The sequence below is a fragment of the Verrucomicrobiota bacterium genome, assembly GCA_016871675.1.
In the GTDB taxonomy this organism is placed as follows: domain Bacteria; phylum Verrucomicrobiota; class Verrucomicrobiia; order Limisphaerales; family VHCN01; genus VHCN01.
Map to the genome: position 1 here is coordinate 1 of VHCN01000001.1, position 57671 is coordinate 57671.

Genomic DNA, 57671 nt, shown 5'->3' on the forward strand with positions numbered 1-57671 from the left:
CGAAAGGGATGCTCGCGCCCGGCATGCTCGCGGACTTTGTGATGCTCGACCGCAACCTCTTCACCGTGCCGCCCGACGAACTCCAGCATGCGCGGGTCGCCCTCACGGTCATGGACGGCCGCGTCGTCTACGAAGCGAAGTCCCGCTGACCGACCAGGGCGAACCGTGGCCGGGCGCGCCGGATTTCAAGTTGAACTCGCGGAGCGGCAAGGCGTAGATTGCGCCCGCATTCCGGCCGGAGAGATGGCTGAGTGGCCTAAAGCGCAGGTTTGCTAAACCTGTGAACGGGTTTCCGTTCCGAGGGTTCGAATCCCTCTCTCTCCGCCACCTTCCAAGATGCTTCGTTCCGGTCGCGCCCCCGTCCAACATTTGGATTGCCTGACTGCACACGGCGGCCTATCACCTTGTCCAACCTCTCAACCAGGGATTGATCATGAATCGCCCCAAGACGTCACGTCGGCGTTTCCTCCAGGCCGGTGGCCTTGGCGTCCTGAATCTCGCCGTGCCCGGCGTGGTGGTCGGGAAGGACAAGTTCGATGCGTCGGGCAAGGCCGTGCCCTCGAAGAAGTGCTGCATCTTCCTGCTCCTGTGCGGCGGCCCGAGCCACATCGACACGTGGGATTTGAAGCCGGACGCGCCGTCCGAGATTCGCGGCCCATACAAGCCGGTCTCCACCAAGGTGCCGGGCATGCAGTTGAGCGAACTGCACCCGATGCTCGCGAAGGTGACGGACCAGTTCTGCTTGATCCGCTCGATGACGCATCCGCGGCCGATCAACAACCACTTCGACGCGATGCACAACCTGCTGTGCGGCCAGGTCGTCGAGCGGGTGCGCGAGGGCGTGCCCGATGAGTTGCCCTACATCGGCTCGGTGGTGGCGAAGAATCTCTCCAACGATCGCAACCTGATTTCCAACGCGTGGCTCATCAAGTGCGTGGGCCCGCCGGTTTTCTGCGCGCCGAACATCGGCTCGGGCGGCTATCTCGGGTCGGCCTACGCGCCGGTGTTCATTGGCTCGGCGGACAACCATCCGGCGATGCCGAAGTTCAGGTTGCCGGAGATTTACGACATGGCCGATCCCGCCCGATTGCAGCAGCGGCGAAAGTTGCTCGACGCGCTGGAGTCTGATCGCCTCGGCGGAACTGCGCAGGCGAAGGACTGGGATGAACTCCGCGAACTGGCCTACGACGCGATGACCCGGCCCGAAGGCCGGCAGGCATTCGATCTCAGCCGCGAATCGGCGACCGTTCGCGAGCGCTACGGCATGCATCCGCTCGGCCAGAACCTGTTGCTTGCGCGGCGGATGGTGGAGGCCGGCGTGCGCTTCGTGACCGTCAATGGCTGGGTTGGTCCCGCGCCCGGCGAGACCGGTGGCGGACCTCCCAGTTCCAGTTGGGACATGCACGGCGGCAACATGGGGATGGGCAACGCGTTCAGCACGGGTTCTTATGGCATGGGTTTTTGCCTGCCGCGGCTGGACCAGGCGCTCTCCGCGCTGCTCACGGATTTGAAGGATCGCGGGATGCTGGACGACACGCTCGTCGTGGCCGTCGGCGAATTCGGGCGCACGCCGGTCATCCTCACGCAGGGGCCGCCCGGCCGCCAGCACTGGCCGCAGTGCTTCTCGGCGATCATCGCGGGCTGCGGCATTCGCGGCGGGGCAATTTACGGCGAGTCCGACAAGACTGCGTCCTACCCGGTGAGCAATCCCGTCACGCCGCAGGACCTTCACGCCACCGTGTTGCACGCGCTTGGGGTCCCGTTGAATGATCTCGGAAAGAACACCGGCATCATTCGTCCGCCCTTCTCCACCGGCAAACCGGTCACGGCGCTGTTCGGATAAAACGGCGGGAGGGCCACACCGGGTTCACCCGGCGTGCATCTCACTCCGTTTCCGGCTCGTCCGACTTCTTCGCCTGAAGCAATTCCTCATACGCCGCCTCACCCTGCTCGACAGCTTGCGCGGGGTTCATGCGGGCGAACGTCACCGCCATGAGCGCCGGGAAAAAGCCGTCCACGACCGTGCACGCGGAGAAGAGCCAGCAGGCGAGTTGGCCCTCGGTCGGCGGGGTTTCGACGATTTCCGCGGACATGCGCAGCGACACCTCGCCGTCCGAGTAATCGAGCAGGAAGCGGGCGTTGCGGAGGATGAAGTTGACGCGCATGAGGAACTCGACGACGGCGGCGCGGCGCGCGGGCGGGATGCTCACGGGAACGCGGCAGATCAGCTCGAGCAATTCGCGCGGCTGCGTGACCTGATAGAAGAGGTTCACCGTGACATGGCTGAGAACCATCCGGACCGACAGGGCCTCGCCGCCACCCTCGACGTGGTGGATAAGCGACGAGCCGGCGAGGAACTGGCGGACCGTTTCGAGCGTTGGATTGAGGACGGCGGGTGCGGTGGCGGGGGTTGGATTTGTCATGCGGGGAGACTACGCCCCCACGTCGGACAACGGCGGTCGCACGGCGCCGCGCCGAAATCCACTTGCCTGCCGGACGTCCGCGGATAGTGTTTGCCACGATGAATCCCGCGGCGGCCATTCGCATCTTGCTGCTCGCCTCCGTGCTGCCCGTCCCGGCGTTCGGTCAGGTCGCGGCGACCATCAACGTCAACACCACGGTGGTGCCCACGCGCGCGGCGGTGCTCAGTGGCGGGCGGTGGAACAACTCCTTCCTTCCGCGCCAGCCGGTGCTCTCCCATCCAATGGGTGGTCCCGCGCTCGGGCCGAACTATGCCGCCGCGGGCCGGAACGCCTCCGGGCTCGTGACCGTGGCGCCCGCGCCCGGCGCTCCCGCAGCGCTGGCGACGCGGGTGCCGCAGCCGGTTGTCCCCGCGCGTCCCGCGGCTGCGACTCCCGCGCCCGGTTCGAAGCTGCCGCCGCTTGCACAGGTGCTTGCACCGCCCGCGCCCGCGCCTGCGCCGCGCCAGGCATCCCAAAGCGCGCAAGTCGCGCGCCGGGTCGTCGAGGTGCAGAAGGCCCGGGCGAAGGAAGGTTCGCCGGAGGCGCAATTCGACCTCGGCGTCCGTTACATGAACGGCGACGGCGTGCTGCCGGACCTCGAACGCGCGCGTCATTGGCTCACGGAAGCCGCGCTCAGCGGCCACGCCGCCGCCGCGCGAAAACTCGCGGAACTCGACGCGTTGCCGCGCTGAGTTGTCCGGCGGGAGCGGGCCCGTCCGACCTCCCGGCCCGCCCAAACACCGCTCCGCTCACCCACGCTTCACGTTCGCGCCGCAGTGGGCGCAGAAGTTCGCCGAGGGCGGGCAGTCCGTGCCGCAGTTCGCGCAGGCCACGTGCTCGTCGAGGTGCCGGTGATGGATGACGAGGTTGCGCACGTAGGGAATCCACGTGAACGCGTAGGCGAAGATGAACACCGAGTCGCGCTTGCCGACGAGCGCATAGAGGAAGAGCAGCAGCGAACCCACGAGGCTCAGCCACCAAAACGCGACCGGCACCACCACCTGCTTTTTCTTTTCCGTCGCGCGCCATTGCACGAAGAAGCGCGCCGCAAAGACCGCGTTGCCGAGCCACCCCACGACCTTCCACACCGACCACGTGATGCCGAGGAACTTCCCGTCGAAGAACACCAGGTCGTGCAGCCAGTCCATGCGCGGAGGATGGTCGCGGCGCGGGAAAAAGGGAAGTGTTCAGCTGCCGCGCCCTCATGGGAACGGACGCAAACATATCGTCGCCAGCCCCCGCGCGCGGGTGCTATAAACCGCCATGCTCACGCGCCGCACTTTGCCTCAAGTCATCGCCACCCTTGCCGTCGTCGTTCTCGGCTGTGCCGCGCAGGGCGTCGCCGCGGACGCCGGCGCGCGCTGGTTCAAGGGCAATCTGCACACGCACTCGTTCTGGAGCGATGGCGATGACTTCCCGGAAATGATCGCCGACTGGTATCGGACGCACGGCTACGACTTCCTCGCGATCTCCGACCACAACACGTTCCAGGACACGAACCGGTTCCGCGAGATCACCGGCAACCGCCTTTACGAGGCGGCGCTCGAGAAATACCAGCGGCGCTTCGGCGACTGGGTCGAAACGGAGGTGCGCAGCCGCATCGTGTTCGCGCGGCTGAAGACCTTTGACGAGTTCCGGAAAAAGGTCGAGGAGCCGGGCAAGTTCCTGCTCATCCGCGCCGAGGAGATCACCGATTCATCGAAGCTCCCGCCCGCGCCGGTGCACATCAACGGCATCAACCTGCGCAAGCTCATCAAGCCGCTCGGCGGCTCGAACATCGTCGAGATCATGCAGAACAACTTCGACGCCGTGGACGAGCAGCGGCGCGCGACGGGCGTGCCGATGTTCGCGCACTTGAACCATCCGAACTTCGGCTTCGCGATCACCGCGGAGGAATTCATGCAGGTGCGCGGGCAGCGGTTCTTCGAGGTCTACAACGGGCACAATCGCGTTTACAACTTCGGCCACACAAACGCCACGCCGGGCATGGACCGCTTCTGGGACATCGTGCTCACGTGGCGCCTCGGCGTGCTCGGGCTCGGCGTCGTCTACGGCGTGGGCACCGACGATTCGCACCACTACCACGACATCGCGCTCTACAAGGGCATCGATGCCGCGAAGAAAGCCGCCGCACCAAAGAAGGAGGCCGAGTCCAAGAAACCCAAGGAAACCGCGCCGGCTGTCACCCCAAAAACCGTCGCCGACGACGCCGCGGCCGCACGCGACCCGAACCGCGACCTCGTGACCAAGACCTACTCCGGCCGCGGCTGGGTGGTTGTCCGCGCGCCGAGCCTCGCGCCCGAGTCCATCGTCGCCGCGATGGAGGCCGGGGATTTCTACGCGAGCAACGGCGTGAAACTGCGCGACGTCCGCCGCGGCCCCGGCGAATACCGCGTCGAGATCGAACCCGAGGCGGGCGTGAGTTACACCACGCAATTCATCGGCACGCGGAAGGGCTTCAACCGCGACAACCAGCCGGTCCGCAACGCCGCCGGCGAGCGGCTCCGCAAGACGCACACCTACAGCGCCGACGTCGGCGCCATCCTCGCCGAGGTGAAGGGCCCGGTTGCGAGCTACCGCCTCAAGGGCGACGAGATTTACGTCCGCGCCCGCGTCATCTCCACGAAGACCAAGCAGAACCCGTCCGAACTCGGCGAGGTCGAGCAGGCGTGGGCGCAGCCGCTCGTGACCGGCGTGAAGTGATCGCGTCGGCGGAGTTTCTCCTTCACGCATTCGCGGGGCGTCCTTACGCTGCGCGCCATGGGAAACACGATTCGGATCGCCGCGCTTGCGGGCGACGGCATCGGGCCGGAAGTGATGCGCGAGGCGGTCAGGGTCCTGCGCGCGGTCGAGAAGCGATTCCAACTCGACTTCCTCATCAGCGCGGCGCCCGTCGGCTGGGCGGGGATCGACGCGGCGGGGCAGGCGCTGCCCGACGCGACGCTTGAGCTGTGCCGCAAGTCGCACGCGATTCTCTTCGGCTCCGTCGGCCTGCCGGACCGCGACCCCACCCTCCCGAAGGAAGAGCGCCCCGAGCGCGCCGCGCTGCTGCGGCTGCGGAAGGAATTCGGCCTCTACGCGAACTTGCGGCCCGTCAAGCTCCCGAAGGCGCTCGCGCACGCGTGCCCGTTGCGCCCGGAGCGGCAGGGCGACGGCATCGACATCCTCGTGGTGCGCGAATTGACCGGCGGACTTTACTTCGGCCAGCCCAAGAAGACCGAGGAATACGAGACGCGCGACGCGCAGCCGGGACGCGAGCAGACGGTGGTGCTGCGCCGGCACCAGCGCGCGGTGGACACGATGGTCTACACGACGCCCGAGATCGAGCGCATCGCGCACGTCGCGTTCAAGGCCGCGCAACTGAGGCGGCGGAAGCTGTGCAGCATCGACAAGGCGAACGTGCTCGAGAACGGCGTGCTCTGGCGCGAGGTCGTCACGCGCGTCGCCAAGGATTACGCCGACGTGGCGCTCGATCACATGTTCGTGGACAACGCCGCGATGCAACTCCTGCTGCGCCCGGCGCAGTTTGACGTGCTGCTGTGCGAAAACCTGTTCGGCGACATCCTCAGCGACGAGGCCGCGGCGCTCGCGGGTTCGCTCGGGATGCTGCCGAGCGCGAGCCTCGGCGCGACGACCGGTGGGTGGACGTTTGGTTTTTACGAGCCCGCGGGCGGCACCGCGCCGGACATCGCGGGCAAGGACCTCGCCAATCCCATCGCGCAGATCCTCTCCGCGGCGCTGATGCTGCGCCACAGCTTCGGGCTCGACGACGCGGCGAAATCCATCGAGGCCGCGGTCGCGAAGGTCATCGCCGACGGGTTGCGCACGGGGGATATTTACACCGCGACGGACGCGGGCGCGCGGAAGGCCGGCACCCGCGAGATGGGCGGCGCGATTGCCGCGGCGGTCTGAGTTCGCCGTGGCGCGCGCCGGTCACTTCCGCAGCCGCGCCATGAAACCCGGCTCGGTTCCCGCGAGGTCGGCGCGGCGCTGTTCCGCGAGCAGGGTGCCGTAGGTCTTCGTGTCGCGCACGAGCATCGCGAGGCGTTCCTTCAAGCCGTCGCTCACGATTTCGCCCTCCTTCGAGACGTCCTCCTTCTCCATGAACGCCACGCCGTAGGGGAGCGACCACGCGTAGCATTGCCGCGCCACGGTGCGGAGCTGGTCGGTGACGGTCAGGCCCTTTTCGTGCGAGGCGACGACCGTGGCAAAGAGCCGCCCGGCAAACTCGTGCCAGAAATGATCGAGGAAATTCTTCAGCGTGGAGCTGATGCTGCCGTGGTAATCCGGCGTGCCGAGCACGAAAACGTCCGCGGCGTCCACACGGGCTTTGAGCGCGGGGAAATGCGGCGCGGCGAACGTCTCGTCGGGATTGAATGGCGGCAGCGGTTCCTGCGCGAGGTCGAGCACGTCCACGGAACAGCCCGCGGCGCGAAGCTGCCCGGCAACGTGCAGCACCACGGCGCGCGTGACCGACTTCCCGTGCAGGCTGCCGACGACGGCGAGGACTTGGAGCGACGACATGACTCCTTTTCGCGGAGTGAGTGCAAAGTTCAAAGTTCAATCTTCACCGTCGAACCCGGAACTTGAAACTTGGAACTTGAATCGCCGCCGCCCTACCATCCGCGCGCTTATGGATAACGCCTCCGCGCCCGCCAATGCCGGTGCCGCCCTCGAACGCGCCGACGGGCGTCATCCCGGCGAGTTGCGTCCGCTGCGGTTCCAAAACCACATCGCCCCGCACGCCTCCGGCTCGACGCTTGTCGAGTGGGGCAACACGCGCGTCATCTGCGCCGTGATGATCGAGGAAACCGTGCCGCGCTGGATGAAGGAACAAAACGTCACCGGCGGCTGGCTGACCGCGGAGTATTCGATGCTGCCTTACTCGACCCTCACGCGGAAAGCCCGCGACAGCGCGAAGGGCAAGGTGGACGGCCGCTCGACGGAAATCCAGCGGCTCATCGGGCGCGCGATGCGCTCCGCCGTGGACCTCGAGAAAGTCGGCGCGCGCACGCTGTGGGTGGATTGCGATGTGTTGCAGGCGGACGGCGGGACGCGCACGGCCGCCATCACGGGCGCGTTTGTCGCGCTGTCGCTCGCGGTAAGGAGATTGCAGACCGAGGGGAAGCTCGCGGCCGACCCGATCGCGAACAGCGTCGCCGCCGTGAGCGTGGGCGTGGTGAATGGCGTGCCGCTGCTCGACCTCTGCTACACGGAGGACGCCGCGGCCGAGGTGGACATGAACCTGGTGATGACGGGCAGGGGCGAGTTCATCGAGTTGCAGGGCACGGGCGAAGAGGCGACTTTCGGCGACGCGCACCTCGCGGCGATGCTCGAACTGGGGAAGGCCGGCATCCGGCAGTTGCTCGCGGCGCAGCAGGAGGCGATCCGGGAAGGATGACAAGGTCAGGGTCCAACGTTCCGTGGAGGATCGGTTGACTCGACTTTCGCATCACGATTGTTGGGCGTCATCGACCGTCCACCCTTCCCGCAGCCCGTTGTTCCCGATGGAATCACCGACCCGACTTTATCTCCTGCGCCACGGCGAGGTGGAGGCGCGCTACCACCGCATCTTCGGCGGGCGGATCGACATGGAGCTGTCGCCGCGCGGCCATGAGCAGGCGAAGGCGCTCGCGGGCTGGTTGCGCGCGGTGCACTTCAACGCCATCTACTCCAGCCCGATGAAGCGCGCGCAACAGACGCTCGCGCCGCTGGCCGCGCATTCGCCCGCGGCGCCGCGGACGATGGATGACTTGCGGGAAGTGGACTTCGGCGCGTGGACGGGGCTGAGCTGGCAGCAAGTGCACGAGCAGTTCAACGTGAGCGCGTTCGACTGGCTGCACATGCTCGAGGAAGGCGCGATTCCCGGCGCCGAATCCGCCGCGAACCTGCGCGCGCGGGTCGAGCCGTGCCTGCGGAGGATTCTCACCGAGTGCCGCGGCCAGACGGCGGCGATCGTCTGCCACGGCGGCGTGATCCGGATGCTGCTCGCGGTGCTGTTGCAACTGCCGGTGCCGAAGCTCGCGCACTTCGACATCGAATACGCAAGCGCGACGGTGGTGGAGTGTTTGCCGCGGCGCGCCGAGGTGGAGTTGCTCAACTTCACGCCGTGGCGCGACGTGCCATGAGCGCGAGTCGAGCCACGAAGCGGACTGGCGGGACGCTCCTGTGCGTGTCCGTCGCGACGCGCGAGGCCGCGGCGGAAGCCATCGGCGAACGGCTTGGGGAGGTGCTCGGCTGCGGGACGGCGATTTGCACGAACGCGCAAACACGGCGCACTGAAGTCACGGCCTGCCTCGACCGCCGCGGCGGGCTGAGCGCCGTGGAGCGGGGGCGGATCCGGTCCGCATGGGCGGAACTTCGCACCGCCGGGTTCGACGCCGGTTCGGGCCGGATTCAGACGCGCCGGCTGCGGCGCGAGGATTGGGCGGAGTCGTGGAAGCGGCACTTCAAGCCCGTCGAAATCAGCCGGGTGCTGCTGCTGAAGCCGAGTTGGAGCCGCCGCAGGCCGCGCCGTGGCCAGGTCGTGGTGGTGCTCGATCCCGGGCTGAGCTTCGGCACGGGGCAGCATGCGACCACGCGCTTCTGCCTCGAACAGCTCGCCACCGAGCGCGTGCCGGGGCGGGCGCAGTCGTTCCTCGACATCGGGACGGGATCGGGAATCCTCGCCATCGCCGCGGCGAAGCTCGGCTACAGGCCCGTGGCGGCACTCGATTTCGACCCCGAATCGGTCCGGGTGGCGCGCGAGAACGCCCGCACAAACGACGTCCTGCGGTCGATCCGACTCGTCCAGGCGGATTTGCGCGCGCTCCCATGGCGGGCGCGGGAGACGTTCGACGTGATCGCCGCGAACCTTACAAGCGACCTGCTGATCGGGGAACGTCGGCGCATCCTCGCGCGGTTGAAACCGGGTGGGGCGTTGGTGCTTGCCGGGATCCTGCGGCGGCAGTTTGCGGGGGTGAAAAAAGAAATGGCCCGCGGCGGGATGAAACTGGCAGTCAAGGACATCGAAGGGGAGTGGTCATCGGGTTTGTTCCGGCGCAGGGCGTGAAGTTTGCCGGCGCGGACGGCCCGTTTGAACCGCCCCTCGGGCCCGCGGTCGAACGGGGGAAACTATTGCAATGAACTTGGTCGCCCGTATCATCCGCCGCCAACCGAACGAACCCAATGCGCCAGTTTTGGACCATCGCCCTCAACGCCTTCATGGAACTGGTGCGCCAGCCGGTCTTCCTGCTGCTGATGACGTGTTCGGCGCTGTTCATCGTGTTCATCGCCGCCGTGCCTTATTTCGGCTTCGGCGACGACCCCAAACTGGTCAAGGACGGCTCGCTCGCGGTGATGCTGGTCAGCGGATTGGTCGCGGCGGTCCTGAGCGCGTCGTCCTCGGTCGCGCACGAAATCCGCTCCGGCACCGCGCTGGCGGTTCTGGCCAAGCCGGTCGGCCGGGTGCAGTTCCTCCTGGCCAAGTATCTCGGGCTGGCGGGCGCATTGACGGTGATGACCTACGTGAACGCGCTGGCGTCGCTGCTGGCCAGCCGGATGGCGTTCGATGCCTACGGGGACGCGGACCTGGCCGGGACGTCCATTTTCTACGGGTCGGTGGCGTTGGCGTTTCTGCTGGGCGGGTTCACGAACTACTTCCTGCGGCGGCCGTTCGTGCCGGATGCGACGCGGTTCGTTGTGGTGATGACGACGGTGGCGTTCGTGATCATCGTCAACTTCGTGAAGCTGTACCGGCCCGGCATCGGGAATCCGGAGGTGGACTACCGGCTCCTGCCCGCGACGGTGCTGGTGCTTTACGCGCTGTGGATCATTGCCGGGCTTGCGCTCGCCTGTTCGACTCGTTTTGAAGTCGTCCCGACCCTTGCGATATGCACGGCATTGTTTTTGCTTGGCCTGATGAGCGATTACCTCTTCGGGAACCTCGCGGACTCCAAGTCCGCGTGGCGTCATGTGGGCGAAGCCCTTTATGCGGCGGTGCCAAACTGGCAGTTGTTCTGGATTGCCGACGCGATCGAGGGCTCGAAAGCCATTGAGGGCGTGTGGACCTACGTCGCCAAGGCGCTGGGCTACGTGGTGTTTTACCTCGCCGCCTCGCTGGCGCTGGCGCTGGTGCTGTTTGAAGATCGCGAACTCGGCGGCACGCAATGAACCGGGAGTAACACCCCAACGGAATTGAAATGGAACGCAACGTCCAACGCAAAGGCCTGACCAACCTCCTGCTGCTCTTCGTGGCGGCGGTCGTCTCGGGATTCCTCTCCAAATTCTCGAGTTCGCTGTGCGACGAGGTCGCCACGGTTTTCCTGTGGCTCGGCTTCCTGGTGTCCGCGATGAGCTACTTCCAGATGCGGCTCGAAGCCCGCGAGTCGCTTGAAAAGCTCGAGATGGAGGAACTCGCCCGCACCGCCCATCGCACGTCCATCTTTGAGACGGCCGATGCCGAGAGCTTCCCCGCCCGGCGCGCGCGGGACCAGTTCGAGAAGTGGCTCGTCCCCGCCTTCACGGTGCTGCTGCTCATCCTGCAATCCGTCGCGGCATGGGCGCTATGGCGGCGCGTGCTCAACCCGCCCGTCGCCGACGTCTACGCCCCGGGGGTCGCCATCGCCGCGATCTTCGTCGGGAGCTTCCTGATGCTGTTCATCGCCGGCCGGTTCGCCGCGAGCTTCGCACGGCTCGAAGACCAGCGGTTGCTGCGGCCCAGCGCCAGCTACATGCTCCTGGGCGCCTACTTGACGATCGTCTCGGCGGCCGGGATCTCGCTGGTCTACTTCCACTACGAGCGGGTGGACCTCTACGCCGCGCGCGTGTTGTGCGCGATTCTCACGCTTGCCGCGGCAGAAACGCTCATCAACCTCATCCTCGAGGTCTACCGGCCGCGCGTCCGCGGCAAGTCGGCGCGGCTGCTCTACGACAGCCGGCTCGTGGGCTTGCTCGGGCAACCGGAGGGGCTCTTCACCACCGCCGCGCAGGCCATTGACTATCAGTTCGGATTCAAGGTGTCGGAAACGTGGTTCTACAAGTTCCTCGAGCGCTCGCTGTCGTGGCTCATCCTCGTGCAAGTCGGCGTGCTGATGCTCTCCACGTGCGTGGTGTTCATCGAGCCGCACGAGGAGGCGTTGCTCGAGCGCTTCGGCAAACCCGTCGCCGGCCGCGAAGTGCTCAAGCCCGGGCTCGCGCTCACGTATCCGTGGCCAATTGACCGCGTGCACCGATTCCAGACACAGCAGATCAAGACCTTCAGCGTCGGCTACATCCCCGACCCCGAGAAGGAAAAGGAAACCGTCGTCCTTTGGACCGTCAGTCACACAAAGGAGGAATACAACCTGATCGTCGCCAGCCGGGAGCGCGAAGTCAGCACCAACGCATCCGGCTCGCAAGCCGTCCCCGTCAGCCTCCTGACCGTCAGCATCCCCGTCCAATACCGCATCAAGGACATCGTGCAGTGGGCCCGCGGGCACACCGACGGCGCGAGCCTGCTCGAGAAAATCGCCAGCCGCGAAGTCAACCGCCACCTCGTCAGCGTGGACCTCCTCGAAATCATGTCCACCGGCCGCGAAGCCGCCGCCGCCGTGTTGCGCTCGCGCATCCAGAAACTCGCCGACGACCGCAAGCTCGGCATTGAAGTCACCTACGTCGGCCTGCGCGACATTCACCCGCCCATCGGCGTCGAGACCGTGAAGGTCGCCGAGGCCTTCGAATCCGTCGTCGGCGCCGAGCAACAGCGGGCCGCGCAAATCCTCCTGGGCGAGGGCATCGCCGCGAAGACCAACGCCCTGGCGACCGCCGAGGCCACGCGCATCCGCGAGGATGCCGCTGCCTACAGTCTCCGCCGCACCAACTCGGCCACCGCGTCCGCCGAGCAATTCCGCGACCAGATCAAGGCCTTCGACGCCGCGCCCGTCATTTATCCCGAGCGATTCTACCTGCAGACCGTCGCCCGCGCGATGCAGGGTCCGCGCAAGTATATCCTCGCCGTCACCAACGCCCACGAGGTCTTCCAACTCAACCTCGAAACCAAGATTCGCAACGATCTGCTCGACGTCCCCGTTCCGCCGCCCAAGAAGTAACCCGCCCGCCATCACCATCTCAACACACACACTTGATACCATGAAGGGAAACAAACTCGCCGTCACCATTGGCATGCTGCTGCTGGTCCTGTTCGTCCTGCTGCTCTTTTTCTTCCAGGTCCGACAGAGCGAAGTGGCCTTCGTCTCCACGTTCGGAAACCCCACCGCGGGCTCGGTGTCGCCCGGCCTGCACTTCAAGCTCCCGTGGCCCATCCAGAAGGTGCACAAATTCGACGCCCGCGTGCAGTCCTTCGAGGGCAAGTTCGAGGAAGCCCTCACGAGCGACGGCAAGCCGCTCATGGTGCAGGTCTACCTCGGCTGGAAGATCGTCAACCCGCAGCTCTTCTACAGCAGCTTCGGCGGCTCGACCAACGACGCCACGCGCAACCTCGACGGCCTCGTCGGCAGCGCCAAGAACGCCGTCGTCGGCAAGCACCCCTTCAACCACTACGTCTCCACCGACCCCGCGCAACTCAAGTTCGACGACATCGAGAAGGAGATGCTCGCCTACATCAAGAGCGAGGCGCAGGCGAAATACGGCGTGAACATCGAGTTCCTCGGCATCAAGCGCCTCGGCATCCCCGAGACCATCACCCAGAGCGTCTTCGCCCGCATGAAGGCCGAACGCGAGCGCCTCGTGCAACAATACCAGGCCGAGGGGCAGGCCCGCGCCATCGAGATCACCGCCGAGGCCAACCGCAAGCGCGACGAAATCCTCGCCAAGGCCGACGCCGAGGCCACCCGCGTCCGCGGCCAGGCCGAGGCCGATTCGCAGGAAGCCTACCGCATCCTCGAGCGCAACCCCGAGCTCGCCACCTTCCTCATGCGGATCAAGGCGCTCGAGGACAGCCTCAAGGACCGCGCCACGCTGATTGTCGATACCCGGACGCCGCCCTTCGACTACTTGCGCGGCGTGAACACGACCACCAAGACCAACAAGTGATCGCGCCATGAGCCAGCCTCACGACCACGACCACGACCACGGCCCCGGCGGACATTCGCACGGGCCCGAAGGCCACACCCACGGCCCCGGCGGTCACGACCACGGGCCCGCCAATCCCAGGCCCGCGCCCCCACCCGATCCACAGCCCGTGATCGTCGAGGACGCCGGCTCGCGCGCGCTCGAGGAGGCGTTGAGCAGCAGCTTCGTGCTCGTGAAGGCCCTGATGGTCGCACTGCTCATCGTCTTCGTCTGCTCCGGCATGTTCATCGTGGACCAGAACCAAGTCGCCGTGAAACTGCGCTTCGGCAAACTCGTCGCGACCGGCGACGGCCAGCTCTACCTCCCCGGATGGCATTGGGCGTGGCCGTATCCCATCGACGAGGTCGTGAAGATTCCGCGGCACCTCCAGCATTCCGTCCGCTCCACCGTCGGCTGGTATGCCGTCACCCGCGAACAGGAACTCGCCGGCAAGGAACCCGACATGACCGGCTCGCTCAATCCCGCTTCCGACGGCTATGCAATCTCCGGCGACGGCAACATCATGCACGCCCGCGCCGTGGTGCGTTACCGGATCAGCGACCCGGTCAACTACGCGTTCAACTTCACCGTCACCTCAAACCTCGTCGAGAACGCGGTCAACAACGCCATCCACGCTGTCGCGGCGCGGTTCAATGTCGACGGCGCCACCCGCACGAACGTCGCGGCCTTCCGCAACGACGTGTTGCGCCGCACGAGCGATCTGGTATCGCGCCACGCGCTCGGCGTCGAGGTGGACGAGGCCAATTCCACCGTCGAGACGAAGGTCCCGCGGCAGGTCGGCGACGCCTTCCGCGAAGTCTCCATCGCCGAGGCTGCGCGCAGCACCGCCATCAACGAGGCCAAAGGCAAGGCGAACAACCTCGTGGCCACCGCGAGCGGCGAGGCCGCGGACATCTTGAGCAAGGCCAACGGCAACGCCAGCAAGCTCCGCGCATCCGCGCTCGCCGATGCCGAGTCCTTCACCAAGCAATTCCCCGCCTACCGCGCCAACCCCACGCTCTTCCGCGAACGCCTCTTCACCGAGGCCATCGGGCGAATCCTGACGAACAAGGCGGACCTCTTCCTCCTTCCCGAATCCGCCTCCGGCCGGCCGGAAATCCGCCTGCTCCTCAACCCGGAACCGCCCAAGTCCTCGACCAACGCCCCCGGACAGCCCCACTAACATGCAAACCTCAAGGTTCGCCACGGACGAACACGTCCACCAACACCCGCACGACCACGACCATCACGATGGCGCGGATTGCCAGAGCTGCGGCCACGACCACGAGCACACGCAGATCAAGCTCGGCCAGACCCTCGTCGGCCTGATCTTCATCATCAACTCGTTCATCGTGGACTGGTTCTTCACCAGTGGCCGCGTCGTCTCCGAACTCAGCGCCATGATCGGCGCCATCATCCTCGGTTACCCGATCGTCTGGACGTCCATCAAGGACCTTCGCCGCGGCATCCTCTCCATCAACGAACTCGTCGGCCTGGCCGTCCTCGCGGCATTCGCGGGCGGGGCATTCGGAGCCACGGGCGAGGCGGGCGGATACCAGACCGCGGGCATCGTCGCGTTCTTCATGCTCCTCGGTGAAATCATCGAGACCCGCACCGCCGCCGGCGCGCGCCAGTCCATCGAATCACTCATCCGCCTCACGCCCACCAAGGCCCGCCGGCTCAAGGACGGCTCCGAAACCGAGGTCGCCGTTCATGAACTCGCCGTCGGCGACGTCATCCGCGTGCGTCCCGGCGACAACGTCGCGGCCGACGGGCAGATTCTCTCCGGCGAAGGCTCCATCAACCAGGCCAACATCACCGGCGAGTCGCTGCCCATTGACAAGAAGCCCGGCGACTCCGTCTTCGCCGGCACCATCAACCTCACCGGCGTCCTCGAGATCAAAGTCACCCGCGCCGGACGGGACACCACGCTTGGCAAGGTCCGCGACCTCATCCTCGCCGCCGAGAAAACCAAGCTCCCGATGCAAAAGATCGTGGATCAATACATGGGCTTCTACACGCCGCTCGTGCTCGTCATCGGCGCGCTCGTGTGGACCTTCACGCAGGACCTGTCGCGCGTCATCGCCGTCCTCGTCGTCGCCTGCCCGTGCGCGTTCATCCTCGCCACGCCCACGGCGATGGTCGCCGCGCTCTCTGCCGCGGCGCGCCTCGGCATCCTCATCAAGAACGTCGCCGACATCGAACTTGCCGCGAAGATCAACGCGTTCGTCTTCGACAAGACTGGCACGCTCACCACCGGCAAGCTCGCCGTCAGCCGCCTCGCGCCCGCGGCGGGCGTCACGCCGTCCGACCTGCTCAAGACCGCGGCGAGCGCGGAGAAATACAGCAACCACCCCACCGCCAAGGCGCTCGCCGAGCTCGCCGCCGAAGCCGGCGTGCAGTTGCCCGAGCCGAAGAACTTCGCCGAGACCGCCGGCCGCGGCGTGAAAGCCAACGTGGACGGCACCGTGGTCCTCGTCGGCCGGTCCGCGTGGCTCACGGACAACGGCGTCACCGGTGAATTCCTCAAGAGCGTGGACATCAACGAAACCGAGGGCTTCAGCCTGCTCTTCGTCGCCCGCAACGGCCAGTGCATCGGCTGGGTCGGCTTGCAGGACGAAACCCGCCACGAAGCCAAGGACTCCCTCGTCGAGCTCAAGGCCGTCGGCGTGCGCCGCATCGCGATGGTCAGCGGCGACCGCCAGCCCGTCGCCGCCCGCGTCGCCCGCGACATCGGCTGCGAGGAAGTCCTCGCCGAGTGCCTCCCGCAGAACAAGGTCGAGTTCGTCAAGGCCACGCGCGCCCGCGGCTACAAGGTGGCCGTGGTCGGCGACGGCGTGAACGACGCGCCCGCGCTCGCCGCCGGCGACCTCGGCATCGCCATGGGCGCCGCCGGCAGCGAGGTGGCCATCCACAGCGCGACCATCGCGCTCATGAACAACGACCTTCGCCGCCTGCCCTTCCTCGTGAAGCTCTCGCGCATGACCCGCTCCGTCATCAACCAGAACTTTCTCTTCGGCATCTTCTTCATCATCGGCGGTCTTACCGCGGCGGCGTTCGGCTACCTGAGCCCGATCATCGCGGCCATCATGCACAACGCCGGTTCGCTCATCGTCGTCTTCAACAGCGCGCGCCTCGTGCGGCAGGGCGAGGAACTCGAACCCTTCCAGCACGCGCCCGCGCCCGAACCACCCGGCGCCGACGCCGGCAAGCACGCCGCAGCGGGCCAGTTGCAGCCGAAGATGGCGTGAGTTTTTCAGACCGTAACCGCCGCGCCCGATGAAATGCTTCAATCATCGTGAAATGGACGCCACCGCGGTGTGCAAGCATTCCGGGCGGGCGCTGTGCTCAAATGGCGCGGCGGAGGTCGGTCTGGCGACGGCGTGCAAGGGACGGGGCGAGGCTGCTGCCGGAGCCATCGCGTCCGAAGTGGAATTGCGCAGGCGCCATCCAGAGTTACAGGCACCAACCTATAACACGCTGGCTTGGTTTTGCTTCTTGCCGGGGGTGTCTTGGCCGGGTTCGGAATTTATCCCCTCTTTATCATGTCAGGGGAATGGCGCGTGTCCCCGTTGCCGATTCTGTTTGGTCTCGTTGTGTTTTTTCCCGGTTTCGGATTCCAACGCCATGCACGCGAGTTGAAACCACGAGCAGCAAGAACTTCATGACGTCCCTCGACAATCCGCAATCGGAAATCGAAAATCGGCAATCCTCCGAGACCGTCGTCGCCGTGCGCGGGCTCACGAAGATTTTCAACGACTTCTGGGGCCGGCCCAAAGCCAAGGCCGTGGACAACGTGGACTTCGAAATCCGCCGCGGCGAGGTCTTCGGGTTGCTCGGGCCCAACGGCTCCGGCAAGTCCACCACGATCAAGATGCTCCTTGGCCTGCTCTACCCGACCCGCGGCCATATCGAGGTCTTCGGCCACTCGCCGCGCCACGTGAAAACCAAGGCGCGCCTCGGCTACCTGCCCGAGGAGTCCTACCTCTACCGCTACCTGAATTCCCGCGAGACGCTCGAGTTCTTCGGCAACCTCTTCGAACTCGCGCCCAACGACCGGCGCTACCGCGCCGAGCAACTCCTCGAGATGGTCGGCCTCAACCAGGTCCGCTCCCGCACCGTCGGCGAATTCTCCAAGGGCATGCAACGCCGCATCGGCCTCGCGCAGGCGCTCATCAACGACCCCGACCTCGTCATCCTCGACGAACCCACCGCCGGCCTCGACCCCATCGGCTGCCGCGAGGTCAAGGACCTCATCCTCACCCTCGCGCGCCGCGGCAAGACCATCATCCTCTCCAGCCACCTGCTCGCCGACGTGGAGGATGTGTGCGACCGCGTGGTCATCTACTACGGCGGCAAGATTCACGCGCAAGGCACACTCAACGAACTGCTCAGCGAGCGCGACACCGTGCGCATCACGTCGCCCGCGCTGCCCCGCGAGACGATGCAGAAGGTTCTCGACACCATCCGCGCGGACGTCGCCGGGGACAAGGTCACCGTGGACAACCCGACGCAGAACCTCGAGAGCTACTTCCTCGGCGTGGTCGAGAGAGCGCGCGCGGGCGAGCAGCAGACGTCCGGCGCGTTGTCCGGGTCGCAAGTGGCCGCCTACCTGCGCACCGGCGCGGTCGACGCCTCCGGCACGGACAAGTTGCTTGAACGCTTCACCGCGCCCGCCGCCGTCACGCCCGCCGCCGCGCCGCAGGTCGTCGTGGCCGACGAGCAGGAGTCCGCGAGCCGCAAGAAGCTCGACGCGCTCGCGAAGTCCGCGCCCGCGGCCGCGCCCGCGCCACCGAGGGTCGCCGTGGCCGATGCGGGCAAGACCGCCGACACCAAGGCCGACGACAAGCTCTCATCCCTGCTCAGAAAGAAGTGACTGCACCCCCCCATCATGGGCGGCGGATGAACCTCGAAGGCGCAACGGACACAGAGGGGGCCCCGCGCGCGCGCGAGGCGCATCTGCGCCGCCTGACTCGCATTGCACCGACGCCACTGTGAACACCTACGAAATCTACACGCATCCGTTGCGCGGCAGCGCGGCGGTGAAGCGCGGCTTCTCGTGGCCCGGGTTCCTGTTCAACTGGATCTGGGCGCTCGTAAAGCGCGTGTGGATCGCCGGGTTGGTCCTCACACTCGCGGCGGCGGCGATCGGCCACCTCTTCTTCGAATTGCGCCAGTCCAACCTGCTCTTCGTGCTCGCCGTCAAGCTGGTCTACTGCGCGATCGCGGGCTTTCGCGGGAACACATGGCTCGCGGCGTCCATCGAGGCCCGGGGCTACAGCTTCCGCGGCATCGTGCCGGCGCGGACGCCCGCGGAGGCGCTCGCCAAGGTCGCCACCGTCGGCAACGAGTGGCCTGCGGATTGGAGCCAATCGCCGCCGCCGCTGTGGTTCACGCTGGTGCCCCGCGAATGGCAGCAGGTCGTCGCCGTCGCCGGGCTCACGTATCGCGCGGCGTGGCGATTCAAGCTCGTGCCCGTGCTCACGACGCTCCTCCTCACCATCGTCATCGGCCTTCCACTGCTCGTGAAGACCGACGGCTCGGCGCGCGGGCTCACGCAGATCATCATCACGTATTCGCTGAGCCTCATCACCTTCATCCTCGGCATGGCCACGCTGTGGCTCGCGTGCGGCACGCTGGCCAAGGACGTGGAGGATTGCCAGATGCAGGTCGTCGCCGTGAAACCCGTTCCGCGGTGGCAAATCTGGCTCGGCAAATGGTCCGGCATCATGCTGCTCAACGCGCTCCTGCTCACCCTCGCGGGCGTGTCCGTCTACGGCCTCATCCAGGTCCGCGCCTCGAACCTCCCGGAGGCGCAGCGGAAAATCCTGCGCGAGGAACTGCTCGTGGCCCGCGGTTCCGCCCGCGAGGAAAAGATCGACGTCGAGAAGGACGTCGAGACCATCCTGAGCGAGAAGACCAAAGGCGAGGACCTGACCGTCTTGGACCTGGAGGCGATGCGCAAGGAGCTCCGCGAGATGCTCAAGGCCGAGTTCCAAATCGTGCTTCCCGCCTACCGTCGGCGATGGACGCTGGAGACCGGGATGCCCGCGTCCGCGCTGATGGGCCAGCCGCTGCACATCCGGATCAAGTTCAATTCCTCGCGCATGCATGGCTCGCCGCAGCCGTATCCGACGGCGTGGGAAGTCGGGCCGCCCGAGTCCAACGCGCGCCAGCGCATCCTGAAGACGCTCACGACCGACACCTTCCACGAAATCGCCATCGAGCCGCGCCAGCTCACTCCCGACGGCAAGCTGATCGTCGATTACATCAACGCCAACGACATCCCGATGGTGATGGTGCCCGAGAACTGCATGGAGTTGCTTTACCGCGAAGGCGGCTTCGGCGTGAACCTGTTGCGCGGGCTGCTCATCATCTTCTTCTGGCTCGGCCTGCTCGCGGCGCTCGGGCTGGCAGCGGCGAGCTGCCTGTCCTTCCCGGTGGCCGCGTTCGTCGCGCTCACGGTGCTGACGATCGGCCTCTCGACAGGCACGATCGCCACGGTCGTCTCCGAAGGCTCGTTGATGGGCGGCAACGTCGCGCGCATCTCGGGCGACATCAACCTGCTCGACCGCATCTTCCTCCCCATCCTCGGCGGCATGCTCAACGTGGTGAACCTCGTGCTCGACTTCTCGCCGATCGACGCGTTGAGCACGGGCCGCAGCGTCCCGTGGAAGCAGGTCGGACTCGCCTTCGCGCAAATCTGGCTGCTCGTCGGTGGCGTCGTCTCCGCCGCGGGCATCACATTCTTCACGCGTCGCGAACTCGCCACCGCGCAATCCCAGCAGTGACATGAAACCGCGCAAGCTTTTCAAGGTGATGCTCGTGCTCCTCGCGTTGGCGATGCTCGCGGGCGCGGGAGTCGTGCAATCCTCGCTCAACGCCGACCGCACGCGCCTGAAGCTCACGCGGCTCCCGCCCGTCGAGAACATGCCGCCGGTGCTCACGTTCACCACCGTCGCGCTCGGCGGTTTCCGCGGCCTCATCGCCAACGTGCTGTGGATTCGCGCGAACGACCTGCAGCAGGACGAGAAGTTCTTCGAGGCCGTGCAGCTTGCCGACTGGATTACCAAGCTCCAGCCGCACTTCGTGAGCGTGTGGGTCCACCAGGCGTGGAACATGGGCTACAACATCTCCGTGAAGTTCCCGGACCCGAGGGATCGCTGGCTCTGGGTGCAGCGCGCCATCGAGTTGCTGCGCGACGAAGGGCGCATCTACAACCCGCAGGAGGCGCTCATCTACCGCGAGCTCGCGTGGCACTTCCAGCACAAGATGGGCAACAACCTCGACGCCGCCCACATGACTTACAAGATGCAGTGGGCATCCGAGATGCAGGCCGTCCTGGGCGGCGACCGGCCGAACTTCGACGAACTCGCGAACCCGCAGACCGACGACGCCCGGGCCCGCGCCAGGACCCTGGTCGAGAAATACAAGATGGACCCCGCCTTCATGAAGAAGGTGGATGCCGAGCATGGCCCGCTGGAATGGCGCCTGCCCGAGGCCCACGCGATATACTGGGCGGCGCTCGGACTCGTGAAGGCCAAGCCCGACAACCAGATCGCCCCCAAGCCCGAGGACCAGATCACCCTCCGGCGCGTCATCTACCAGGGCATCTCGCTCGCCGCCGTCCGCGGGCGGCTCGTCTTCAACCCGGGGGACAAGTTCATCGAGTTTGGCCCGAACCTTGCGCTCATCCCCAAGGCCAACGATGCCTATGAAAAGATGATCCATGACGACGTGAAGTTCCGGGACAACATCCTCAACGCCCACAAGAACTTTTTGAAGCAGGCCGTCAACGACCTCTACATCCACGGCCGTGAAGCCGAGGCCGCGCGGCTCTACACCTATGCGAAGGCGCGCTACCACGACTATTATTACTTCTTACCGCCCGACGTCCATGCCTACGCAATGGCGCGGACCTACGAACTCGTCGCCGACGGCGGCGGGGGACGCGACAAGCTCGAGGGCATCGTCGAGGCGTTTCTGTTTCAGTCCTTCCGCTATCAGGCGCTCGGCGAGGATGATCGCGCGTTCGGCTATGTGCGGCGCGCGCAACAGGTCTGGTCGTATCACATGACCAAGATTTCCGTGGCCGATCCCGGCCGGCTGGAGCTCAAGCCCATGACCTTCTACTACACGAACCTTCTTCACCGCGTCCTTTCCGAGCCGCCGCCGCGCGGCTTCAGCGACGGGCTCAAGGCCATGCTCCGCACTGCGCGCGGAATGCCGCGTGAGGCCAACGCCCCGGTGCTCCTCGCTTCGTTGACGAACATGCCCCCCGAGCCGCCGCTCGTGCTCAACTTCAACTCGCCATCGGAACGCGACAAGCGGGATGGCGAGAAGTTCCTCGCCGACAACCGCCTCAAAGCCGGCGTGCTCACCACTCCGAGCGGGCTCCAATACCGCGTCGTCGCCGAGGGCAAGAAGGACGGCCGGACACCCAAGCTCACCGACAAGGTCGTCGTCCACTATCGCGGACGCCTGCTCAACGGCGCGGAATTCGACAGCTCATTCAAGAAGGGCAAGCCGATGGAGTTCGACGTGAGCGGCGTCGTCAAGGGCTGGACCGAGGCGCTGCGTCTGATGAAGGAAGGCGCGAAGTGGGAACTCTACATCCCGCCCGGGCTCGGCTACGGCGTCGCCGGCTCATGGGAAGGCGGCATCCCGCCGCACGCCTTGCTCATCTTCGAAGTCGAACTCATCGAGGTCAAGCCGGGGACTTGATCCCTCGGGATTCTGCGGCCACCGCTGGCCTTAGTGGATTGGCTCACCGCCCTTGCTGTTCCGGCCGTCACGTTTCCGAAGCAGGTAGTGTGACACGAACCACTCTTCGCCGCCGCGCCAGCCCCACAGTTCGGCGCAAGCCATGAAGAACACCCTCCAGCGCACAAGCCACCGCGTTGCGTCCGTCGCCCCGTAGGTTTCTGCAAACAACGCCCGCACCTCGGGCGCGTGCGCGTCCATGTTCCGCAGCCACGCCTCCGACGTGCGCGAATAATGCGACCCGTTCACCGCCCATTGCTCCGCCACTTCCATGTCGCGACCGAACTCGCGCAACACCTCCGCGGACGGCATCACGCCGCCGGTGAAGAAATGCCGGGCCATCCAGTCCGACGCGTCCCGCGCGACGAACGGATACGTGAACTCCCCGTGCGTGAAGATGTGGATGAACAACCGGCCCTCCGGCGCGAGCCACCGCGCGATGTTCGACAGCAGCAATTCCCAGTTGCGCATGTGCTCGAACATCTCGACCGACATCACGCGGTCAAAACGCGCGCCGGGTTCGAAGCGGTTCATGTCGCACGTGACAATCGCCACGTTCTTCAACCCGCGCCGCGCCGCCTCCGCGTCGATGAACTCCTTCTGGGTGCGCGAGTTTGAAACAGCCGTGATGCGCGCCCCGGGGAATTGCTCCGCCATCCACAACGAGAGCGAACCCCAGCCGCAGCCGAGTTCGAGGATGGACATGCCGTCGCCCAGTTGCGCGCGCGAGCACGTGAGCCGCAACATCGCTTCCTCCGCGTCGGCGAGCGTGGAGGCGTCGTGCTCGAAAAGGCCGCTGCTGTATTTGAGCCGCGGGCCGAGGCAGAGCTGGTAGAAGCGCGTCGGGACCTCGTAGTGCTGCTCGTTCGCGGCGCGCGTCTCGATCGCGATCGGGCCGCGGCGCATCTCCGCGAGGAACGCCGCCGCGCGCGACCGTCGCTCGTCCTCCGTCCCCGCGGATTCGTCGCGGATTCTTTGCGCGAGCAACCGGCGGATGCCCGCGCGGATGATCGCGTCGGGCACGAGGTTGGTTTCGAGGAGCGCTTCAGCCCAGTTCATGAACGGTTGAATTGAGAGGCAGTAAGTTGACTCGGGGGAAATCGGTCCGCCTGCTTCGCGTCGCCCAGTCGCTGTGTCCCCGCGTCATTCTCTTGGGAACCACGGCAGGAACTTGTTGGTCGTCTCCTGATAGCGGCGGTAAGCCTCGCCCTTGCTGCGGATCGCCTGCTCCTCGGTTGCGGGAATCCCCGTGAGCTTCGTGAGGAAGTGCCACATGAGCAGCGGCGCAAAGATCATCGCCAGCCCCCCCCACCCCGTGAGCCCGGTGATGAACCAGCCGACCCACACCATCAGTTCGAAGAAGTAATTCGGGTGGCGCGAGAATCGCCACAATCCCTCGCGGCAGATCCGGCCGTGGTGGTCCGGGTCCGACTTGAATTGCGAGAGCTGCCAGTCTGCGACCGTCTCGCCAACGAATGCCCCCAGCCACACAATGAAGCCCGCCCACTCGATCAGCTTCAGGGGCGTGGTTCCGTTCGTGCAGATGACAAGGAATGGAATGGAGAGCACCGTCTGCAACACGCCTTGCAGGAGAAAGAACGAGAACATCTTCCGGTTGGCGTCCGGGCCCCACTTCTCGCGGAGCCGTGTGTAGCGCGCGTCCTCCCGCGGGCTTCCTGTCACGCGGAAGTAGAGGTGCGTCGCCAGCCGGAGGCTCCACAGCGAAACCATGAAGGCGATCAGCAGCCGGCGGGACGGATCCCCGCCCGCGAAGAATGCGTAGACCCCCACGAGCGGGAAAAAGCCGCCCGCCCAAAACACGTCGACGATTCCCGCGTTCTTCATCCGACGCGACATCACCCACGCCACCAGCATCAGCGCAAGGGACAACGCGAGGCCGGCGGGCAGCAGGATGGAAATGTCGCGGAGCATGGGGCCGGTTTCTTCGTGCGTGAGTCGTTCGGGCGTCGTCTCGAGGCTTTCCGTGTTTGCGCAACAGGAGCGCGTCCGCGGGCGCGCCGGGCGGCAGCCGCCGGAGACGCAGCAAGGTGTATCCGGCCATCGCGATGTTGCCGAGCAGCAAAATCGCCACGAGCCGGGCGGCGCGGGCGGGCGCGGCGCGCTGCTTGCAGCCCTCCACACACAGAATGCGATGGAGCCAGAGCAGGCGGCGGGGTGTCAGGGCAGGATCGAGTAGTTCACGTAACCGATGAACATCTCGTCATTCGTCTGCTCGCCAAAGGTCACGGTAACGGCGGGGTTTGGGTTCCGGCGGTTTTGCGGCGAGTTGTCGAAGGCGCCCGTGCAGACGATGCGCGTTCCGGCTGGGAGGCGCTTGGGCGTGGTGAGACGATACAGCGTCTGCCACTCGAAGTCGTAACGCGGCACATTCAGCAGCACTTCGCGCGAGTTGTCCGGATACACAGCCTCATACTTGAAACGCGACCCGCGGAAATGCATGTGCGGGCTCAGTTCGTAGAGCAGCACGTCCTTCGTCGTGGACGGCGTCAGTTGCGCTGTAATGGCGGGATGGTCCGCCGCGCCGGGTGGGATCGAGTAGAAGAGTCCGCCGAAGAACGAGAGCGCGTCAAACGCGGACTTCGTCTGCAACTCGGCCGCGGGCGGCGCCGGCGAAAGATAGAGGCCAAGCTCGGTCTGGTCCGACTCCGTCTCGCCCGTCGCGGTGTAGTGCATCTGGAACCTGAACAGCGTGCCCGACGGGACCAACTTCCCGGTGCCTTCGGGATACGGCACCTGTTCCGCGCCCGGCACGTAGCCGGCGAAGAAACCGTCGAGGCCCATGAGCGTGCTGTTCGTGCCGAAGTAGACGAGGACGTGATGCACCACGCGCCGGTTGATCGGCCTCACGACGGCGGCGCGGAGCCACACATTGGTCGTGAACGGCGTGGGCACGTCGAAGTAGCGATACGCGATCGGTCCCGTTGCCGGGATCGACTGCAACGGGATGCGCACGATGGCGTCCGGCGTGCCGAGGGGCCAGTCGGGAACGGGCGCGGGCGGATTGTCCGCAAGCGGGTCCGGGCCGGAGCCGCGCGGCGCGCCGCCATTGAGCCACTGCACGAGCGTGTTGAGTTGATCCGCGGTGAGCGAGGTATCGTTGGTGAAGCTCCCGTATTGAGGGTCCGCGTGCCACGGCGGCATGCGTCGCGACAAGACTTCGTAGCGGATGCTCGCGGCCAGATTGCTGACCACGGAGTAGTTCGTCATCGCGAACGTGCCGATGTTCCCCGGCGTGTGGCAGCGCACGCACTTGGACTGGAGAATCGGCGCGATGTTCGTCGCGTAGGAGATGTTTGCGAATGCGGGCGGCTCGACGGCGCAGCCCTGCGCGGGTGTGCGGCTCGGCGTGACCGTCTGCCCGGCGATGAACTGCGCGAGCGCGTTGGAGAGGTAGCTTTGCGTGAACCCGGTGGGCGGCTGGTTGAAGTCCAGCCGGTCGTCGAGCGCGCCGCGGTAGAATTGGGTCCAGTTCGTCGTGCTGAACGCGAAGCACTCGGTCGTGGCGACCGCGCCGAGCGCTCGCGCCGCGAGCAGGCCGGGGTCGTGCAGCACGGGCAGGTCCACGGTGTGGTTCGTCGCCCAGTGAAAGAGATTCGTGCGGCTCGGAGTGTTGTCGGCGCCGACGAGGTGGAACACCACGCCCTGCGGGCCGAACCGGTCGCGCAGCGCCTTGATCGACGGCACGCTCGCCGCGGAGTTGGTGCACGTGGTGCCGATGAGAATGAGCACGACGGCGCGCTTGTGCGACGGATAGAGCAACGGCTGCGAGCGGTCGAGGTGATCGACGAGGTTGAGGTCCGGCGCGTAGAACGGCGCCCGGGGCGCGCCCGGCCGCACGAGCCGGTAGAATCGACGCGGGACGATCTGCGACGCGCTGTCGAACCAGCCGTGGTCGGCGGTGTTCGTCACGGTGAACGTCAGCAGGTCGGTCCAGCTTCCCGGCGTGCCCGGGGTCGTGGTGGATTGGAGGATGTGCTCCATTCCATGCGCCCCGCGCAGACTCAGGCGCTTCGGCCCCCCGGTCGGCGTGATGGCGACGTCCGTGATTTGCGCGTGCGAGGTCCATGTCGCGGCGGCGAGCGCAGCAGCCGCGAGCAGAGCAGGCAGGCGGGGGTTCATGGTGCGTGAACAGGATGCACGGCCGCGAACGCCGGGCAATTCGAATCTCCAGCCGCGTCGCGCCTCCCGACACGCAATCGTGCCGAACTTCGGCTTGTTTCCGCGGCGGCACGGACCTAGTGTCGGCGCGTGTCCGGACAGCGGGTCGGAGCCGTCTGAAGGCAACTGCACGCACCGTCGCATGATTGAGCTGGTTCAATTCCCGTGGAGCCCCTTCTGCATTGTTCAGCGGCGCATCCTTGAGTTCGCGAAAGTCCGGTTCAAGGCGAGGAACATTCCCAACGGCGACCGCCAGCTCGTGTGGGAACTCACGCGGGGCCGCTGTTATCAGGTGCCCGTGCTGCGCGACGGCCGCTCGGTGCTCTTCGAACTCGACGACGACACGCAGGTGCTCGCCAAGTATCTTGACGACAAACTCAGCCTCGGGCTTTTCCCGCGCGAGCTCCGCGGCGTGCAGAACATCGTGTGGCGCTACATCGAACACGCCATCGAGGACCTCACTTTCCGGCTCAACGACATCTACTGGGAGGAGTTTGTCGAGATGTCCGCGCGCATGGGATTCCTCCGGCACAAGGAGCGCAAGTTCGGCCGGGGCTGCCTCGACCAGTGGCGCGAACAACAACCCGCGCTGCTCGACCAGCTTGAGAAGCGACTGCTGCCCTTCGAACAGATGCTCCTGGAGGGCCCGTTCCTGCTCGGCAAACGCCCGCGCTTCGTCGACTTCGACCTCTTCGGCATGCTCGCCAATTTTCTCTACAGCGGCCATTACCAACTCCCGGCGCTTTACCCGCAGCTCGCGGACTGGAACACCCGCATGGGCCGCGTGACGCACGGGGACTTCAAGTGATGCCACTGATCCGCCCCCGTCCCCGTCCCGGCGCAGCACTCGGTCCTCCGCGGATGCCCGCGGCGTTCCCGGCGGCGCTCTCACCAACGTGAAAAACTACATCCTCGACACCAACGTCCTCATTCACGACCCCAACTCCCTGGTCAGCTTCCAGGAGAACAACGTCCTCATCCCCATCGAAGTCATCGAGGAGATTGACCGCTTCAAGCGCGAGAGCACCGAGCGCGGCCAGAACGCCCGCACCGTCTCGCGCACGCTCGACAGCCTCCGCAAGCAGGGCCACCTGAGCGAGGGCGTCGCGCTGCCCAACGGCGGAAAGCTCCGCATCATTTTCAAGGACACCAACGGCAACGGACACGCCACGAACGTCGACAGCCGCATCATCGCCCTCGCCCTCGGCATTCAGAAGGAATTCCCCAGGACCCGCGCGATCCTCGTCACCAAGGACATCAACCTCCGCATCAAGGCCGACGCGCTCGGGTTGACGACCGAGGACTACGAGACCGATCACGTGCGGTTGCAGGATCTCTACTCGGGCATGTTCGAGCGCACGGTCAGTTCGGCGACCGTTGCGAAGTTCCGCGCCAACGAGGAGCTCCCCGTCGAGACCGGCCGCCGATGCTTCCCGAACGAATACTGCTCGCTCATCGAGGAGGCGAACCCCAGGCGCGCCGCGCTCGCGAAAGTGGACGCGACCGGCGCCAAGCTCGTGCCCATCCTCGACGTGCGCGAGGGCGTGTGGGGCATCAAGCCGCGCAACCGCGAGCAGCACTTCGCCTTCGACGCGCTGCTCGACGACCGGGTGAAGCTCGTCACCCTCATGGGCAAGGCCGGCACGGGCAAGACGCTGCTCGCGATGGCCGCGGGCTTGAAACGCACCGTGATGGACCGCGAGTTCCGCCGCCTCGTCGTCGCGCGCCCGACCATCTCGATGGGCAAGGAACTCGGGTTTCTTCCCGGCACGCTCGAGGAAAAACTCAGCCCGTGGATGCAGCCCATCCACGACGCGCTCGAACTGCTCAGCGATTTGAACATGGGCCACGACCACCGGCGCAGCGGCGACCTGTTGCGCTCGGGCACGATCGTCGTCGAGGCGCTCAGCTACATCCGCGGTCGCTCCATCGCCAACCAGTTCATGGTCATTGACGAGGCGCAGAATCTCACGCCGCTCGAGGTCAAGACCATCGTCACGCGCGTCGGTAACGGCACGAAGATCATCTTCACCGGCGACCCCTACCAGATCGACAATCCCTACGTGGACTCGGCGAGCAACGGATTCAACTACATCGTCAGCAAGTTCCGCGAACACGCCATCGCCGCGCACATCGAGCTGCAGAAGGGAGAGCGCTCCGAATTGGCGGAACTTGCCGCCAACATCATGTGACAAACGGGAGTGAGCGTCCGGTGTCCGCCGTGCTCCCGTGAATTTTTCGCACGCGCCTATTGTATTCCCATTTCTCGTTCGTATAGTGCGCGCCGAATTCGGCGCAGCGAGTTGCGCCACGCGAAATGAGCGACACCACCGAAGGCTGCCCGCGGCCGTGGTCCCTCCACGACGCCCGCGCCCTCTACAACATTGACCGCTGGGGCGCCCGGTATTTCGACATCAACGACTCCGGCCGGGTCGTGGCCCGCCCGCTCCACGAGGCCGGGGCTTCCGTCGAACTCACAGACGTCGTCGAGGAAGCCCGCGCGCGCGGCCTCAAGTTCCCGCTCCTCATCCGGTTCCAAGACATCCTCCGGCATCGAGTCGAGGCGTTGAACCACGCCTTCGCATCCTCGATCGCCGAGTTCAACTATCAGGGCAGATACCGCGGCGTGTTCCCCATCAAGGTCAACCAGCTTCGCGAGGTCGTGGAGGAAATCCTCGACGCCGGCAGGCCGTTCAACTTCGGCCTCGAGGTGGGCAGCAAGCCCGAGCTCTTCGCCGGGCTCGCGCTGCAGAACCACCCGGGCGCGCTCATCATCTGCAACGGCTACAAGGACTCGCAGTTCATCCGCATGGCGCTCATGGGCATCAAGCTCGGCAAGCGCGTCATCATGGTCGTCGAGAAGCTCGAGGAACTCCGTCAGATCATCGCCGTGTCGCGCGCCGTCGGCGTCGAGCCGATCATCGGCATCCGCGCGCGGCTGCTCGCCAAGGGCGCGGGCAAGTGGGCCGAGAGCGGCGGCGAGAACGCGAAGTTCGGCCTGAGCACCGCCGAGATTCTCGCCGCCACCGAAATCCTCCGCGCCGAAAAGCTCGAACATTGCCTCAAGCTCCTCCACTTCCACATCGGTTCGCAGGTGCCCGACATCCTCACCGTCAAGAAGGCCGTGCAGGAAGCCGCGCGCTTCTTCGCCAAGCTCCACAAGATGGGCTTCCCCATCGAGCACGTGGATGTGGGCGGCGGCCTTGGCGTGGACTACGACGGATCGCGCAGCGCGTTTGATTCCTCCACCAACTACTCGCTGCAGGAATACACCAACGACATCGTTTACTACCTCGCCGACGTCTGCAACGCGGAGAAAGTCCCGCACCCCGACATCATCAGCGAGAGCGGGCGCGCGCTGGTCGCGCACCACAGCGTGCTCGTCGTCGAAGTCTTTGGCTCCATCGTCAAGACCCGCCCGTGGGACAGCCTCTTTCCCAACGGCGACCCCGAGCACCCCCTCGTGCGCGAGATGCTCGACATCCGCAAGAACCTCGCCAAGCTCAACAAACTCGAGGCCTACCACGACGCCGAGGAACGCAAGGATGACGCCCACAACATGTTCACCCTCGGCCTGCTCGACCTCCCCGACAAGGCCCGCATCGAAACCCTCTACTGGCAAATCTCCACCGAAGTCGTCGAGAGCTTCCGCGGCCAGGCCTACGTGCCCGCCGAGATTCGCAAGCTCGAGGACGCCCTCGGCGACCAGTATCTCTGCAACTTTTCCGTCTTCCAATCCCTCCTGGACCACTGGGCCCTCGGCCAGCTCTTCCCCATCATGCCCCTCGCGCGCCTCGACGAACGGCCCTCGCGCGAGGCCACGCTCGTGGACATCACCTGTGACTCGGACGGCGCCATCAACAAATTCATCGGCCTGCGCGACGTGCGCGACACCCTGCCCCTGCACGCGCTGCGGCCGCTCAACGGCAACGGCACCGAACCCTACTACCTGGGCTTCTTCCTCATGGGGGCGTATCAGGACATCATGGGCGACCTGCACAACCTCTTCGGCCGCGTCAACGAGGTCCACGTCTTCCTCGAACCCGACGAACCCACCGGCTACTACATCGAGGAAATCATCGAAGGCAACACCATCGTCCAATCTCTCGCCGCCGTGCAATACGACGAGAAGGAACTCGAACGCCTGATGAAGGCGCAGGTGGACGACGCCATCAAGGCCGACAAGATGAAGCCCAGCGAGGGCATGCGCCTGCTCGACGACTACGAGCGCGGGCTGAAGGAATACACCTACCTCACGTTTTAGTGCGTCTTACGCGCAACCTTGTGGCTGCATGGTCGCAACGGCCGCCGTCGTCCCGGAGGGCGTCAAGCGTGAAGCCCGGCAGGATTCCGCTTTCTCACGCGGCTTTCATCCTCCATCCTCGCCGCGCCCATGGCCGCGCCCGCGCCCAATCCCGAGTTGCTGCCGTCACTGCGCCACCTGGTGCGCGGGTTGTCCGTGCTGTTTTGGGGTCTGCCCTTCGCGCTGCTCTCGTGCGCTCACGTCGCCACGTGGGAGTGGCTCCGCACCGTCGGCGCAGTTCCCGCGGTGCTTGGCACGGGGATGCTCTTTTACGGACTCGCGGAGATCGGGCATTTCCAACGGCAGGAGCGCATCTGGCAATCGGCGGTCGAGCGCGCGAAGGTGCCGGCGTTCATCAACGTCGGGCTCTCGCCGTTCGTGTATTGGTATAACAAGGTGAACAGCGAACTCACGTTCCAGCTCGCGGTTGGGCTGCTGGCCTTGGCGGGGGTGGTCTTCCTGTTCAACTTGAACCTCGTCCTCCAGCGACTCGCCGCGATGCTGCCGGACGAAACGATGCGCGGGGACGTGCGATTGTTCTCGTCGCTCAACACCGGCCTGCTGCTCGGCGTGCTGGGCGTGGCCACGGCGTTCTTCGGGCTGCAGGAGGTGAACACGCTGCCGCGCGCGATGATCGCCGTGCTCGAGGTGATCCGCGAGTCGCGCGGGCCCATCGCATTGGGACTCATCCTGCCGCCCGTGGCGCTGACGATGAGCCTGTTGTGGAAGATGAAGGAGGTCGTCGTGGCGAGCGTGTTCGAGCCGGAGCGCCACTGACGGGATGAGGAACCGCGCCGGGCGCAGAAACCAGCCGCTCGGTGGCGGGGCTGTAGATCACACGCCGTCTCCGTTTCAGCCGCTTCAGACCCGCGAGGTGCCAGAGCAGGTTTGCAGAAGGCGCTGCGGAAAGTGGTCGGAGCGACAGGATTTGAACCTGCGACGTCTTGGTCCCAAACCAAGTGCTCTAGCCAGGCTGAGCTACGCTCCGCTGAACCGCGCGCACTATGCTACCCCACAAGTCCGCGGAGCAAACGGAATCTCAAGCGCGCTTGCCGGGGACGGCCACGCCTACTGGTGCGAGGCGCGCCGCGTTCCTCACGCCACCAGTCCGCGGATCACGTGTCCGTGCACATCGGTCAGCCTTCGATCAATGCCGTTGTGCCGGAACGTGAGCCGCTCGTGGTCCACGCCGAGCAGGTGCAGCATCGTGGCGTGGATGTCATACACCGTCGTCGGATTGTTTCGGTCCGCGGGCTTGTAGCCCCACAGATCGCTCTCGCCGTGTGTCACGCCGGGCTTGATGCCGCCGCCGCACAGCCAGTTCGTGAAGCAAAACGGGTTGTGATCGCGCCCCTTCCCGCCCTGCGTGCTTGGCATGCGGCCGAACTCCGTCGTCCACAGGACGATCGTGTCGTCGAGCAGTCCGCGCTGCTTCAGGTCGAGGATGAGCGCGGACGCGCCGCGCGCGAAGCCCGCCGCTAGCGGGCCGTGGTCGCGCTGCACGTCCTCGTGCGAATCCCAGTTGCGGCGCGGGAAGCCGTTGTCGTTGCCGCTCCAGACTTGCACGAAGCGCACACCGCGCTCGAGCAGCCGCCGGGCCACGAGGCACTTGCGCCCGAAGCAGTCGCGCTCCTCGCCGGCGTTGATTTCCTTCGGCCAGGTTGGCGGATATCGCTTCACGCCGTAGAGGTCGAGCATCGCGTCGGGCTCTTTGGAGATATCGAGCGCCTCGGGCGCGGCGAGTTGCATGCGCGCGGCCAGTTCGTAGCTGCGGATCCGCGCGTCGAGCCGGCCATCGCCCTCGCGGGTCGCGGCGTGGTCGCGATTCAACTTCGCCAGGACCGACTGCGCCGCCGCCTCGCTGTCGCGCGTGATGAAATCGCCCTTTTTGTGCGCGAACAAATCCGCGATGGGCGTTTCGGCGCCCGGATGAATCACCGTGCCCGAGTAGTGCGACGGCAGAAACGCGGCGTCCCAGTTCTTCGAACCGTTGGACGCGAAACCGCGGTGGTCCGGCAGCACAACGAACGTGGGCAGGTTTTCGTTCTCCGTGCCGAGTCCGTAGCTGACCCAGCAGCCCATGCCGGGGAATCCCGGCAGGTTGAAGCCCGTCGCCTGCAACAGCGTGGCCTGCGAATGCACGCCGGTCTTGCCGACGAGGTCGTGGACAAAGGCGAGTTCATCCGCGACGCGCCCGAGGTCGGCGACCGGTTCGCTCAACATCCTGCCGGTTTGTCCGTAAGGCTTGAACTCCCACACCGGGCGCAGCCACGGGCCGAGACCGTTCTGGAACGCCTCGACCGGCTCGCCGAAGTCCGACGGCTCGCCGTGGCGCTTGATCAGCTCGGGCTTGAAGTCGAACAGGTCAAGGTGGCTCGCCGCGCCGGCCATGAAGAGCTGCACGACGCGCTTCGCCTTCGGCGCGAAATGTGGCGTGCGACATTCAGCATGCGGAGTGGCGGACCGCGCCTCGGCTGCGGGCAGGTTTTCGCGGCCGAGCAAACTCGCGAGCGCGATGCCTCCGAGCCCGCCGCCGCTGCGCCAGAGGAATTCGCGGCGTGTCCGTGCGCGTGACTGACGCGGGAGCCGGTGGAATGGCGAGTCGTTCCTCATGCTCAATCCACGAAGGCAAACTCGTTCAAGTTGAACAGCAGGCGACAGGCATTCGCGAGGCCGTGCTGGTTGGCGAAGGCGGTGAGGTCGCCGGCTTCCTTCGCACTTGGCGGGCGGCCGAGGGCTTCGGTGAAGGCGCGTTTCACTTGGGTCGCGGTGTCGCCACCGGCCGTGTTGAGTGTCGCGGCGAAGTGCTTCGACATCGTGACCATCAGGCCGTTGTTCAGCAGCGCGAGGGCTTGCAGCGCGGAGACGCTCTCGTTGCGGCGGCTCACGGAGATGGACGGGTCGGCGCAGTCGAGCGTCGTCATGAACGGATGGAGCTGCGAGCGCACGATGAACCGGTAGATCGAGCGCCGGTGCGAACGCGGGTCGTCCGGGTCGTGCAGGTGATACTCGTAGTGCGGCGAGTGCTCGGGCTTCTCGATGACGAAGTCCTGAAACGCCGGCCCGCCCATGCGCGGGTCGAGCTTGCCCGCCACGGCCAGCACGCTGTCGCGCACCGACTCCGCGTCGAGCTTGCGGCGGTTCTGGCGCCAAAGGTATCGGTTGTCGGAATCGATCCAGGCGGCCGCGGGGCCGCGGGGCCGCGGGGCCGCGGGGGAAGCAGCCCGGCGCCGTGTTTCCGCGTCTCCTTGTCCCGGCGTCTCAGATGCCTGCCTCCATGTCGCGCTCATCACGATGAGCTTGTGGAGTTTCTTGAACGAACCGCCGCTGTCGCGGAATTCGCACGCAAGCCAGTCGAGCAACTCCGGATGCGTCGGCCGCGCGCCGTTGCGCCCGAAATCGTTCGGCGTGTCCACGAGCCCGTGCCCGAAGTGGTGCTGCCAGACCCGGTTCACGATGCTGCGCCAGGCGAGCGGATTGTCCGGCGACGAAAGCCACTTCGCCAGCGCGGCGCGGCGGTCGCCCTCGGCGGCTGACGATGGAATCGAGAAGTGTGAAGGCAACGCCGAGACGCACGACAGCGCGCCGGGCACGGCCCCTTCTTTCGGTTGCTTCACGTCGCCGCGATGAAGCACGCGAATCTCTCGCGGCTTGCCGCCATCGGGACCGGTGCCGCGAAACGACCCGGAGCCGTGGTGCACGGTGCCGGCGTAAACCACCTTGGGCGCGGGCAGCTTGGCGAGTTCGGCGGCGACTTCGTTCGTGGTTTTCGCGTGCGTGGCGAACTCGGCGAGCAGCGAGGCTTCCGCCACTCGCGCGACGAGGTCCGCGCGCTGCCGTTCGAGGTCGGCGAGCTTCGTCGCGGGCTGGCCCTTTCCCGCGCCGTAGTAGTAGCCGTCGGTGAGGTTCTTCCGGCTCCACCTCGGCAGCGCCTCGATGGAGTCGGGCGACGTCACGGCAGCGCCGAGCGCGAGGTTCCTGCCGGATTTGTCGAGCGCCTGCACTTCGGCGAGCGCGAAGATGAAGTCGTTCTGCCGCGGCGCGAGCTTGGTCGCGGTGAAGCGCAGGAATCGCGCCGTCCTGCCGGCGGCGATGGAACGAGGTGAAACGCCGGGATTGGGCACGTCGGCCTTTGACTGGTCTTCGAGCATCGTCACGCCCTGCTCGAAGTTCGCGTCGTCTCCCGCCTCGACCTTGAAGCGCACGGGAAATCCGAAGCCCGCGCCGATGTTGTTGAAGTTGTCGTGGCACGCGACATACACAACCTGCTCGACCGGCACGGAGGCGCCGAGGTCCACCTGCACCCATTTCACCACCTCCTGTTTCGCGGAAATCTGGCTGTGCCAGCCGAACTCCGGGCGCTCCTCGGCGGCCGCGCCGGCCTTCGTCTCGCGGATGAGCTTGTCGAGCAGTTCGAGGTCGCGACCGCCCGCGGCGGCAAGCTGCTTGTTGAGGGCGTCCAGCTTCGGCTTGAGGTCGCGCTGCTTCGCCAGCAAGTCCGCGCGGCGCCGCGCGATGGCGGGATCGGTGTCGTAAGTCTTGTCCGCGCGGTCAAGCGCGGCGAAGACGGCTTGCAGCGAGTAGTAATCGGCCTGCGGGATGGGGTCGAACTTGTGATCGTGGCATTGCGCGCAGTGCACGGTGAGGCTCGCGAACGTGCTCATCGTGTTCGCGACCATGTCGTCGCGGTCCAGGTGGCGCGCGATCTTGCCGTCAATCTTCGTCTCCGGCACCTCGGCGTGGCCGATGAGATCCCACGGGCCGGCCGCGATGAAACCGAGCGCCTCGACACCGTCCTGCGTGCCGGGGAACAGCACGTCACCGGCGATCTGCTCCTGCACGAATCGCGCGTAGGGCTTGTCGCCGTTGAAGGCGCGGATGACGTAGTCGCGATAAGGCCAGGCGTTTGGGCGCGGCTTGTCCTTGTCGTAACCGTGCGTGTCGCCGTAGTGGACGACATCGAGCCAGTGCCGCGCCCAGCGCTCGCCGTAGTGGGGAGAGGCAAGGAGCTTGTCCACCAGTGCCTCGATGGCGGCTCGCTCCCTTTCTCCCAATCTCCCTTTGTCCCTGGCATTGTCCGGGGCGGGCGAGCGGGGGAGCGGGGGAGCCGGGGAGAATTCCTTCACGAACGCCTCCACTTCCTCCGGCTTCGGCGGCAGGCCGAGCAAGTCGAAGTAAAGCCGGCGCACCAGGGTTCGAGCGTCGGCCTCGGGCGATTGCGCGAACTTCTTCTCCACGAGCTTCGCGACGATGAACGCGTCAACGGGATTTTGAACGTTGAACTTCGAGCCTTGAATCCTCGGGACGGCAGGCCGGACGAGCGGATGGAGCGACCACCCGTCGTTTGAGTCGGTTTGCTTCCGCGAGTCCGCGGCCGCAACCACGACCGGCAGAACTGCGGCCGCCAGAATTCCGAGGGCGAGCGATCGGTTCATGCGGGCTGTTTCCGGGTCGCGAGCGCAGCTTGGACCACAGGCAACATTGTTTCGACAAGCATCTGGTGGCCTTTGGGATTCGGGTGGCACTGGTCGGTCGTCCACGAGCCGACGTCGCCGCCCCGGGCCTCGGCCTCGGTCCAGATTTTGAAGTGGTCCACGAGCGGGACCTTCTGCTCCGCTGCGACGGCGCGGCAAGCCTCGGCGAATTGCTCCAGCTGCACGTTGGGATGCTCGCCCGCGCCGTTGGGTTTCGCGGCGCGGCGACCGACGAAGACGCAGAGCGATCCAAGAAGGAGGAGCGACGTGTTCTTCACGCGAGGTGAGTCGCAGTCCGGTTAGCGCACGCGTGCGCCGGACGACGGCGTGGATTTCAGCCCGAGGCTGTTCACGGCGATGATGCGATACTCGTGGCGCTTGCCGGGCTTGGCGGTCACGTCCACGAAGCGCATCGCGGGCAGCGGGCCGTCCTTCGGTTTCTCCGGCGTGTCGTGATAAGACATCGGCTGGAACAGCGCGCGGCCGAAGCGGCCCACGGGTTTTTCGGGAACTTGCGCGAGGAATTGACCGTCGCGCTGGATGATGAAGGCTTGCAGTCCGCTCTCGAAGTCCGCCTCGGCGTCCCACGCGAGCTCGACGCCGTCCGCCTTCGCCGTCGCCTTCACCGCGACGGGCGCGGGCGGCGGCGTGGTGTCGCCCGTCGCGCCAGTCTTCACGTATTCGGCCCACGCCTTCGCGACGGACTCCGTCGGCAGCCAGCTCGCGTCCTTCGGCTCCACAGCGTGCTTCGAGGCCGGAGCGAACGTGTCGCCGGGCAGCGGCGCGAAGTAGCCGGCGCCGAGGTTCACCGGTTTCAACGTCTGCAGGCTCGTGCCCTTCGCCGGGAGCCGCAGCGCGAGGCACGCGTCGAAAAACGGGATCGCGAGATAGCGCGAGTCGCCGCATTCGTGGCTTGTGCGCGGGTCGGGCGCGAAGCCCACGGGCGCGCCCTTCGCCCGCCACGCCTTGAACATGTCCATCGAACCGGTCCACGCGCCGCTGAAGCGCTTGTCGCCGTTTTCCTTCGCGCCCGGATTCATCATCATCGGGATGCCGTAGGCCGCGGCGGGGATTTCTGGCTTTGGAATGTCGCCCTTCTCCCACGTGGCGAACGCCGTGCCCGAGCGAAACCAGATGGCAACGATGCGCTCGGGATACATCGTCTGCATGAGGCTCGACCAGAAGCCGCCGCCCGAGTGGCCCCACAGGCACCACGGCACACGCGCGAGTTCGGCGTGGCCGGACGTGGCGCCGAACTCGGCGAGCGCGCGCAGAAAGGTCTGGTGCGAGCCGTGGCGCGGGTCGCACCAGAGGCGGCAGTTGTCCTTCTCGCTCTGATGATACGACGGGCCGAGCAGCGCGCAGTCCCATTTCTTGGCGAGCGCCTGCCAGTGCAAGTCGTAAGCCGCGGTCGCGCCGCCCTTGCACGCGCCTTCGCCGCAGCCGTGCTGATGCACGATGACGCCCCGGAACTTCTGCACGCCGTCCGGCAGCCACAGGGTGTAAGTCACGCCCAGCACGAGTTCGTTCGTGTTCGGCGAGGGTGGGTAAGTGACCTCCAAGTATCGGCCAGCCGCGCGGGCGGTCGCCGCGGCGCCGAGCAGGACGGCGAGGGTGGACGTGGCGGCGAGGCTGGAAAACGCGCGGCAGTTCACGGTCTGGACAAGTGAGTTCCCGACGATGCGCGGCGCGCGGAACTTCAGCAATTCCCGTCGCGACGCAGGCGGCGCGACGGCTCAACCCTCGGCCGGTTCTTCACCCGGCGGGACCCCGAGCTTGCGCTCAAGTTCGGCGACGCGCCGGAGCAGGGCGGGCAGTTTCTGCATCGCGATCAACTGGCGCTTCATCGCGCGGTCGGGTTGCGCGGGTGTGCCGAACCACTTCTCGCCGTCCGCGATGCCGTGCATCACGCCGGACTGCGCCGCGATGGTCACCTGGCTGCCGATCTTGATGTGTCCCGCAAGGCCGACCTGCCCCGCCAGCACGGTGTAGTCGCCGATCGTTGTGCTGCCGGAAATGCCCGCCTGCCCGCACAAAATGCAATGCTCGCCAATTTCCACGTTGTGCGCGATCTGGCATAGGTTGTCCACCTTCGAGCCGCGGCCGATCACGGTCGAGCCGAGCGCGCCACGGTCGATGCTCACGTTCGAACCGATCTCCACGTCGTCATGGATGATGACGTTGCCGACTTGCGGCACCTTGCGGTGCGCGCCGGCGTCGAGCACGTAGCCGAAGCCGTCCGAGCCGACCACGCTGCCGGCATGGATGCGCACGCGCGCGCCGATGCGGGTGCGCGCATAAACGACGACGTTCGGGAAAAGTTGCGAATCCTCGCCAATGGACGAGTCGTCGCCGATGTGATTGCCGCCTTGCAACACGGCGCGCGGACCGAGTGTGACGCGCTCCCCGACGACGCAATGCGGGCCGATGTGCGCCGTGGTGTCCACGTTCGCGGACTTCGCCACGACCGCGCCCGGATGGATGCCCGGCTCGAACATGGGCTCGGGAAAGAACAGCGGCAGCGCGCGCGCGAATCCGACCCGCGCGTTCTTCACGCGGATGAGCGTCTTGGCGCCGGGCTTCACGTCGCCCGCGACGAGGATGGCCGAGGCCGCGCTTGCCTCGGCCGCGGCGAGATAGGTCTCGGTCTCGGCAAAGGTCAGGTCGCCTTTCCTGGCCGCAGTCGCCGGCGCGAAGCCCGTGAGCCGCGTGAGCGGGTCGCCGAGGACTTCGCCATGAACGTGCTTTGCAATTTCGGCGGCGGTGTAGGGCATCGTTTCAGTGCTAGGATGGGTGTTCGTCGAGTCGCCCGTTGACTCAAAAATTGCACCGGACTATAACGCATCGGTCTTTCCAAACACCAACCTAAATCACCGGGACACACTATGAGCAGGAAGATTCGTTTCGGCATGGTCGGCGGCGGGCGCGGGGCGTTCATCGGCGCGGTGCACCGCATCTGCGCGGCGATGGACCAGCAGATTGAGCTGGTTTGCGGCGCGTTCAGCAGCGACCCCGGGCGTTCCAAGGCCAGCGGCGCGGACCTCTTCCTGCCCGCGGACCGCTGCTACGGCACCTTCGACGAGATGATTCGCAGCGAGGCCGCATTGCCCGCGAGCGAGCGGATGGACTTTGTCGCCATCGTCACGCCGAACCACATGCACTTCCCGCCGGCGAAGCTGGCGCTCGAAAGCGGCTTCCACGTCCTCTCCGACAAGCCCGCCACCTTCAACCTCGCCGAGGCCAAGGCGCTCGCGGCGCTGGTGAAGAAGACCGGCCTGCTCTACGGCCTCACGCACAACTACACCGGCTACCCGCTCGTGAAGGAGGCGCGCGACATGGTCCGCGCCGGCAAGCTTGGCAAGATTCGAAAGGTCGTCGTCGAGTATCCGCAGGGCTGGCTCGCGACGCGGCTCGAGGCCACCGGCCAGAAACAGGCCGGCTGGCGCACCGACCCCAAGCGCTCCGGCGCGGGCGGCTGCGTCGGCGACATCGGCACGCACGCGGAAAATCTCGCCGAATACATCACCGGCCTGCAAATCAAGGAACTCGCCGCCGACCTCACGAGCTTCGTGAAGGGCCGCAGGCTCGATGACGACGCGAACGTGCTGTTGCGGTTCAACAACGGTGCGAAGGGCGTGCTGCACTGCTCGCAGATCAGCATCGGCGAGGAGAACAACCTGAACATCCGCGTCTATGGCGAACTCGGCGGCCTCGAGTGGCACCAGCGCTTCCCGAACACGATGATCGTGAAGTGGCCCGACCGCGCGGCCGAGACCTACCGCACCGCCAACGGCTACCTCGGCGCGAACGCGAAGGCCGCCACCCGCACGCCGCCCGCGCATCCCGAGGGCTACCTCGAAGCTTTCGCGAACATCTACAAAAACTTCGCCAACGCCATCCGCGCCCACGAGGAAGGCCGCAAGCTCGCGCCCGGCGACGTGGCCAACGACTACCCGAAGATCCGCGACGGCGTCCGCGGCATGGCCTTCATCGAGGCCGTGGTGAAGTCGTCCAAGGCGAACGCAAAGTGGACGAAGCTGGCCGTGTAGCCGCGCCCGGGCGAGCTGGTGTCATCCGGCGCGGTTCTGCCGGCACCAGTTTGGACAGCCCGAGTTGTCATCTTTGACGGGACTGCCACGAACAGACCGGGGACTCTTGGTGGCCGTTCCAGCGATCCGCAAGTCGAACCGCATGATTACCGAAACGCCGAAGCCGGCGCCGTCTCCGTTCAAGCGACGGGTCTGGACGCTCCTCGTCCCGCCCGTCGGGCTTGTCCTCGCATGGCGCGCGCCCGTGACGATCACGAGAAAAGTCCTCGCGACCATTCTGATCGCCATTTACACGCCGGCGTGGTGTGTCGGGGTCATCGCGCTGCTCCTGCTTCTGCGACTCGCGGAGATCGAATGGAAGGGCGGCACCGGCCCGCGGCTCGTGCATCGGCGGACGCTTCCCAACTTCGACGCGCTCGAAGCCAGCCGGCGCGCGCAAACCAACGCGCCCCCGGCTTCCCCGGCGGGCGCTTCGACTTACTGGACCGGCTATCGCGGCGCGAATCGCGACGGCCATTACGACGAGCAGCCGATTCTCGCCGGGTGGCCCGAAGCCGGTCCGAAGCTGCTGTGGAAGCAACCCTGCGGCGGCGGCTACGCGTCCTTCGCCGTCGCGCGGGGGCGCGTCTTCACGCTCGAGCAACGGCGCGAGCAGGAGTTCGTCGTGGCCTACGACGCGGCCACGGGGCGCGAGTTGTGGTCGTTCGGCTACGGCGGGAAATTCAACGACGCGTGGGACATGGGCGGCATCGGACCGCGCTCGACGCCGGCGTGGGATGACGGGCGCGTGTTCGCCATCGGCGCGCAGGGCCGGTTCCACTGTCTTGACGAGGCCAGCGGCACGCTGTTGTGGAAACGCGACCTGTTCGCGGACAACGCCTGCCGCAACCTCGACTTCGGCATGTCCGCGTCGCCGCTCGTCGTCGGTGACAAGGTGATCGTCGTCAACGGCGCGCCCACCGGCGGACAGGGGCGCGGCCTGGCAGCGTATTCGAAATCCACCGGCGAACCCGCGTGGAAATCGCTGGCCGACAAGCAGGCTTACACGTCGCCGTCGCTCGTCACGCTCGCGGGCGAAGCGCAGGTGCTCACGCTCGCGGGCGTGCGCGCGGTCGCCGTCGCGCCCGTTGATGGCCGGTTGCTCTGGGAGTTTCCCTGGTCCGTGTCCTACGACAATCACATCGCGCAACCGGTGCTGCTCGGGGGCGACCGGGTTTTCTTCTCGGCCGGCTACGGCGCGGGCTGCGTTGCGATTCAGGTCACGAAGCAGGGCGGCGCGTTCATGGCGACGGAGCTTTGGCGCAACAAGAACATGAAGAACAAATTCACGAGCTCCGTGTTCTGGCAGGGGCACATCTACGGGCTCGACGAGGACATCCTCGTCTGCCTCGACGCCGAGACGGGCCGGCGCAAGTGGAAGGACGGCCGTTACGGCTACGGGCAGGTGCTGCTCGCCAGCGGCCATCTCGTCGTGATGTGCGGCGATGGCGATCTCTCGCTCGTGAAGGCGACGCCAGACGGCCACGATGAAGTCGCGCGGTTCCCCGCGATCCAGGGCAAGACTTGGAACGTGCCCGCGCTCGCAGACGGCCGGCTCTTTGTCCGCAACGGCGCCGAGATGGCGTGCTTCGATGTGTCGGCGAAATGACGCGGGCGACGGCCTGCCGCAAAGTCGGGGCGACTTGAGGATCCGGCGATCGTGCCCCGTCCCGCTCACACCACCGCATCGAGCGACCAACCGGGCAGCGTCTCGGCATCGAGGTCCGTGGCGGGAAAGCCCGCGAGGAGTTTCTGCCCGGCGAGGATCCCAATCATCGCGGCGTTGTCCGTGCAAAGCGCCCGCTCCGCGAGGCGCAGCGTCAGGCCGCGCGGCTCGCACGCCGCCGCCAGCGCTCGACGGAGGCCGCTGTTGCACGTCACGCCGCCGGACGCGGTGACGCACCCAACGCCGAGTCGCGCCGCCGCCTTCAGGGTCTTCGTGACGAGGACCTCCACGATCGCGGCCTGCACACTCGCGCACAGGTCGCGGAGTTTCTGCGGATCATCGGGCGTCCCGGGATGGTCGCGAAGGAAGTAACGCACCGCCGTCTTGAGCCCGCTGAAGCTGAAGTCATCGTGCGCCTCGCGCAGCATCGGCCGCGGGAAGTCGTGTGCGCGCGGGTTGCCGGCGGCCGCGAGCCGGTCAAGCCCGGGGCCGCCGGGATACGGGAGGCCGATGAGCTTGCCGGCCTTGTCGAAGCACTCGCCTGCGGCGTCGTCCACCGTCGAGCCGAGGACGCGTTGTTTCAGCAATGCCTCGACGTGGACGAGCATCGTGTGCCCGCCGCTGACGATGAGCGAGACGTTCGGCTGGAATCGCCCGAAGTCCGCGCGCGGCGGCTCGCCCGAAACCCACGGCGAATACAGATGCGCCTCGTGGTGATGAATGCCGAAGAACGGCCGGCGCAGCGTGAACGCGATCGCTTGCGCGGCGCGCGCCCCGATCATCAGCGCGTTCGGCAACCCGGGCCCGAGCGTTGCGGCCACGGCATCCACCGCGGCGGCCGAAATCCCCGCGGCCTGCAGGGCGGCGCGGCCGGCAGTCGGCAGGTTCCGGAGATGCTCGCGCGTGGCGAGTTCGGGGACGACGCCGCCGTATTCGCCGTGGAGCGCGATCTGCGAGGAAACGATGTTGGACAACACGCAGCCGTCGCGCACAACGGCGACGCTGGTTTCATCACACGACGTTTCGAAGGCGAGGACGGTCATGCCGGAGTCCGCGCCGTCTGCGGGCCGGGTCACTTGGCCTTCTGGTCGGCGACCTTCTTCGCGGCCTTCGCGGCGGTTGGGGTTTCCTTCGCGGGCACCGGGCTCGTGTAGAGCGTGATGCCCTTGAGCAGGTCTGTGGCGCGATCGAGCTGGACGTCGCGCGCGTCGAGCGCGCTCTGGCGCTCGCGCTCGCTGAGCAGGTCGAGCCCGGTGGGCGAGCGCTTGAGCGCGAGCAACCGCTCCTCCTCGGGCGACATCGGCACGATGCTGTCGGGGGTGATGCCCTTCTCATGAATGACCTTGTGGCTCGGCGTGTAATACTTTGCCGTGGTGAGCCGCAGCGCCGTGCCCTCGGGCATGGGCAGGATGCTCTGCACGGAGCCCTTGCCGAACGTCTGCTCGCCGAGCACGACGGCGCGCTTCAAGTCCTGCAGGCAGCCGGCGACGATCTCGGCCGCGCTCGCGCTGAACCCGTTGACGAGGATGACCATCGGGTAGTCGGGATGGCGGCTGCGGCCGCTCGCGCGATACTCGGTCTTGTCGCCCGCGCCCGCGCCCTCGGTGGACACGACGAGCTGGTTGCGAGGGAGAAATTTCTCGCAGACTTTCACGGCCTGGTCGAGCAAGCCGCCGGGGTTGTCGCGCAGGTCGAGGATCAAGCCCTTCATGCCCTGCGCCTCGAGCTTTTTCAGCGCCTCCTCGAGCTCGGTCGAGGTTTTCTCGCCGAACGACCGCACGCGCACGTAGCCGATGCCGCCCTCGCCGATGGGGAACTCGCGCCGGCCGCTGAGATCCTTGACGGAGTCCACCTTGATCACCGCGCGCTCGAGCTTCACGTCCCACTCCTTGCCGTTGGTGGGGCGGAACACGCTGATCTCCACCTCGGTGCCGGGCTTGCCGCGCAGGCGCTTCACCGCTTCTTCGATGGTGACCTTGTCGGTCGTCTTGCCGCTGATGCGGATGATGCGATCGCCCGAGAGGAGCCCCGCGCGCGATGCGGGCGTGTCCTCCATCGGCTCGAGCACGACGAGATGCGTCGAGCCGTTCGCGTTCGTTCGGACGCCGACGAGGATGCCCACGCCGCCGAAATGCCCCTCCGTGTCGTCCTTCATCGTGACGAACTTGGTCGGTTCCATGAACTCGCTATGCGGGTCGAGCGTGCCCACCATGCCCTTGATCGCGGCGTGGACGAGGTCCTGGTAGGAGACCTTGGTCTTGTCCACGTAATGCTGCCGGATCGTCTCCATCACGCGCGTGAAGAGCTCGATGTTTGGATACGCGTCGTTCTTGCCCGAGGCTTCGACGCGGCTCAGGTAGATTTGCGAGCCGAAGAACAGGTTGAGGCCGAGCGCGGCGGCGAGCATGCCGTAGAGAATGCGTTTCTTCATAGCGAGACCATTGGTTGACGCGGCGACAGTAAGGTCGGTGCGCGGGCTTGGCAAGGAGCGACGCCTCACTTCACGCCGGCGAGCAGCATCTCGATGAGCGGGAGGTCTGCGCGCGTGGTCACCTTGGGATTCGGCGCGGCTCCCTCGACCAATCGCACGGGCTGGCCGATGAGTTCGCAGGCCGCGGTGTCGTCCGTCACCAGCAACCCGCGCTCGCGCACGGCGGCGAGCGCCTTGCGGATCACCTCCACGCGAAACGCCTGCGGCGTCTGCACCGACCACAGCCGCGAGCGGTCCACGTTTCGCACGATGAGTGTGCTGCCGTCGGATTCCTTGATCGTGTCCGTGATGCGTTGCGCGGCGACGGCGGCTCCGGTTTCAGCCGCGGCGGCGAGTGCCGCCTCGATCACCGGCGCGCCCGTGCAGGGGCGCGCGCCGTCCTGGATGGCCACGAGCTTTTCGTCCGGGCCGAGCGCCTCGAGTCCGTTCCACACGGAGTCCTGGCGCTCCTTGCCGCCACCGACGATCTTGAACGGCTTGCGATATCCGTGCTCCGCGGCGAGACCGCGAAACGCGCCCTCCATGCCCTCGCGCACGACGACGACGATTTCCTTGATGAGCGCGATGGAATCGAACCGGCCCCATGTGTGCGCGACCACGGGACGCCCCGCGACTTCGAGGAACAGTTTGTCCACGCCCCGTCCCATCCGGGTGCCCTTGCCGGCGGCGACGATGATTGCGGAAGCCATCGGCGGAAGAGTGTCGGGCGCGGTTCAAAGTTCCAAGTTTCAAGTTGCGGGTTCCTGCTCGAACGCGGGCCAGGAAGTCTTCGGGGCGACGTCACTCATGACCCTTCAGCAGCGCGAGCACTTCGGCCCGCACGTGCGCGATGTTTTTGTAGGCCGCCATGTCGCCGGGCATCGTCCGCAACCCGCGCGAGAGCCCGCGCGCGGCGACCGGGTCGCGCCGCACTTCCGCGAGCGGATGCACCTCGAGGCGGATGCCGAAGAGCACGCCGCCGCTCGCCGGCAGCGCGACGAGCGCCTGGTTCTCGATGCGCAGGAAGACTTCGTCCGCGCGCAACGGCGGCGCGAGGCGCGGGATGTTCTGCTCTGGGTGCTGGTTGAGTTCGGCCGATCGGCTCAGGCCCCAGTTGGCGCGCAGGAATGCGGGCCCGGGCTTGAGCTTGGCGAGGAAGCCCGCGATGCGCGGCGCGAGCGCGGCGTTGAGTCCCGGCACGGGGCCGTGGATGACGCTGATGCCGTGGCCGACTTTGTCGGTGAGCCGCCATTGCGAGGGAAAGCAGACGCAGCCCGCGACGAGCTTCGGCTCGCCGCCGGCGACGCTCAGCAGCGCGAAATCCATTTCCCACGCCACGCCGAGCGCGAGCAACTCGGCCCAGCCGTCGCCGGTCGCCCCGGCGTCGCGGATCGCCGCATCTCCCTCCGGTGTCAACGATTGCCAGCGTCGCGCGAGCGCGATCGTCTCGCGCACCATCGGCTCCGCGCCCGGCAGCAGCACGGCGTATCGCGGTGCATCCACGGCGAACCAGTGCCGGCGTTGCGCGACGAGGGCTTCGTGGTCCGGGGAGGGCGCGAAGAACGCCGCCGCGTCGCCCGGCTTGAGGCCGAAGTGAAATCCGTAATCTTCGTCCGGCAGCAACTCGGCCCAGTCGGCGGCGGCGCGTTTCATCGGCGGCACCGTAGCCCATGCCGGCGCGGCACGGAAGGACCGTTCAGGCCGGGCGGGGGCGGTGACTTTTTCTGCTGACGCGGGCGTCCATAGCTGACACGTTCCGCCGACCCCGCCACCCATGAAAACCATTGCCACGCTGCTCACCACGCTCGCCCTCGCCGTCCCGTTCGCGTCCGCCGCGGACAAGAAGGACGACAAGAAGGCGAAGCCTGTCCCGTATCCTCTGAAGGTCTGCCTGGTGCAGGACGACAAGCTCGACGAGAAGCCGTTCGTCTTCATCTACCAGAACCGCGAGATCAAACTCTGCTGCGACGGATGCAAGGACGACTTCGACAAGAATCCCGCCAAGTTCATGAAGAAGCTCGAGGAGGCCGAGAAGAAACAGAAGAAGTAGCCGGGAGCGGCGATGTGAAGCGGCGGCGCACGGCGCGAGGCGCGGCGTTGTTTCTCTCGTGGACATCGCCGCACGGCGGCCTGTATGCTCCGCCGCGGGTTTTCCGGAGACACACACTATGAGCGATACCATCGTGCCCTCAAACATCCAGCCCAACGCACCGGTGAGCGACCGCGACGTCGCGGCGATCGACGAGTTGCGCGAGACTTACGGCAAGCTGCGCGCGGAGGTCGCGCGCGTCATCATCGGACAGGACCAGGTCGTCGAGCAGTTGCTCATGTGCATCCTCTCCCGCGGCCATGCGCTGCTCATGGGCGTGCCCGGCCTCGCCAAGACGCTCATGGTCCATTCGCTCGCGGATGTGATGAGCCTCGGCTTCAGCCGCATCCAGTTCACGCCCGACCTCATGCCCAGCGACATCACGGGCACGGACATCCTGCAGGAGACCGACCAACCCGGGCGCCGCGCGTTCGTGTTCGTCAAGGGCCCGCTGTTCGCCAACATTGTGCTCGCCGACGAAATCAACCGGACACCGCCCAAGACGCAGTCCGCGTTGCTCGAGGCGATGCAGGAGCACAAGGTCACCGCGAGCGGCAAGACCTTCGCGCTGCCGTCGCCGTTCTTCGTGCTCGCGACGCAGAACCCCATCGAGCAGGAGGGCACCTACCAGCTGCCCGAGGCGCAGCTCGACCGCTTCATGTTTTTCATCCACGTGCATTACCCGACACTCGAGGAAGAGCGCCGCATCGCGCGCGAGACCACCGGCGGCGCGCCCGCGAAGCTCGCCAAGCTCCTCACCGGCGAACAGGTGCTGGCCTTCCAGGAACTTGTCCAGCGCGTGCCCGTGCCCGACCACATCTACGACATCGCGGTCGAACTCGTCCGCCTCACACGCCCCGGCGAGGGCACGGCGCCGGACTTCATCAAGAAGCTCGTCACGTGGGGCGCCGGGCCGCGCGCGGTGCAATATCTCATCAAGGGCGCGAAGGCCCACGCCGTCCTGCACGGGAGCTACCTCGTGCGGATGGAGGACATCGAGGCCGTCGCGCACCCCGTGCTCACGCACCGCATCCTGACGAATTTCCAGGCGCAGAGCGAAGGCATCACCAGCCCGCGCATCATCGGGCGCCTGCTCAAGGAGTTGCGCGACGAGAAGATGAAGAAGGCGGCGTAAGGCCCGAGGTGGTTGATGTCCGCCGTCGAACCCAAATCGCGCGAGTTCCTCGAACCCGCCGTGCTCACGCGGTTGATGCACGTGCAACTCGCCGCGCGCCTCCCGATGGTCGGCAGCGTCGCCGGCCATCACAAGAGCCCGCACCGCGGATCGAGTGTCGAGTTCGCCGAGTATCGCACCTACGTCCCGGGCGATGACCTGCGCCGCCTCGACTGGCGCGTGCTCGGCCGCACCGACCGCTACTACACAAAGGAGACCGAAGCCGACACGAACCTCCGCTGCTACATCGTGCTCGACTGCAGCGCCTCGATGGGCTTCGGCGCGAAGCACGGGACCAAGATGGCTTTCGCGCGGCGCATCGCGGGCGCGTTCGCCTACTTGAGCGTGCTGCAAGGCGACGCCGCCGGGCTCACATGCGTCGGCGGCAACCAGCTCGCCGAACTTCCGCCCCGCCGCAATCCCGCGCATCTCCAGCTCGTCTTCGACCACATCGAGCAAGTCGAGGCGCGCGGTGAAACCGGCCTCATCGCGGCGCTGCACGGACTCGCCGAACGCGTCCAGCGCCGCGCGCTCGTGGTGGTCATCTCGGATCTGTTTTGCGACGCCGAGGAGGTGCTGCGCGCGTTCCAGCACCTGCGCTTCCAGAAGCACGACCTCGCCGTGTTCCAGCTCCTCGACCGGCTCGAGCTCGACTTCAACTTCGACCGTCCGATGCGCTTCGTGGACCTCGAGGGGCCCGCGAGCATCGTGACCGAGCCCGTGGTCATCCGCGACGAATACCTCGACGCGCTCGAACGCCACCGTGCCCGCCTGCGCGACGGCTGCCACGAACTGAACACCGACTTCCGCGAAATCATCACCGATCAGGGCTACGAAAAGGTGCTCGCCGACTTCCTGACCGAGCGCGCGCGGATGCACGCAGGAGGCTGATGAAACACCAACCGGCAATCGGCAACCGGCAACCGGCAATGCCATGACCTTCCTCCAGCCATTCATCCTGTGGGGGCTGCCGCTGATCCTCGTGCCGGTGATCATTCACTTGATCAACCGGCTCCGGCACCGCCCGCAGCCGTGGGGGGCCATGATGTTCCTGCTCCAGGCGAACCGCGCGTCCACAAGCCACGCGAAACTGCGCCAACTCCTCGTGCTGCTCTTTCGCACGCTCGCCGTTGCGGCGCTCGTGCTGTTCGTCGCGCGGCCGCTCGCGGGCGGCTGGCTCGGCTGGGCCCTCTCGCCCGCGCCGGATGTCATCGTCATTCTGCTCGACCGCTCGGCCAGCATGGAGACGCGTCTCGCAGGGCAGGCCGTCACCCGACGCGAGCAGGCGCTCAAGCTCCTCGCGCAGTCCGCGCGCGACTTTCAGGAGTCGAGCCACCTTGTGCTGGTGGACAGCGCCACGCGCACTCCCCAGCGCCTCGCCGGTCCCGGCGCGCTGGCGGACCTGCCCTTCACCGCGCCGACCGACACCGCCGCGGACCTTCCCGCGATGCTCCAGGCCGCGCTGAATTATCTCGTCGAGAACCGCGCCGGCGCGGCGGAATTCTGGCTCGCCTCCGACCTCCAGCGCAGCGACTGGCACACGGGCGACGACCGTTGGAAATCCGTCACCGCGCAACTCGCCGCGCTCCCGCAGCGCGTCCGCGTGCGGCTGCTCGCCTTCAACACCGACGGCGAACCGAACGCCTCCATGTCACTCGTCGAGGTGCTGCGCCGCCAGCGCGGCGAGAATGCCGAGCTGAATCTCGCGCTCGACCTCCAGCGCGAGGGCGGCCCGAGCGGCGCGTTCCCGCTCGGCATCACGCTCGACGGCGCGCGCTCGACAGCCGAACTCGCGATGGACGGACAGGCGCTGCGCTGGCGTCACAAGCTCGACCTCGGCCCGAAGAAAACCGGCGGCTGGGGCGCGCTCGAACTGCCCGCCGACGCCAACCCGCGCGACAACGCGACTTTCTTCGTTTACGGCACCGAGTCGCGCTGGCGCGCAGCCGTCGTCGCCGCAGACGCCAAGGGCGCGCGGTTGCTGCAAGCCTCCACGATGGCCGACGCCATCACGCCGCCGACCGCGCTCGAAACCGCCAACTGGGCCGACAAATCGCTCATTGCTTGGACCGGCCCGTTGCCCGACGAAGCCACGACGAAGCGCCTCAAGACGTTCATCGAAGAAGGCGGCGCCGTGATTTTCTTCCCGCCCGGCCGCACGGACGGCTCGACGTTTCTCGGCGCGGGCTGGGGCGAAATCCAAAACGCGGGCGAGGAGAAAACGTTCCGCATCGCGCGCTGGGACGAGCAAGACGGCCCGTTGATGAAGACCGACGAGGGCTTGAGCCTGCCCGTGAACGAACTCGCGGTCGCGCGCCGCCAGCAAATCACCGGCGAGCGCACGGTGCTCGCGAGCTTCGACGACGGGACGCCACTGCTCGTTCGCCGCGCCGTGGGCAAGGGACAGTTCTTCTTCTGCGCCACGCTGCCGCTCGACGAGTGGTCGAGCCTCGGCGACGGCTCGGTGCTCGTGCCGATGATGCAGCGCCTGCTCGCGACCGGGGCGCGCCGGCTCAACCAGGACACGATGATCGCCGCGGGCGAACTCAGCCCCGCCGACCGCGCCCGCCAGTGGGTGAGCCTCGACACGACGGACAAGCCCAAGGACATCGCCACACAGGCCGGCGTGTATCGCAGCGGCGACCGCTTGCTCGCGGTGAACCGTCCCGCCGGCGAATCCGAGCGCGAGATGCTCACGGCGGACGAGGCGGGCAAGCTGTTCACCGGGCTGACGTTTCAAATGTTGCAGGAGCAGCGCTCGCGCGCGGACGCGTTGCAGGGCGAAATCTGGCGGCTGTTCCTCTTCGCGATGCTGGCGTTCATGCTCGTCGAGGGCGCGCTGATCCTCCCGCCGAAGCACGAGCAAAAGCACGGCGTCGGCGCCGCGCTCGCGAAGGAATTCGGCAAGCGAGCCGAAACCGCGGGAGGCGCGGCTTGAACACGAGCCGCCCCATTCGCCGCCCTCGGCCCCCGGCCACCGGCCACCGCCCCTTCGCATGAGCCACTGGTCCTTCGCCACATCGCTTCCGCTCATCCTGCTCGGCGCCGCCGTGTGGGGCGCGGCGGCGTGGCTGAGCTGGACGAACTGGCGCCGGCGCCGCACGCGGTCGTCCGCGCTCCTCGAATCGCTGCGCCTCGTCATCGTCACGCTCCTCGGCTTCACGCTGTTGCGGCCGGAGTTCGTGAAGATCATCCAGCGCACCGAGCAGCCCGAGATCGCCGTGCTGCTCGACGCCTCGGGCAGCATGGTGTCGCGCGACATCAAGCAGGGCAGCAACATCGTCACGCGCGCCGCGTGGCTCGGGTCGCAGCGCGCCGCGAAGTTCTGGGCGCCGCTCGAGCGCAGCGCGAAGGTGCTCGTCGAGGAGTTCTCCACGCCGCCGAGGGGCTCGAATGTCACCGCCGCCGCGGTCGCGGACTCGGGCACGGACTTGAACGCCGCGCTCGACGGCGTGTTGCTGCGCTCGAAAAACCTCAAGGCCGTGCTCGTGCTCACGGACGGCGACTGGAACGCGGGCAAGTCGCCGCTCGGCACGGCAACGCGCTTCCGCGAGCAGAACGTGCCGGTGTTCGCCGTCGGCGTCGGCGCGGAGCGACCGCTGCCGGATTTGATCTTGGAGAAGGTCACCGCGCCGAGCTACGGGCTCATCGGCGAGCAGATTTCGATACCATTCAAGATCCAGAACCACCTGCCGCGCGAGATCAAGACGACGCTCACCATCGCCGAGCCGGATGGCGAGGAGACGAAGCGCGAGGTCACGATTCCGGCGCTCGGCCAGCTTGCAGACGCCGTGGTGTGGTCGCCGCGGCTCGTGGGTGAGACGACGCTCAAGCTGCGCGTGCCGCCAGAATCGGACGAGGCGCTGACGGACAACAACGAACTGCCCATCCGCATCGCCGTGCGGTCCGAGACGCTGAAGGTGCTCGTGGTGGACTCGCTGCCGCGCTGGGAATACCGCTACCTCCGCAACGCTCTCGAACGCGACCCCGGCGTGGAGATGCACTGCCTGCTGTATCATCCCGGCATGGTCACCGGCGGCGGGCGCGGTTATCTGCCGACGTTTCCGAGCTCGAAGGAGTTGCTGTCCAAATATGACGTGATCTTCCTTGGCGACGTCGGCATGGGGGACGGCGAGTTGACGGAGAGGGACTGCGAACTCATCCGCGGGCTCGTCGAGCAGCAGTCGAGCGGGCTCGTGTTTCTGCCGGGACGCCGCGGGCGCGAGCTGACGTTCCTGAAGTCGCCGCTTGCAGAATTGTTTCCGGTGACGCTCGACGAGCGGAAGCCCGAGGGCATCGGATTGCAGAATGAAGGGCCGCTGATGCTCACCTCGATGGGCAAGGGCCACCTGCTCACGCGCTTCGACGCGGACGAAAACCGCAACGACGAAATCTGGAAGGCATTGCCCGGCTTCTACTGGAGCGCGGCCGTTGAAAAGAGCCGGCCCGGCAGCGAAGTGCTCGCAGTGCATTCGTCGCAGCGCAACACGTGGGGCCGCATCCCGCTGCTCGTCACGCGGTCGGCGGGCAGCGGCAAGGTGCTCTTCATGGGCACGGACTCGGCGTGGCGCTGGCGGCGCGGCGTGGAGGACAAATACCACTACCGCTTCTGGAGCCAGGTCGCGCGGTGGATGGCGCACCAGCGGCACTTGAGTGAACGGCCGGGCATCCGGCTCACCTTCAGTCCCGAGACACCACAAGTCGGCGACACGGTTTTCCTCCAGACCACCGTACTCGACGCGAGCGGCTTCCCGGTGGAGCGAGGTCCGGTCGCGGGCCGCATCACGTCGCCCGGCGGGCGCGTCGAGCGGCTCGACTTCGGGCATATCGAGGGCGGCTGGGGAGTGTTCAAGTCGCAGTTCGTCGCGCAAGCCGGCGGTGCGCACAAGATTCTTGTCACGGCGGACACGTTCGGCCGGAGGCTCGAAACCGAAGTCAACATCACGCAACCTGTCCGCGAGAAGGTCGGGCAGCCCGCCAACCATCAAATCCTGCGCGAACTTTCGGCGCTCACGGGCGGCGCGGTCACCGTGGCGGACGACTTGAAAGGCATCATCGAGAAAATTTCCGCGCTGCCCGAGCCCAAGCCGCTCGAACTGCGCATCCGTCTCTGGTCGAATCCGTGGTGGGGCGGGAGCATCCTGTTCCTGCTCGCCGTGTATTGGATCGGCCGCAAGTTCGCGGGCATGCTGTGAGCGCGATGCCTTCGCCATTTCGCCACCGGCACCGGGTCGGATATTCCGAGTGCACGATCGGGAACCACGTCTACTACGCGCGGTATCTGGACATGCTCGAGTCGGCGCGCGGCGAGTTTTTCCGATCGCTCGGCACGACCTTTGCCGGATGGCAGGAGCGCGATGTGATTTTTCCCGTGGTCGAGGCGCACGTGAAGTATCGCGCGGCCGCCCGATATGACGATGAGCTGGAGGTCAAGGTTTGGGCGACAGAGATCGCGCGGGTTCGGATTGGATTTGGCTACCGCATCGCCAAGGCCGGCGGGGCGTTGCTGGTCGAGGCCACGACGGTCCATGTTTGCACTGGAGTCGCGGGCCGGCCGTGCCGGGTGCCGGAGGAACTCGCGGCGCGGCTCCGTTCATTCCTCCATGCGGAGTCAAGGGTGGGCGCAAGCTGAGACATGCCCGGAGGCCGGGTGACACACTGGCCCCAGTTTGATCGCCGCGACGATGCCCAGAAACCGCCGTCCGGATGCATTTTCTCGGGGAATCCGCTGAAATCTTGCGATCTTCGGCCGGGAGAATCCCATGGCAGTGGCCCTGCTGAGTCATGTATCCGCGGGTTGCGCAATCATCAACCACGACATTTATGGCGAAAGTTCTCGGCATCGATCTTGGCACCACGAACTCCTGCATGGCAGTGATGGAGGGTGGCGAGCCATTGGTCCTTGAGAATTCCGAGGGCAAACGCACGACGCCGTCGGTGGTGGCGTTCACCAAGACCGGCGAGCGGCTCGTCGGAGAGGCCGCGAAGCGTCAGGCCGTGACGAACGCGCGCAACACGGTTTACTCGATCAAGCGCTTCATGGGCCGGAAGTTCGATGAAGTGCAGGAAGAGGCCAAGCGAGTCCCTTACAAGGTCGTGCGCGCGTTCAACGGCGACGTGTGGGTGGAGGTTGAAGTGGACGGCAAGCCCAGGCAGTTCAGCCCGCCGGAAGTTTCGGCGATGATCCTCGCCAAGCTCAAGGCCGATGCGGAGACGCGACTTGGCGAGGCGGTCACGCAGGCCGTCATCACCGTTCCCGCCTACTTCAACGACTCCCAACGCCAGGCCACGAAGGACGCCGGCCGCATCGCAGGACTCGAAGTGCTCCGCATCATCAACGAACCGACTGCGGCCTCGCTCGCCTACGGCCTCGACAAGAAAAAGGACGAGAAGATCGCGGTTTATGACCTCGGTGGCGGCACGTTCGACATCAGCGTGCTCGAAATCGGCGACGGCGTCTTCGAGGTCAAGGCCACCAACGGCGACACGCACCTCGGCGGCGACGACTGGGACAACCGGATCATGGATTGGATCCTCGATGAGTTTCGCAAGAAGGAACGCATCGATCTGCGCAAGCAGCCTGACTCGCTGCAGCGCATCAAGGAGGAGGCCGAGAAGGCGAAGATCGCCCTTTCGAGCGCGCAACAATACGAGATCAACCTTCCCTTTATCACGGCCGACGCCAGCGGGCCCAAGCACATCAGCACCAGCCTCTCGCGGTCGAAAATGGAACAACTTTGCGACGAACTGTTCGAGCGCACCATCACACCCACCAAGAACTGCCTGCGCGATGCCGGCCTCAGCGCCGACCGCATGGATGAACTCGTGCTCGTCGGCGGCATGACCCGCATGCCCCGCGTCGTGGAAACCGCCCGCTCGCTCGTCAACAAGCCCCCGCACCAAGGCGTGAACCCGGACGAAGTCGTCGCCATCGGCGCAGGCATCCAGGGCGGCGTGCTCAAGGGCGACGTGAAAGACGTCCTCCTGCTCGACGTCACACCCCTATCCCTCGGCATCGAGACCCTCGGCGGCGTGTTCACCAAGCTGATCGAGCGCAACACCACCATCCCCACGCGCAAGTCGGAAATCTTCTCCACCGCGAGCGACAACCAGCCCGGCGTCGAGATTCATGTGTTGCAGGGCGAACGCCCGTTCTCGAAGGACAACAAGACCATCGGCAAGTTCCAGCTCGTGGACATCCCGCCCGCGCCGCGCGGCGTGCCACAGATCGAAGTCACGTTCGACATCGATGCCAACGGCATTCTCAACGTCAGCGCCAAGGACCTCGGCACCAGCCGCGAACAGAAGATCACCATCACCGCCTCGAGCGGATTGGGCAAGGACGAGATCGCCAAGATGCAGCGCGACGCCGAGGCCCACGCCGACGAGGACAAGAAGCGCAAGGAAGAGATCGAGGCGCGGAACGAGTGCGACAGCTCGATCTACCGCTCCGAGAAACTCCTCAAGGAATTCGGCTCCAAAATGTCCGGCGCGGACAAGACGCAGATCGAGGAAGCCGTGAAGCAGGCCAAGGAAGCCATCAACGGCCCCGACGCCGCGTCCATCCGCTCCGCGACCGAGCGGCTAAATGAAGCGTGGCAAAAAGTTTCAACTGAGATGTATAAGAATGCCTCCGCGTCCGGCGGCCCCGGCGGCGGGGCGCGACCCGGCGCTGGCCAGGCAGGCGCCGGTGATTCGGCCAAGAAAGATGAAGGCCCGATCATCGATGCCGAGGTCGTGGACGAAAGGAAAGGCAAGTAGCAGCTTTGGCGGCATACCCGCCCGTGATTGCGCGCGGTGCGCGCGAGCGGCGGAATCGCCCCGGCATGAAAGACGAACAAAGATTTTCCCGCAGCGGGTGCGGCGGGATTTGATTCAGACGCAATCAAACCAACACAACAACCAACACAACGACACGTATGGCAGTTAACTTCAAACCCCTCGGTGACCGGGTCCTCGTGGAACCCATCGAGGAAAAAGAGACCCGCAAGGGCGGCATCATCATCCCCGACACCGCAAAGGAAAAGCCCACTGAAGCGAAGGTGGTCGCCCTCGGCACGGGCAAGACCGACGACAACGGGAAAAAGGTTCCCTTCGAAGTCAAGGCCGGCGACCGCATCCTCATGAGCAAATACGGCGGCTCCGACATCAAACTTGACGGCAAGGAATACAAGATCCTCAACACCGACGACATCCTTGGCGTCATCAACTAGCCCGTCACTCCAACCCCAACCCCAAACACAGAACTGAATCATGGCTGCAAAACAACTCCTCTTCGACGAAGCCGCGCGACAGACGCTGCTCCGCGGCGTGCAAAAGCTCTCGCGCGCCGTTGCCGCCACGCTCGGCCCCAAGGGCCGCAACGTGGTCCTCGACAAAAAGTTCGGCTCCCCCAACGTCACCAAGGACGGTGTCACGGTGGCCAAGGAGATCGAGCTTCCTTGTCCGTATGAGAACATGGGCGCCCAGATGGTCCGCGAAGTCGCCAGCAAGACGAGCGACGCCGCGGGCGACGGCACCACCACCGCCACCGTGCTTGCCGAGGCCATCTTTCGCGAGGGCCTCAAGCACGTCACCTCCGGCGCCAACCCCATCAGCCTTCAGCGCGGCATCCAGAAGGCCGTGGACGCCTCCGTCGCGCACCTGGACAAAATCTCCAAGAAGGTGAAGGACAAGGAAGAGATCAAGCAGGTCGCCACCGTCTCTGCCAACTGGGACACGCAGATCGGCGAGATCATCGCCGACGCGATGGACAAGGTCGGCAAGGACGGCACCATCACGGTCGAGGAAGCCAAGTCCATCGACACCACGCTCGACGTTGTCGAGGGCATGCAATTCGACAAGGGCTACCTGAGCCCCTACATGGTCTCCAACGCCGAGACCATGGAGGCCAAGCTCGAGGACGCCTACATCCTCATCTACGAGAAGAAGATCAGCTCCCTCAAGGACCTGCTCCCGCTTCTCGAGAAGGTCGCGCAGAAGGCCAAGCCGATGCTCATCATCGCCGAGGAAGTCGAGGGAGAAGCCCTTGCCGCACTCGTCGTGAACAAGCTCCGTGGCGTGCTGAACGTCGTCGCCGTCAAGGCGCCCGGCTTCGGCGACCGCCGCAAGGCCATGTGCGAGGACATCGCCATCCTCACCGGGGGCAAGTTCATCACCGAGGATCTCGGCATCAAACTCGAGAACCTCGGCATCGAGGATCTCGGCCGCGCGAAGAACATTGTCGTCGACAAGGAAAACACGACCATCGTCGAGGGTGCCGGCAAGAGCTCTGAAATCCAGGGCCGCGTCCAGCAGATCCGCCGTCAGATCGAGGAGACCACCTCCGATTACGACCGCGAGAAGCTGCAGGAACGCCTCGCCAAGCTCGCCGGTGGAGTCGCCGTCATCAACGTCGGCGCCGCGACCGAGACCGAGATGAAGGAAAAGAAGGCCCGTGTTGAGGACGCGCTCCACGCGACCCGCGCGGCCGTCGAGGAAGGCATCGTCCCGGGCGGTGGCGTCGCGCTGCTGCGCACGTTCTCGGCCCTTGAAGCCCTCAAGCTCAAGGACGAGGACGAGCAGACCGGCGTCGAGATCGTCAAGCGCGCCATCGAGAGCCCGCTTCGCGCGCTCGCGAGCAACGCGGGCGTCGAAGGCTCCGTCATCGTGCAGGAAGTCAAGAAGAGCAAGGGCAACGACGGCTACAACGTCGCCACCGGCAATTACGAAGACCTCGTCAAGGCCGGCGTGGTGGACCCGAAGAAGGTCACCCGCACCGCGCTCCAGAACGCCGCGTCCATCGCGGGCCTGATGCTCACCACCGAGTGCCTCATCACCGAGGTGCCCGAGAAGGAGAAAGCTCCGGCAGGCGGTGACCACCACGGTCCCGGCGGCATGGACATGTAATCCGCGCCAGACGGACTGACTGAACACTCACGCGGGGCCGGCGCAAGCCGGCCCCGCTTTTCTTTGCCGGCAACGTCGTGCGTCGCC

Annotated in this window: 46 protein-coding genes and 2 tRNA genes; 32 read left to right on the forward strand and 16 right to left on the reverse strand. The window is 66.3% G+C overall.

Going from position 1 to position 57671, the window contains the following annotated elements:
• The 3 genes from FJ386_00005 to FJ386_00015 form a co-directional block, all read left to right on the forward strand.
• On the forward strand, positions 1 to 149 hold a 149-nt coding region (locus FJ386_00005), incomplete at its 5' end, for an amidohydrolase family protein (GenBank protein MBM3875093.1).
• Between the two features lie 88 nt (positions 150 to 237).
• Positions 238 to 327 (forward strand) — tRNA-Ser (locus tag FJ386_00010).
• 106 nt (positions 328 to 433) lie between these two features.
• Entirely contained in the window at positions 434 to 1843 is a 1410-nt protein-coding gene (locus FJ386_00015) for a DUF1501 domain-containing protein (GenBank protein MBM3875094.1), read from the forward strand.
• A 40-nt stretch (positions 1844 to 1883) separates the two neighbouring features.
• Here FJ386_00015 and FJ386_00020 read toward each other — a convergent pair whose 3' ends face one another.
• Positions 1884 to 2423 carry a hypothetical protein gene (locus FJ386_00020; protein ID MBM3875095.1) on the reverse strand — a complete coding sequence of 180 codons (540 nt, stop codon included), beginning with the start codon at positions 2421 to 2423 and terminating at the stop codon, positions 1884 to 1886.
• Positions 2424 to 2521: 98 nt separating this feature from the next.
• Here FJ386_00020 and FJ386_00025 point away from each other — a divergent pair, with 98 nt between their 5' ends.
• The gene (locus FJ386_00025) at positions 2522 to 3154 is read left to right on the forward strand and encodes an SEL1-like repeat protein (GenBank protein ID MBM3875096.1); all 633 of its coding nucleotides are present in this window, start codon (positions 2522 to 2524) and stop codon (positions 3152 to 3154) included.
• Between the two features lie 57 nt (positions 3155 to 3211).
• Here the strand turns inward: FJ386_00025 and FJ386_00030 are convergent, their stop codons facing one another.
• Entirely contained in the window at positions 3212 to 3610 is a 399-nt protein-coding gene (locus FJ386_00030; protein ID MBM3875097.1) for a lipid A biosynthesis acyltransferase, read from the reverse strand.
• A gap of 115 nt (positions 3611 to 3725) precedes the next feature.
• Between FJ386_00030 and FJ386_00035 the strand changes: the two genes are divergently transcribed.
• A complete protein-coding gene (locus FJ386_00035) occupies positions 3726 to 5165 on the forward strand; it encodes a hypothetical protein (GenBank protein ID MBM3875098.1) in 1440 nt (479 codons plus the stop codon).
• A 57-nt stretch (positions 5166 to 5222) separates the two neighbouring features.
• Positions 5223 to 6374, forward strand: coding sequence for a 3-isopropylmalate dehydrogenase (leuB, locus tag FJ386_00040; GenBank protein ID MBM3875099.1), 1152 nt, complete (start codon positions 5223 to 5225; stop codon positions 6372 to 6374).
• Positions 6375 to 6395: 21 nt separating this feature from the next.
• Here the strand turns inward: leuB and FJ386_00045 are convergent, their stop codons facing one another.
• Positions 6396 to 6986, reverse strand: coding sequence for an NAD(P)H-dependent oxidoreductase (locus FJ386_00045; protein MBM3875100.1), 591 nt, complete (start codon positions 6984 to 6986; stop codon positions 6396 to 6398).
• A gap of 109 nt (positions 6987 to 7095) precedes the next feature.
• On the opposite strand from FJ386_00045, the gene FJ386_00050 reads away from it, so the two are divergent.
• The 11 genes from FJ386_00050 (at position 7096) to FJ386_00100 (ending at position 22214) form a co-directional block, all read left to right on the forward strand.
• Positions 7096 to 7863 (forward strand): ribonuclease PH, encoded by a 768-nt coding sequence (locus FJ386_00050; protein MBM3875101.1) that lies wholly within the window; start codon positions 7096 to 7098, stop codon positions 7861 to 7863.
• Between the two features lie 106 nt (positions 7864 to 7969).
• Positions 7970 to 8590 (forward strand): histidine phosphatase family protein, encoded by a 621-nt coding sequence (locus FJ386_00055; GenBank protein ID MBM3875102.1) that lies wholly within the window; start codon positions 7970 to 7972, stop codon positions 8588 to 8590.
• Positions 8587 to 9513, forward strand: a complete 927-nt coding sequence (locus FJ386_00060; GenBank protein ID MBM3875103.1) for a 50S ribosomal protein L11 methyltransferase — start codon at positions 8587 to 8589, stop codon at positions 9511 to 9513. The genes FJ386_00055 and FJ386_00060 overlap by 4 nt, the downstream gene beginning before the upstream one ends.
• 116 nt (positions 9514 to 9629) lie before the next feature.
• The gene (locus FJ386_00065; protein ID MBM3875104.1) at positions 9630 to 10613 is read left to right on the forward strand and encodes an ABC transporter permease; all 984 of its coding nucleotides are present in this window, start codon (positions 9630 to 9632) and stop codon (positions 10611 to 10613) included.
• A gap of 29 nt (positions 10614 to 10642) precedes the next feature.
• On the forward strand, positions 10643 to 12529 hold the full coding sequence (locus tag FJ386_00070) for a hypothetical protein (GenBank protein MBM3875105.1): 1887 nt from the start codon (positions 10643 to 10645) through the stop codon (positions 12527 to 12529).
• Entirely contained in the window at positions 12270 to 13472 is a 1203-nt protein-coding gene (locus FJ386_00075; protein MBM3875106.1) for a hypothetical protein, read from the forward strand. The genes FJ386_00070 and FJ386_00075 overlap by 260 nt, the downstream gene beginning before the upstream one ends.
• A gap of 7 nt (positions 13473 to 13479) precedes the next feature.
• Positions 13480 to 14673 (forward strand): hypothetical protein, encoded by a 1194-nt coding sequence (locus FJ386_00080; GenBank protein MBM3875107.1) that lies wholly within the window; start codon positions 13480 to 13482, stop codon positions 14671 to 14673.
• A 1-nt stretch (position 14674) separates the two neighbouring features.
• Positions 14675 to 16741 carry a cation-translocating P-type ATPase gene (locus tag FJ386_00085; GenBank protein ID MBM3875108.1) on the forward strand — a complete coding sequence of 689 codons (2067 nt, stop codon included), beginning with the start codon at positions 14675 to 14677 and terminating at the stop codon, positions 16739 to 16741.
• 413 nt (positions 16742 to 17154) lie between these two features.
• A complete protein-coding gene (locus FJ386_00090; GenBank protein MBM3875109.1) occupies positions 17155 to 18366 on the forward strand; it encodes an ABC transporter ATP-binding protein in 1212 nt (403 codons plus the stop codon).
• Positions 18367 to 18484: 118 nt separating this feature from the next.
• Positions 18485 to 20281: a DUF2628 domain-containing protein gene (locus tag FJ386_00095; protein MBM3875110.1), complete on the forward strand. Its 1797-nt coding sequence runs from the start codon at positions 18485 to 18487 to the stop codon at positions 20279 to 20281.
• A gap of 1 nt (position 20282) precedes the next feature.
• Positions 20283 to 22214 carry an FKBP-type peptidyl-prolyl cis-trans isomerase gene (locus FJ386_00100; GenBank protein ID MBM3875111.1) on the forward strand — a complete coding sequence of 644 codons (1932 nt, stop codon included), beginning with the start codon at positions 20283 to 20285 and terminating at the stop codon, positions 22212 to 22214.
• A 30-nt stretch (positions 22215 to 22244) separates the two neighbouring features.
• On the opposite strand, the gene FJ386_00105 is transcribed toward FJ386_00100, so the two are convergent.
• Together FJ386_00105 and FJ386_00110 are read right to left on the reverse strand one after the other, a co-directional pair.
• Complete coding sequence (locus tag FJ386_00105) at positions 22245 to 23312, reverse strand: class I SAM-dependent methyltransferase (GenBank protein MBM3875112.1); 1068 nt, start codon at positions 23310 to 23312, stop codon at positions 22245 to 22247.
• Positions 23313 to 23396: 84 nt separating this feature from the next.
• Complete coding sequence (locus FJ386_00110) at positions 23397 to 24185, reverse strand: DUF1295 domain-containing protein (protein MBM3875113.1); 789 nt, start codon at positions 24183 to 24185, stop codon at positions 23397 to 23399.
• A gap of 19 nt (positions 24186 to 24204) precedes the next feature.
• On the opposite strand from FJ386_00110, the gene FJ386_00115 reads away from it, so the two are divergent.
• Complete coding sequence (locus FJ386_00115) at positions 24205 to 24450, forward strand: hypothetical protein (GenBank protein MBM3875114.1); 246 nt, start codon at positions 24205 to 24207, stop codon at positions 24448 to 24450.
• Here the strand turns inward: FJ386_00115 and FJ386_00120 are convergent.
• Positions 24432 to 26255 (reverse strand): hypothetical protein, encoded by a 1824-nt coding sequence (locus tag FJ386_00120; protein MBM3875115.1) that lies wholly within the window; start codon positions 26253 to 26255, stop codon positions 24432 to 24434. The genes FJ386_00115 and FJ386_00120 overlap by 19 nt on opposite strands.
• On the opposite strand from FJ386_00120, the gene FJ386_00125 reads away from it, so the two are divergent.
• From FJ386_00125 to FJ386_00140, 4 genes are all read left to right on the forward strand, one after another.
• Positions 26245 to 27240 (forward strand): glutathione S-transferase family protein, encoded by a 996-nt coding sequence (locus tag FJ386_00125; protein ID MBM3875116.1) that lies wholly within the window; start codon positions 26245 to 26247, stop codon positions 27238 to 27240. The two genes, FJ386_00120 and FJ386_00125, sit on opposite strands and share 11 nt — an antisense overlap.
• An 88-nt stretch (positions 27241 to 27328) precedes the next feature.
• Positions 27329 to 28624 (forward strand): PhoH family protein, encoded by a 1296-nt coding sequence (locus FJ386_00130; protein ID MBM3875117.1) that lies wholly within the window; start codon positions 27329 to 27331, stop codon positions 28622 to 28624.
• A gap of 125 nt (positions 28625 to 28749) precedes the next feature.
• Positions 28750 to 30696, forward strand: a complete 1947-nt coding sequence (speA, locus tag FJ386_00135) for a biosynthetic arginine decarboxylase (GenBank protein ID MBM3875118.1) — start codon at positions 28750 to 28752, stop codon at positions 30694 to 30696.
• Positions 30697 to 30825: 129 nt separating this feature from the next.
• Positions 30826 to 31512 (forward strand): hypothetical protein, encoded by a 687-nt coding sequence (locus tag FJ386_00140; GenBank protein MBM3875119.1) that lies wholly within the window; start codon positions 30826 to 30828, stop codon positions 31510 to 31512.
• A gap of 133 nt (positions 31513 to 31645) precedes the next feature.
• Here FJ386_00140 and FJ386_00145 read toward each other — a convergent pair.
• From FJ386_00145 to lpxD, 6 genes are all read right to left on the reverse strand, one after another.
• Positions 31646 to 31723: transfer RNA gene (locus FJ386_00145), tRNA-Pro, on the reverse strand.
• A 107-nt stretch (positions 31724 to 31830) separates the two neighbouring features.
• Entirely contained in the window at positions 31831 to 33348 is a 1518-nt protein-coding gene (locus tag FJ386_00150; GenBank protein ID MBM3875120.1) for a DUF1501 domain-containing protein, read from the reverse strand.
• A gap of 2 nt (positions 33349 to 33350) precedes the next feature.
• The gene (locus FJ386_00155; GenBank protein MBM3875121.1) at positions 33351 to 36170 is read right to left on the reverse strand and encodes a DUF1553 domain-containing protein; all 2820 of its coding nucleotides are present in this window, start codon (positions 36168 to 36170) and stop codon (positions 33351 to 33353) included.
• Positions 36167 to 36487, reverse strand: a complete 321-nt coding sequence (locus FJ386_00160; protein ID MBM3875122.1) for an SGNH/GDSL hydrolase family protein — start codon at positions 36485 to 36487, stop codon at positions 36167 to 36169. Before FJ386_00160 ends, FJ386_00155 begins: the two co-directional genes overlap by 4 nt.
• Before the next feature lie 21 nt (positions 36488 to 36508).
• A complete protein-coding gene (locus FJ386_00165; protein MBM3875123.1) occupies positions 36509 to 37864 on the reverse strand; it encodes a hypothetical protein in 1356 nt (451 codons plus the stop codon).
• 81 nt (positions 37865 to 37945) lie between these two features.
• The gene (gene lpxD / locus FJ386_00170) at positions 37946 to 38983 is read right to left on the reverse strand and encodes a UDP-3-O-(3-hydroxymyristoyl)glucosamine N-acyltransferase (GenBank protein MBM3875124.1); all 1038 of its coding nucleotides are present in this window, start codon (positions 38981 to 38983) and stop codon (positions 37946 to 37948) included.
• A 111-nt stretch (positions 38984 to 39094) separates the two neighbouring features.
• Here lpxD and FJ386_00175 point away from each other — a divergent pair, with 111 nt between their 5' ends.
• Both FJ386_00175 and FJ386_00180 read left to right on the forward strand, forming a co-directional pair.
• Entirely contained in the window at positions 39095 to 40258 is a 1164-nt protein-coding gene (locus FJ386_00175) for a Gfo/Idh/MocA family oxidoreductase (GenBank protein MBM3875125.1), read from the forward strand.
• Positions 40259 to 40400: 142 nt separating this feature from the next.
• Entirely contained in the window at positions 40401 to 41906 is a 1506-nt protein-coding gene (locus FJ386_00180; GenBank protein MBM3875126.1) for a hypothetical protein, read from the forward strand.
• Positions 41907 to 41971: 65 nt separating this feature from the next.
• Here the strand turns inward: FJ386_00180 and tsaD are convergent, their stop codons facing one another.
• From tsaD to FJ386_00200, 4 genes are all read right to left on the reverse strand, one after another.
• Positions 41972 to 43006, reverse strand: a complete 1035-nt coding sequence (gene tsaD / locus FJ386_00185; protein MBM3875127.1) for a tRNA (adenosine(37)-N6)-threonylcarbamoyltransferase complex transferase subunit TsaD — start codon at positions 43004 to 43006, stop codon at positions 41972 to 41974.
• Positions 43007 to 43035: 29 nt separating this feature from the next.
• Positions 43036 to 44394: a S41 family peptidase gene (locus FJ386_00190; GenBank protein MBM3875128.1), complete on the reverse strand. Its 1359-nt coding sequence runs from the start codon at positions 44392 to 44394 to the stop codon at positions 43036 to 43038.
• A 65-nt stretch (positions 44395 to 44459) separates the two neighbouring features.
• Positions 44460 to 45143: a 2-C-methyl-D-erythritol 4-phosphate cytidylyltransferase gene (gene ispD, locus FJ386_00195; protein ID MBM3875129.1), complete on the reverse strand. Its 684-nt coding sequence runs from the start codon at positions 45141 to 45143 to the stop codon at positions 44460 to 44462.
• Positions 45144 to 45234: 91 nt separating this feature from the next.
• Complete coding sequence (locus tag FJ386_00200; GenBank protein ID MBM3875130.1) at positions 45235 to 46368, reverse strand: DUF3445 domain-containing protein; 1134 nt, start codon at positions 46366 to 46368, stop codon at positions 45235 to 45237.
• A gap of 233 nt (positions 46369 to 46601) precedes the next feature.
• On the opposite strand from FJ386_00200, the gene FJ386_00205 reads away from it, so the two are divergent.
• The 8 genes from FJ386_00205 (at position 46602) to groL (ending at position 57584) form a co-directional block, all read left to right on the forward strand.
• Positions 46602 to 47657 (forward strand): MoxR family ATPase, encoded by a 1056-nt coding sequence (locus tag FJ386_00205; protein ID MBM3875131.1) that lies wholly within the window; start codon positions 46602 to 46604, stop codon positions 47655 to 47657.
• 15 nt (positions 47658 to 47672) lie between these two features.
• The gene (locus FJ386_00210; protein MBM3875132.1) at positions 47673 to 48587 is read left to right on the forward strand and encodes a DUF58 domain-containing protein; all 915 of its coding nucleotides are present in this window, start codon (positions 47673 to 47675) and stop codon (positions 48585 to 48587) included.
• A 43-nt stretch (positions 48588 to 48630) separates the two neighbouring features.
• A complete protein-coding gene (locus FJ386_00215) occupies positions 48631 to 50634 on the forward strand; it encodes a hypothetical protein (GenBank protein MBM3875133.1) in 2004 nt (667 codons plus the stop codon).
• Between the two features lie 58 nt (positions 50635 to 50692).
• A complete protein-coding gene (locus FJ386_00220; GenBank protein MBM3875134.1) occupies positions 50693 to 52891 on the forward strand; it encodes a VWA domain-containing protein in 2199 nt (732 codons plus the stop codon).
• A gap of 5 nt (positions 52892 to 52896) precedes the next feature.
• Complete coding sequence (locus FJ386_00225; protein ID MBM3875135.1) at positions 52897 to 53328, forward strand: acyl-CoA thioesterase; 432 nt, start codon at positions 52897 to 52899, stop codon at positions 53326 to 53328.
• Positions 53329 to 53519: 191 nt separating this feature from the next.
• Entirely contained in the window at positions 53520 to 55457 is a 1938-nt protein-coding gene (dnaK, locus tag FJ386_00230; GenBank protein MBM3875136.1) for a molecular chaperone DnaK, read from the forward strand.
• A 158-nt stretch (positions 55458 to 55615) separates the two neighbouring features.
• Positions 55616 to 55909, forward strand: a complete 294-nt coding sequence (locus tag FJ386_00235; protein MBM3875137.1) for a co-chaperone GroES — start codon at positions 55616 to 55618, stop codon at positions 55907 to 55909.
• A 40-nt stretch (positions 55910 to 55949) separates the two neighbouring features.
• A complete protein-coding gene (gene groL / locus FJ386_00240) occupies positions 55950 to 57584 on the forward strand; it encodes a chaperonin GroEL (protein ID MBM3875138.1) in 1635 nt (544 codons plus the stop codon).
• Positions 57585 to 57671 lie beyond the last annotated feature (87 nt).

Coding starts and splice junctions, on each gene's coding strand:
- FJ386_00220 (MBM3875134.1), top strand. CDS start 50,693: ATGAGCCACTGGTCCTTCGCCACATCGCTTCCGCTCATCCTGCTCGGC.
- ispD (MBM3875129.1), bottom strand. CDS start 45,143: ATGGCTTCCGCAATCATCGTCGCCGCCGGCAAGGGCACCCGGATGGGA.
- FJ386_00020 (MBM3875095.1), bottom strand. CDS start 2,423: ATGACAAATCCAACCCCCGCCACCGCACCCGCCGTCCTCAATCCAACG.
- FJ386_00205 (MBM3875131.1), top strand. CDS start 46,602: ATGAGCGATACCATCGTGCCCTCAAACATCCAGCCCAACGCACCGGTG.
- FJ386_00080 (MBM3875107.1), top strand. CDS start 13,480: ATGAGCCAGCCTCACGACCACGACCACGACCACGGCCCCGGCGGACAT.
- FJ386_00055 (MBM3875102.1), top strand. CDS start 7,970: ATGGAATCACCGACCCGACTTTATCTCCTGCGCCACGGCGAGGTGGAG.
- FJ386_00060 (MBM3875103.1), top strand. CDS start 8,587: ATGAGCGCGAGTCGAGCCACGAAGCGGACTGGCGGGACGCTCCTGTGC.
- FJ386_00200 (MBM3875130.1), bottom strand. CDS start 46,368: ATGAAGACGAACGGCTTCTCGTCGAGCTTGTCGTCCTGCACCAGGCAG.
- FJ386_00210 (MBM3875132.1), top strand. CDS start 47,673: ATGTCCGCCGTCGAACCCAAATCGCGCGAGTTCCTCGAACCCGCCGTG.
- FJ386_00065 (MBM3875104.1), top strand. CDS start 9,630: ATGCGCCAGTTTTGGACCATCGCCCTCAACGCCTTCATGGAACTGGTG.
- FJ386_00075 (MBM3875106.1), top strand. CDS start 12,270: ATGCCGCTGCCTACAGTCTCCGCCGCACCAACTCGGCCACCGCGTCCG.
- dnaK (MBM3875136.1), top strand. CDS start 53,520: ATGGCGAAAGTTCTCGGCATCGATCTTGGCACCACGAACTCCTGCATG.
- FJ386_00035 (MBM3875098.1), top strand. CDS start 3,726: ATGCTCACGCGCCGCACTTTGCCTCAAGTCATCGCCACCCTTGCCGTC.
- FJ386_00070 (MBM3875105.1), top strand. CDS start 10,643: ATGGAACGCAACGTCCAACGCAAAGGCCTGACCAACCTCCTGCTGCTC.
- FJ386_00090 (MBM3875109.1), top strand. CDS start 17,155: ATGACGTCCCTCGACAATCCGCAATCGGAAATCGAAAATCGGCAATCC.
- speA (MBM3875118.1), top strand. CDS start 28,750: ATGAGCGACACCACCGAAGGCTGCCCGCGGCCGTGGTCCCTCCACGAC.
- FJ386_00235 (MBM3875137.1), top strand. CDS start 55,616: ATGGCAGTTAACTTCAAACCCCTCGGTGACCGGGTCCTCGTGGAACCC.
- FJ386_00150 (MBM3875120.1), bottom strand. CDS start 33,348: ATGAGGAACGACTCGCCATTCCACCGGCTCCCGCGTCAGTCACGCGCA.
- FJ386_00015 (MBM3875094.1), top strand. CDS start 434: ATGAATCGCCCCAAGACGTCACGTCGGCGTTTCCTCCAGGCCGGTGGC.
- FJ386_00045 (MBM3875100.1), bottom strand. CDS start 6,986: ATGTCGTCGCTCCAAGTCCTCGCCGTCGTCGGCAGCCTGCACGGGAAG.
- FJ386_00100 (MBM3875111.1), top strand. CDS start 20,283: ATGAAACCGCGCAAGCTTTTCAAGGTGATGCTCGTGCTCCTCGCGTTG.
- FJ386_00180 (MBM3875126.1), top strand. CDS start 40,401: ATGATTACCGAAACGCCGAAGCCGGCGCCGTCTCCGTTCAAGCGACGG.
- FJ386_00025 (MBM3875096.1), top strand. CDS start 2,522: ATGAATCCCGCGGCGGCCATTCGCATCTTGCTGCTCGCCTCCGTGCTG.
- leuB (MBM3875099.1), top strand. CDS start 5,223: ATGGGAAACACGATTCGGATCGCCGCGCTTGCGGGCGACGGCATCGGG.
- FJ386_00120 (MBM3875115.1), bottom strand. CDS start 26,255: ATGGAGCACATCCTCCAATCCACCACGACCCCGGGCACGCCGGGAAGC.
- FJ386_00155 (MBM3875121.1), bottom strand. CDS start 36,170: ATGAACCGATCGCTCGCCCTCGGAATTCTGGCGGCCGCAGTTCTGCCG.
- FJ386_00050 (MBM3875101.1), top strand. CDS start 7,096: ATGGATAACGCCTCCGCGCCCGCCAATGCCGGTGCCGCCCTCGAACGC.
- FJ386_00085 (MBM3875108.1), top strand. CDS start 14,675: ATGCAAACCTCAAGGTTCGCCACGGACGAACACGTCCACCAACACCCG.
- lpxD (MBM3875124.1), bottom strand. CDS start 38,983: ATGCCCTACACCGCCGCCGAAATTGCAAAGCACGTTCATGGCGAAGTC.
- FJ386_00105 (MBM3875112.1), bottom strand. CDS start 23,312: ATGAACTGGGCTGAAGCGCTCCTCGAAACCAACCTCGTGCCCGACGCG.
- FJ386_00125 (MBM3875116.1), top strand. CDS start 26,245: ATGTGCTCCATTCCATGCGCCCCGCGCAGACTCAGGCGCTTCGGCCCC.
- FJ386_00215 (MBM3875133.1), top strand. CDS start 48,631: ATGACCTTCCTCCAGCCATTCATCCTGTGGGGGCTGCCGCTGATCCTC.
- FJ386_00110 (MBM3875113.1), bottom strand. CDS start 24,185: ATGCTCCGCGACATTTCCATCCTGCTGCCCGCCGGCCTCGCGTTGTCC.
- FJ386_00190 (MBM3875128.1), bottom strand. CDS start 44,394: ATGAAGAAACGCATTCTCTACGGCATGCTCGCCGCCGCGCTCGGCCTC.
- groL (MBM3875138.1), top strand. CDS start 55,950: ATGGCTGCAAAACAACTCCTCTTCGACGAAGCCGCGCGACAGACGCTG.
- tsaD (MBM3875127.1), bottom strand. CDS start 43,006: ATGACCGTCCTCGCCTTCGAAACGTCGTGTGATGAAACCAGCGTCGCC.
- FJ386_00175 (MBM3875125.1), top strand. CDS start 39,095: ATGAGCAGGAAGATTCGTTTCGGCATGGTCGGCGGCGGGCGCGGGGCG.
- FJ386_00030 (MBM3875097.1), bottom strand. CDS start 3,610: ATGGACTGGCTGCACGACCTGGTGTTCTTCGACGGGAAGTTCCTCGGC.
- FJ386_00225 (MBM3875135.1), top strand. CDS start 52,897: ATGCCTTCGCCATTTCGCCACCGGCACCGGGTCGGATATTCCGAGTGC.
- FJ386_00140 (MBM3875119.1), top strand. CDS start 30,826: ATGGCCGCGCCCGCGCCCAATCCCGAGTTGCTGCCGTCACTGCGCCAC.